General features: G+C 72.8%; 46 protein-coding genes (1 of these 46 running past the window's edge). 11 read left to right on the forward strand and 35 right to left on the reverse strand.

Annotation, left to right across the window (positions count from 1 at the left end):
* Positions 1-547 precede the first annotated feature (547 nt).
* From AMK16_RS07465 to thyX, 3 genes are all read right to left on the reverse strand, one after another.
* Complete coding sequence (locus AMK16_RS07465; protein WP_073910765.1) at positions 548-2233, reverse strand: ribonuclease J; 1686 nt, start codon at positions 2231-2233, stop codon at positions 548-550.
* Positions 2234-2347: 114 nt separating this feature from the next.
* Positions 2348-3247: a 4-hydroxy-tetrahydrodipicolinate synthase gene (gene dapA / locus AMK16_RS07470; protein ID WP_073910768.1), complete on the reverse strand. Its 900-nt coding sequence runs from the start codon at positions 3245-3247 to the stop codon at positions 2348-2350.
* A gap of 201 nt (positions 3248-3448) precedes the next feature.
* On the reverse strand, positions 3449-4189 hold the full coding sequence (gene thyX, locus AMK16_RS07475; protein ID WP_073910771.1) for an FAD-dependent thymidylate synthase: 741 nt from the start codon (positions 4187-4189) through the stop codon (positions 3449-3451).
* A 235-nt stretch (positions 4190-4424) separates the two neighbouring features.
* On the opposite strand from thyX, the gene AMK16_RS07480 reads away from it, so the two are divergent.
* Together AMK16_RS07480 and AMK16_RS07485 are read left to right on the forward strand one after the other, a co-directional pair.
* On the forward strand, positions 4425-4664 hold the full coding sequence (locus AMK16_RS07480) for a hypothetical protein (protein WP_073910775.1): 240 nt from the start codon (positions 4425-4427) through the stop codon (positions 4662-4664).
* Positions 4665-4712: 48 nt separating this feature from the next.
* Positions 4713-5273 carry a PH domain-containing protein gene (locus tag AMK16_RS07485; protein WP_073910778.1) on the forward strand — a complete coding sequence of 187 codons (561 nt, stop codon included), beginning with the start codon at positions 4713-4715 and terminating at the stop codon, positions 5271-5273.
* A gap of 36 nt (positions 5274-5309) precedes the next feature.
* Here the strand turns inward: AMK16_RS07485 and AMK16_RS07490 are convergent, their stop codons facing one another.
* From AMK16_RS07490 to eccD, 6 genes are all read right to left on the reverse strand, one after another.
* Positions 5310-5762 (reverse strand): hypothetical protein, encoded by a 453-nt coding sequence (locus tag AMK16_RS07490; protein ID WP_073910782.1) that lies wholly within the window; start codon positions 5760-5762, stop codon positions 5310-5312.
* 15 nt (positions 5763-5777) lie between these two features.
* A complete protein-coding gene (gene dapB / locus AMK16_RS07495) occupies positions 5778-6530 on the reverse strand; it encodes a 4-hydroxy-tetrahydrodipicolinate reductase (protein WP_073910786.1) in 753 nt (250 codons plus the stop codon).
* 55 nt (positions 6531-6585) lie between these two features.
* A complete protein-coding gene (locus tag AMK16_RS07500) occupies positions 6586-7965 on the reverse strand; it encodes a M16 family metallopeptidase (protein WP_073910790.1) in 1380 nt (459 codons plus the stop codon).
* The gene (locus tag AMK16_RS07505; RefSeq protein WP_073910794.1) at positions 7962-10184 is read right to left on the reverse strand and encodes a polyribonucleotide nucleotidyltransferase; all 2223 of its coding nucleotides are present in this window, start codon (positions 10182-10184) and stop codon (positions 7962-7964) included. The genes AMK16_RS07500 and AMK16_RS07505 overlap by 4 nt, the downstream gene beginning before the upstream one ends.
* Positions 10185-10514: 330 nt before the next feature.
* Positions 10515-10802, reverse strand: a complete 288-nt coding sequence (gene rpsO / locus AMK16_RS07510) for a 30S ribosomal protein S15 (RefSeq protein WP_031143997.1) — start codon at positions 10800-10802, stop codon at positions 10515-10517.
* 182 nt (positions 10803-10984) lie between these two features.
* Positions 10985-12499 (reverse strand): type VII secretion integral membrane protein EccD, encoded by a 1515-nt coding sequence (gene eccD, locus AMK16_RS07515; protein WP_073910797.1) that lies wholly within the window; start codon positions 12497-12499, stop codon positions 10985-10987.
* A gap of 220 nt (positions 12500-12719) precedes the next feature.
* Here eccD and eccCa point away from each other — a divergent pair, with 220 nt between their 5' ends.
* Positions 12720-16688 (forward strand): type VII secretion protein EccCa, encoded by a 3969-nt coding sequence (gene eccCa, locus AMK16_RS07520; protein WP_073910801.1) that lies wholly within the window; start codon positions 12720-12722, stop codon positions 16686-16688.
* Between the two features lie 120 nt (positions 16689-16808).
* Positions 16809-17054, forward strand: coding sequence for a DUF397 domain-containing protein (locus AMK16_RS07525; RefSeq protein ID WP_030708695.1), 246 nt, complete (start codon positions 16809-16811; stop codon positions 17052-17054).
* A gap of 93 nt (positions 17055-17147) precedes the next feature.
* Here the strand turns inward: AMK16_RS07525 and AMK16_RS07530 are convergent, their stop codons facing one another.
* The 4 genes from AMK16_RS07530 to eccB form a co-directional block, all read right to left on the reverse strand.
* The gene (locus tag AMK16_RS07530) at positions 17148-17456 is read right to left on the reverse strand and encodes a WXG100 family type VII secretion target (RefSeq protein WP_073910805.1); all 309 of its coding nucleotides are present in this window, start codon (positions 17454-17456) and stop codon (positions 17148-17150) included.
* A gap of 50 nt (positions 17457-17506) precedes the next feature.
* A complete protein-coding gene (locus AMK16_RS07535; RefSeq protein ID WP_073910809.1) occupies positions 17507-17845 on the reverse strand; it encodes a WXG100 family type VII secretion target in 339 nt (112 codons plus the stop codon).
* A gap of 213 nt (positions 17846-18058) precedes the next feature.
* Positions 18059-19348 (reverse strand): type VII secretion-associated serine protease mycosin, encoded by a 1290-nt coding sequence (gene mycP / locus AMK16_RS07540; RefSeq protein WP_073910812.1) that lies wholly within the window; start codon positions 19346-19348, stop codon positions 18059-18061.
* A gap of 11 nt (positions 19349-19359) precedes the next feature.
* Positions 19360-20940: a type VII secretion protein EccB gene (gene eccB, locus AMK16_RS07545; RefSeq protein ID WP_073910816.1), complete on the reverse strand. Its 1581-nt coding sequence runs from the start codon at positions 20938-20940 to the stop codon at positions 19360-19362.
* A 258-nt stretch (positions 20941-21198) separates the two neighbouring features.
* On the opposite strand from eccB, the gene eccE reads away from it, so the two are divergent.
* From eccE to AMK16_RS07560, 3 genes are all read left to right on the forward strand, one after another.
* Positions 21199-22473, forward strand: coding sequence for a type VII secretion protein EccE (eccE, locus tag AMK16_RS07550; RefSeq protein ID WP_073910820.1), 1275 nt, complete (start codon positions 21199-21201; stop codon positions 22471-22473).
* A complete protein-coding gene (locus AMK16_RS07555) occupies positions 22473-23171 on the forward strand; it encodes a hypothetical protein (RefSeq protein ID WP_073910823.1) in 699 nt (232 codons plus the stop codon). Before eccE ends, AMK16_RS07555 begins: the two co-directional genes overlap by 1 nt.
* 129 nt (positions 23172-23300) lie before the next feature.
* Positions 23301-26042, forward strand: coding sequence for an SCO5717 family growth-regulating ATPase (locus tag AMK16_RS07560; RefSeq protein WP_073910826.1), 2742 nt, complete (start codon positions 23301-23303; stop codon positions 26040-26042).
* An 84-nt stretch (positions 26043-26126) separates the two neighbouring features.
* Here the strand turns inward: AMK16_RS07560 and AMK16_RS07565 are convergent, their stop codons facing one another.
* The 9 genes from AMK16_RS07565 to rimP form a co-directional block, all read right to left on the reverse strand.
* Positions 26127-27080 (reverse strand): bifunctional riboflavin kinase/FAD synthetase, encoded by a 954-nt coding sequence (locus tag AMK16_RS07565; RefSeq protein ID WP_073910829.1) that lies wholly within the window; start codon positions 27078-27080, stop codon positions 26127-26129.
* Positions 27081-27207: 127 nt separating this feature from the next.
* Complete coding sequence (locus tag AMK16_RS07570; RefSeq protein ID WP_073910833.1) at positions 27208-30663, reverse strand: S1 family peptidase; 3456 nt, start codon at positions 30661-30663, stop codon at positions 27208-27210.
* A gap of 256 nt (positions 30664-30919) precedes the next feature.
* On the reverse strand, positions 30920-31855 hold the full coding sequence (gene truB, locus AMK16_RS07575; RefSeq protein WP_073910837.1) for a tRNA pseudouridine(55) synthase TruB: 936 nt from the start codon (positions 31853-31855) through the stop codon (positions 30920-30922).
* Positions 31852-32304: a 30S ribosome-binding factor RbfA gene (gene rbfA / locus AMK16_RS07580; RefSeq protein WP_073910841.1), complete on the reverse strand. Its 453-nt coding sequence runs from the start codon at positions 32302-32304 to the stop codon at positions 31852-31854. The genes truB and rbfA overlap by 4 nt, the downstream gene beginning before the upstream one ends.
* Positions 32305-32337: 33 nt before the next feature.
* Positions 32338-32631: a DUF503 domain-containing protein gene (locus AMK16_RS07585; RefSeq protein ID WP_073910844.1), complete on the reverse strand. Its 294-nt coding sequence runs from the start codon at positions 32629-32631 to the stop codon at positions 32338-32340.
* 161 nt (positions 32632-32792) lie between these two features.
* Positions 32793-35921: a translation initiation factor IF-2 gene (infB, locus tag AMK16_RS07590; protein ID WP_073910848.1), complete on the reverse strand. Its 3129-nt coding sequence runs from the start codon at positions 35919-35921 to the stop codon at positions 32793-32795.
* A 148-nt stretch (positions 35922-36069) separates the two neighbouring features.
* Positions 36070-36357 (reverse strand): YlxR family protein, encoded by a 288-nt coding sequence (locus AMK16_RS07595; protein WP_073910852.1) that lies wholly within the window; start codon positions 36355-36357, stop codon positions 36070-36072.
* A gap of 154 nt (positions 36358-36511) precedes the next feature.
* Complete coding sequence (gene nusA, locus AMK16_RS07600; protein WP_073910856.1) at positions 36512-37522, reverse strand: transcription termination factor NusA; 1011 nt, start codon at positions 37520-37522, stop codon at positions 36512-36514.
* Positions 37523-37524: 2 nt separating this feature from the next.
* Complete coding sequence (rimP, locus tag AMK16_RS07605) at positions 37525-38022, reverse strand: ribosome maturation factor RimP (protein WP_073910860.1); 498 nt, start codon at positions 38020-38022, stop codon at positions 37525-37527.
* 330 nt (positions 38023-38352) lie between these two features.
* Between rimP and AMK16_RS36180 the strand changes: the two genes are divergently transcribed.
* The 4 genes from AMK16_RS36180 to AMK16_RS07625 all read left to right on the forward strand — a co-directional run bounded on the left by AMK16_RS36180 (position 38353) and on the right by AMK16_RS07625 (position 41121).
* Positions 38353-38745, forward strand: coding sequence for a hypothetical protein (locus AMK16_RS36180; protein ID WP_158071213.1), 393 nt, complete (start codon positions 38353-38355; stop codon positions 38743-38745).
* Positions 38742-39182: a ferritin-like domain-containing protein gene (locus tag AMK16_RS07615; protein WP_073910866.1), complete on the forward strand. Its 441-nt coding sequence runs from the start codon at positions 38742-38744 to the stop codon at positions 39180-39182. Before AMK16_RS36180 ends, AMK16_RS07615 begins: the two co-directional genes overlap by 4 nt.
* 44 nt (positions 39183-39226) lie before the next feature.
* Positions 39227-40129, forward strand: a complete 903-nt coding sequence (locus AMK16_RS07620) for an aminoglycoside phosphotransferase family protein (RefSeq protein ID WP_073910869.1) — start codon at positions 39227-39229, stop codon at positions 40127-40129.
* Between the two features lie 62 nt (positions 40130-40191).
* Positions 40192-41121 (forward strand): slipin family protein, encoded by a 930-nt coding sequence (locus AMK16_RS07625; protein ID WP_073910873.1) that lies wholly within the window; start codon positions 40192-40194, stop codon positions 41119-41121.
* A 44-nt stretch (positions 41122-41165) separates the two neighbouring features.
* On the opposite strand, the gene AMK16_RS07630 is transcribed toward AMK16_RS07625, so the two are convergent.
* The 13 genes from AMK16_RS07630 to AMK16_RS07690 form a co-directional block, all read right to left on the reverse strand.
* A complete protein-coding gene (locus tag AMK16_RS07630; RefSeq protein WP_073910876.1) occupies positions 41166-42869 on the reverse strand; it encodes a proline--tRNA ligase in 1704 nt (567 codons plus the stop codon).
* A gap of 42 nt (positions 42870-42911) precedes the next feature.
* Positions 42912-43454 carry a GNAT family N-acetyltransferase gene (locus AMK16_RS07635; protein WP_073910879.1) on the reverse strand — a complete coding sequence of 181 codons (543 nt, stop codon included), beginning with the start codon at positions 43452-43454 and terminating at the stop codon, positions 42912-42914.
* A 184-nt stretch (positions 43455-43638) separates the two neighbouring features.
* Positions 43639-44484, reverse strand: a complete 846-nt coding sequence (locus AMK16_RS07640; RefSeq protein WP_199885383.1) for a GNAT family N-acetyltransferase — start codon at positions 44482-44484, stop codon at positions 43639-43641.
* Between the two features lie 137 nt (positions 44485-44621).
* On the reverse strand, positions 44622-45779 hold the full coding sequence (gene ispG / locus AMK16_RS07645) for a flavodoxin-dependent (E)-4-hydroxy-3-methylbut-2-enyl-diphosphate synthase (RefSeq protein ID WP_073910886.1): 1158 nt from the start codon (positions 45777-45779) through the stop codon (positions 44622-44624).
* A gap of 175 nt (positions 45780-45954) precedes the next feature.
* Entirely contained in the window at positions 45955-47256 is a 1302-nt protein-coding gene (locus tag AMK16_RS07650) for a M50 family metallopeptidase (RefSeq protein ID WP_073910890.1), read from the reverse strand.
* Complete coding sequence (gene dxr / locus AMK16_RS07655) at positions 47253-48503, reverse strand: 1-deoxy-D-xylulose-5-phosphate reductoisomerase (protein WP_073910893.1); 1251 nt, start codon at positions 48501-48503, stop codon at positions 47253-47255. Before dxr ends, AMK16_RS07650 begins: the two co-directional genes overlap by 4 nt.
* A 20-nt stretch (positions 48504-48523) precedes the next feature.
* Positions 48524-49861 (reverse strand): hypothetical protein, encoded by a 1338-nt coding sequence (locus tag AMK16_RS38050; protein WP_073910897.1) that lies wholly within the window; start codon positions 49859-49861, stop codon positions 48524-48526.
* Between the two features lie 64 nt (positions 49862-49925).
* Complete coding sequence (locus tag AMK16_RS07665; RefSeq protein WP_073910901.1) at positions 49926-51878, reverse strand: acyl-CoA dehydrogenase family protein; 1953 nt, start codon at positions 51876-51878, stop codon at positions 49926-49928.
* Positions 51879-52278: 400 nt separating this feature from the next.
* Positions 52279-52620 (reverse strand): type II toxin-antitoxin system PemK/MazF family toxin, encoded by a 342-nt coding sequence (locus AMK16_RS07670; protein WP_073910905.1) that lies wholly within the window; start codon positions 52618-52620, stop codon positions 52279-52281.
* The gene (locus tag AMK16_RS37080; protein WP_242438661.1) at positions 52614-52958 is read right to left on the reverse strand and encodes a hypothetical protein; all 345 of its coding nucleotides are present in this window, start codon (positions 52956-52958) and stop codon (positions 52614-52616) included. Before AMK16_RS37080 ends, AMK16_RS07670 begins: the two co-directional genes overlap by 7 nt.
* A gap of 237 nt (positions 52959-53195) precedes the next feature.
* Positions 53196-54641, reverse strand: coding sequence for an aldehyde dehydrogenase family protein (locus AMK16_RS07680; protein ID WP_073910909.1), 1446 nt, complete (start codon positions 54639-54641; stop codon positions 53196-53198).
* Between the two features lie 237 nt (positions 54642-54878).
* Positions 54879-56459 carry a PucR family transcriptional regulator gene (locus AMK16_RS07685; RefSeq protein WP_073910913.1) on the reverse strand — a complete coding sequence of 527 codons (1581 nt, stop codon included), beginning with the start codon at positions 56457-56459 and terminating at the stop codon, positions 54879-54881.
* Positions 56460-56659: 200 nt separating this feature from the next.
* Positions 56660-57671, reverse strand: partial view of an ATP/GTP-binding protein gene (locus AMK16_RS07690; protein WP_073913353.1) — the final stretch only. The gene runs 1361 nt beyond the window's last position; only the last 1012 of its 2373 coding nucleotides appear in the window; the start codon falls outside the window, past its right edge; it ends in the stop codon at positions 56660-56662.

Genomic DNA, 57671 nt, shown 5'->3' on the forward strand with positions numbered 1-57671 from the left:
AGCACCCCGAAACCGGAGCCCTACAGGTCTTTTTCAAAGGAACCTCATCCACCGAAATGGACGGGGTATCAACTTTTGGCGTTGATTTTTGGCACGCTGTTGAGTTCTCAAGGAACGGACGCTTCCTTTGTACTCACCGCAGTATCACTACTGAGGCTTTCCTCCGGGCTTCGTTCTGTTCTGCTGTCTTGCGTTTCCGACTCTATCAGACTCTTTCGTGTCCGATTCCCGGTCGAAGCGGGTTTCGCTTTCCAGTTCTTCGCTTTCGCGCTTTCCCTTTCCGGCGAGTCCGACTCTATCAGAATCTCTTCCCTTGTCGTTTCCGACCGGATTCGAATTCCGATGGCCTTCGGGGGGCCTTTCCCTTTCGGGTGGACCAGACTTTATCAGGCTTCCCTGAGTGCTGATTCCCACCCGCCCGCATGACAGGCCCGGCGCACACGTGTGTGCCGGGGTGCCGTGCGGGGTGGAGACGTAAACGTACTGGAGCGGGGCCCCCGGATGCAAATCCGGTTGCCCCGCTCCGGTGTGGTCGCTACGGCGGGGATCAGACCTCGACGACGACCGGGAGGATCATCGGGCGGCGGCGGTAGCTGTCCGACACCCACTTGCCCATCGTGCGGCGGATGAGCTGCTGGATCTGGTGCGGCTCGGCCACGCCGTCGGAGGCGGCGCGGGCGATGGCTTCCTCGATCTTCGCGATGACCGGGCCGAAGGCTCCGTCCTCGATGCCGGAGCCGCGGGCCTGGATGTTCGGGCCGCTGACCACCTTGCCCGTGGTGCTGTCCACCACGACGTAGACCGAGACGATGCCCTCGTCGCCGAGGATCTTGCGGTCCTTGAGGTGGACTTCCGTCACGTCGCCGACCGAGAGGCCGTCCACGTACACGTAGCCGGCCTGCACCTTGCCGGAGATGCGGGCCTTGCCGTCGATCAGGTCGACGACCACGCCGTCCTCGGCGATGACGATCCGGTCCTTCGGGACGCCCGTCAGGGCCCCGAGCTCGGCGTTGGCGCGCAGGTGGCGCCATTCGCCGTGGACCGGCATCAGGTTCCGCGGCTTGCAGATGTTGTAGAAGTACAACAGCTCGCCCGCGGAGGCGTGCCCGGAGACGTGCACCTTGGCGTTGCCCTTGTGGACGACGTTGGCACCCCAGCGGGTGAGGCCGTTGATCACGCGGTAGACCGCGTTCTCGTTGCCGGGGATCAGCGACGACGCGAGGATCACGGTGTCGCCGGGGACGATCCGGATCTGGTGGTCGCGGTTCGCCATGCGGGACAGGGCCGCCATGGGCTCGCCCTGGGACCCGGTGCAGACGAGGACGACCTCGTGGGCCGGCAGGTCGTCGAGGGTCTTGACGTCCACGACGAGGCCGGCCGGGACCTTGAGGTATCCCAGGTCGCGGGCGATGCCCATGTTGCGGACCATGGAACGGCCGACGAAGGCGACCCGGCGGCCGTACTCGTGGGCGGCGTCCAGGATCTGCTGGATGCGGTGCACGTGGCTGGCGAAGCTGGCCACGATGATCCGGCTGTGGGCGTTCGCGAAGACCGTGCGCAGGACGCCCGAGATCTCGCGCTCGGGCGGGACGAAGCCCGGGACCTCGGCGTTCGTCGAGTCCGAGAGAAGGAGGTCGATGCCCTCTTCGCTCAGCCGGGCGAACGCGTGCAGGTCCGTGAGGCGCTTGTCCAGCGGGAGCTGGTCCATCTTGAAGTCGCCGGTGGCGACGACCAGGCCCGCGGGGGTCCGGATCGCGACGGCCAGGGCGTCGGGGATGGAGTGGTTGACGGCGATGAACTCGCAGTCGAAGGGGCCCAGGTTCTCGCGCTCGCCTTCCTTCACCTCAAGGGTGTAGGGGCGGATGCGGTGCTCCTGGAGCTTCGCCTCGATCAGGGCCAGCGTCAGCTTGGAGCCGATCAGCGGGATGTCCGGCTTCTCCCGCAGGAGGTAGGGGACGGCGCCGATGTGGTCCTCGTGGCCGTGCGTGAGCACGATGCCGTCGATGTCGTCGAGGCGGTCCCTGATGGACGTGAAGTCCGGCAGGATCAGGTCGATGCCCGGCTGCTCCTCCTCCGGGAAGAGGACGCCGCAGTCGACGATCAGCAGGCGGCCGTCGAACTCGAAGACGGTCATGTTGCGCCCGATTTCGCCCAGACCACCCAGGGGGGTGACGCGCAGGCCGCCCTTGGGCAGCTTCGGCGGGGGACCGAGTTCAGGATGCGGATGGCTCAAAAGTCTCTCCTCACCACACACGCCACGTACCTCGGAAGGCACGTGGCGCGCATGACATTCGTGCACTTGCTGTTGTCTGTTTTGGTCGTGCTTGTTCAGTTGTGAAGTCTGTTGTCAGAGCTGTACCCCGCCGGCGGCGAGATCGAGCGTGAGCTGAGCCGTCTCTTCGGCGGTCAGCTCGATCATCGGGAGCCGCAGCGGGCCCGCGGGCAGTCCCTGCAGGTTCAGCGCGGCCTTGCTGGTCATGACGCCCTGCGTGCGGAACATGCCGGTGAAGACCGGGAGCAGCTTCTGGTGGATCTCGGTGGCCTTCTGGGCGTCTCCGCCCAGGTGGGCCTCCAGCATGGCGCGCAGTTCGGGTGTGACCACGTGGCCGACCACGGAGACGAAGCCGACCGCGCCGATCGACAGGAGCGGCAGGTTCAGCATGTCGTCGCCCGAGTACCAGGCCAGACCGCTCTGTGCGATGGCCCAGCTTGCACGGCCTAGGTCGCCCTTGGCGTCCTTGTTGGCAACGATACGGGGGTGCTCGCCCAGTCGTACCAGAGTTTCCGTGTCGATAGGGACACCGCTGCGCCCGGGAATGTCGTAGAGCATGACCGGCAGCCCGGTCGCGTCGGCGACGGCCGTGAAGTGCCGGTAGAGGCCCTCCTGCGGCGGCTTGCTGTAGTACGGGGTCACCGCGAGGAGGCCGTGGGCGCCCGTGCGTTCGGCCTGGCGGGCGAGCTCCAGCGTGTGGCCCGTGTCGTTGGTGCCGATGCCGGCGACCACGTGGGCGCGGTCCCCGACGGCTTCGAGGACGGCTCGTACGAGGTCGTTTTTCTCCGCGTCGGTGGTGGTCGGCGACTCACCGGTGGTGCCGTTGACGATCAGGCCGTCGTTGCCTGCGTCCACCAGGTGGACGGCGAGCTGCTGCGCGCCGTCGAGGTCGAGTGCGCCATCCGCCGTGAACGGCGTGATCATGGCGGTGAGGACCCGCCCGAAGGGGGTCTGCGGAGTCGAGATCGGAGCCATGGGTAACACGCTACTCGCTGCCATGCTCGACGTGTCCCCTCGGGGGACGTCAACCGGGGTGTTGGACGCCGGCACTGCCTGCTCGGGGGTTCAAGCAGTGCCGGGTCCGTTTGATCAGCCTAGATGAACTTTACGAAACGCCGCAATACGGACACTTAGGACTTGACTCCGCACATCTGTACGTCGTACGCGTGCCGGGCCTTACGGGGCAACGCGGCCGTTGCCGTTGAAGGCGGCGTACGTCAGCGGCATGAGCGTCGCCCAGTGCTGCTCCATCTTCTCGCCGACCATCTCGATCTCCCGCTGCGGGAAGGACGGCACGGCCGCGAGCTCGTGCTGCGTGCGCAGGCCAAGGAAGTGCATCAGCGAGCGGGCGTTGCAGGTGGCGTACATCGAGGAGAAAAGACCGACCGGCAGGACCGAACGGGCAACCTCGCGGGCCACGCCCGCGGCGAGCATCTCCTGGTAGGCCTCGTATGCCTGCCGGTAGGAGTCCTCCATGACGCGGCCGGTCAGCTCCTGCTGCGCCTCGGTCCCCTCGACGAAGACGTACTTGCCGGGGCGGCCCTCCTGGACGAGCTTGCGCTCGGCGTCCGGGACGTAGAAGACCGGTTCGAGCTCCCTGTAGCGGCCGGACTCCTCGTTGTAGGACCAGCCGACGCGGTGGCGCATGAACTCGCGGAAGACGAAGATCGGGGCGCTGATGAAGAAAGTCATCGAATTGTGTTCGAAGGGGCTGCCGTGGCGGTCGCGCATCAGGTAGTTGATGAGCCCCTTGGAGCGCTCCGGGTCCTTCTGGAGCTCCTCCAGGGACTGCTCGCCGGCCGTGGAGACCCGGGCGGCCCACAGCACGTCGGAATCGGCGGCGGAGTGCTTCACCAGCTCCACCGTCACGTCACTGCGGAAGCTGGGTTTCAGATCTGAAGCGGCGGTCTCGCTCACCGGGGTCCTTCCAAACGTGCGTCCTGGGGCGCGCCCACTCTACGTCGCCCCCTGCGGGCCTCCGTGCAGGCGGGCCGGGGGGCGGGGCCGGTCCGCGCGGCTGACGCGGCGCCACGCAGTGCGGCCGGTATGCCGATTTCAGGCACCGATCGGGCGGCCCGGACGTCCTACGGGGTAGAAGCCGTGCACAACCGCCGCCCCGTCCCGGGGCCCGATCGCGAGGAGAGCCGCTCCCATGTTCAGCCGGCGCGAACCCGTCCCGTTCGCCTTCGTCGCCGAGGCCGACCGTTTCCGCAGCAACGTCACTCCGCCGCCGCGCGAGAGTATGAGCAGGACCCAGCTCGCCGCCCGTAGTCTGGTCGGCCTGACCGTCGTCGCGGGGCTGGCCGGCTCGCTGCTGTTCGGCATGCCCGCACTGGAGCCGGGCAGGGCGCCGGTGAAGTCGCAGCAGTCGCAGGCCTCCGAGGGGCGGTAGCCTCACGGTCACTGCCCAACCGAACGTGCATGTGAGTGAGGTCCAGTCGTGCCCCTGTCCTTCCTGACGGCCGACGGTGTGTCCAGCGTGGACGACGACCACGACGAGGTGCCGGCCCCTGCCGACCACAACCGCTGGCGGCGGCCCTACCGGCCGGGCCCGTGGCGGGTGGCCATCGCCGCCGTGCTGCTCCTGCTGTCCGCCTTCATGCTGCTGGCCACGATGATCGTCGCCTTCGTGGGCGCCTGGGGCGGGGCCGCGTTCTGCCTCCTCGCCGCGCTCGCGGTCGTCGGCTCGGCGGTGCAGCTGCTGCGGGCCGGCGTCTGGGTGAGCCCCGCGGGCCTGCGCCGGGTGGGGTTCTTCGGGACCCGCTCGATCAAGTGGAGCGAAGTCGGCGAGGTCCGTACGGTCCAGCAGCCGGTGCGCTGGCTCGGCCTGCCCAGGACCGTCCAGGGGCAGGCGCTGACCGTGGCCGGGCGCGACGGCGCTCGGCTCCCGGTGCTGCTGACCGACCACAACGCCGACTTCCTCTCGCGGGCCGAGGCCTTCGACCGGGCCGCCGACGCGGTCGGGGCGTGGGCCGAGGAGTACCGGCCCGTGGCGGTCTGAGCCGCCCCCTGCGCGCACGGGAAGCCCGTACAGGTGTCAGGCCTGTACGGGCTTCCCGTCGTGCAGGGCGATCGCCCGCTGCATGGCCTTGCGCGCCCGCGGGGTGTCCCGGGCGTCGTGGTAGGCGACGGCGAGGCGGAACCAGGTGCGCCAGTCCGTCGGCGCCTCCTCGGTCTCGGCCTTCCGGCGTGCGAAGACCTCGTCGGCGGAGTCCCGCAGGATCCGGCCGTACTGGTCCCGCTCCAGCTCGTCGACGGGCAGGCCGCCCTCGCCCTCCAGCTCGGTGGCGAGCTGGTTGGCCTTGGTGACGAACCGGGTGTTCTTCCAGAGGAACCACACGCCGATGACCGGCAGGACCAGCACGGCCAGCCCGAAGGTGACGGTGAGCCAGGTGCCGTGCCGGATCAGCAGGAGGCCCCGACTGCCGGCCAGGACGAAGTAGACGACCAGGACGGCGGCCGTGAGGAAGTAGGTGATCTTCGCGCGCATCGTGAATCAGCCCAGTCAGCCCAGGTCGAGAAAGTGTTCCAGACCGAAGGTGAGGCCCGGGGTCCGCGGCACGCGGCGCACGCCGAGCAGGATGCCCGGCATGAAGCTGCTGTGGTGCAGGGAGTCGTGACGGATCGTCAGGGTCTCGCCCTCGGCGCCGAGGAGCACCTCTTGGTGGGCCAGCAGGCCGCGCAGGCGGACGGCGTGCACCGGTACGCCGTCGACGTCCGCGCCGCGCGCGCCGTCGAGGGCGGTGGCGGTGGCGTCGGGCTGCGGGGCGAGGCCGGCCTCGGCGCGGGCTGCCGCGATGAGCTGCGCCGTGCGGGTCGCGGTGCCCGAGGGGGCGTCGACCTTGTTGGGGTGGTGCAGCTCGACGACCTCGACCGATTCGAAGTAGCGGGCGGCCTGGGCTGCGAACTTCATCGTCAGGACGGCGCCGATGGAGAAGTTCGGGGCGATGAGCACCCCGGTCTCGGGGGAGGCGGCGAGCCAGGTGTCCAGCCGGGTGAGGCGGTCCTCGGTCCAGCCGGTGGTGCCGACCACCGCGTGGATACCGTGGCGGACGAGGAAGTCCAGGTTCTCCATGACCGAGTCGGGGGTGGTCAGCTCGACCGCGACCTGGGCGCCGGCTTCCGCCAGGGCCTGAAGGTCGTCGCCGCGGCCGAGGGCCGCCACCAGCTCCAGGTCGTCGGCGGCCTCGACGGCCTTGACCGCCTCGGAGCCGATGCGGCCCCGGGCGCCGAGGACCGCCACGCGCAGCTTGCTCATCTTCTCTTCCTTACCTGCGTGCGATGCGTGCGATGCGTGCGTGCGTGGTTCGGGTCTACGCGACGGCCTCGTCGAGGCGGGCGGCCTGCTTCTCCTTCAGCGGGCCGATCACCGCGAGCGAGGGGCGGCGGGCGAGTACGTCCTGCGCGACCGAGCGGACGTCGTCCGGGGTCACGGCGGCGATGCGGGCCAGCATGTCGTCCACGGACATCTGGTCGCCCCAGCACAGCTCGCTCTTGCCGATGCGGTTCATGATCGCGCCGGTGTCCTCCAGGCCGAGGACGGTGGAGCCGGACAACTGGCCGACGGCCCGCTTGATCTCGTCGTCGCTCAGCCCGTCGGCGGCGACCTTGTCGAGCTCGGCACGGCAGATCCGCAGCACGTCGTGGACCTGGCCCGGGCGGCAGCCCGCGTACACGCCGAAGAGGCCGGTGTCGGCGAAGCCGGAGGTGTAGGAGTACACGCTGTAGGCGAGGCCGCGCTTCTCCCGGACCTCCTGGAAGAGGCGGGAGGACATGCCGCCGCCCAGGGCGGTGTTGAGCACGCCCAGGGCCCAGCGGCGCTCGTCGGTGCGGGCGAGGCCGGGCATGCCGAGGACGACGTGGGCCTGTTCGGTCTTGCGGTTCACCAGCTCGACACGGCCGGCGGTGCGCAGGCGCCTGGTGCCGGTGCGCGGGCCGATCGGCTCGGCGTCGGTGCGGGTGAGCGCGCCGGCCTTGTCGAAGGCGGCGCGGACCTGGCGTACGACCTTGTCGTGGTCGACGTTGCCGGCGGCGGCGACGACGAGGTGGGTCGGGTCGTAGTGCTTCTTGTAGAAGCGGCGGATCCGGTCGGCGCCGAGCGCGTTGATGGTGTCGACGGTGCCGAGGACGGGCCGGCCCAGGGGGGAGTCGCCGTACATGGTCTGCGCGAACAGGTCGTGGACCACGTCGCCCGGGTCGTCCTCCGTCATCGCGATCTCTTCGAGGATGACGCCGCGCTCTGCGTCGACGTCCTCTTCGCGGATCAGCGAGCCGGTCAGCATGTCGCAGACCACGTCGATGGCCAGCGGCAGGTCGGTGTCGAGCACGCGCGCGTAGTAGCAGGTGTACTCCTTCGCCGTGAAGGCGTTCATCTCGCCGCCGACCGCGTCGATCGCGGAGGAGATGTCGAGGGCGCTGCGCTTGTGCGTGCCCTTGAAGAGGAGGTGCTCCAGGTAGTGCGTGGCGCCGTTCAGCGTGGGCGTCTCGTCGCGGGAGCCGACGTGCGCCCAGATGCCGAAGGTGGCAGAGCGGACGGAAGGCAGCGTCTCGGTGACGACGCGCAGTCCGCCGGGGAGGACGGTGCGCCGGACGGTGCCGATGCCGTTGCTCCCCTTGAGGAGGGTTTGGGTACGGGCGACGGCCCGCCCCTCCGAAGAGGGGCGGGCCGTCACACGGGAACTACGCGACATCACTTGTCGGAGTCGTCCTTGTCAGCGTCGTCGCCGGCGGCCTCGCCGTCGATCACGGGGATCAGGGAGAGCTTGCCGCGCTGGTCGATCTCGGCGATCTCCACCTGGACCTTGGAGCCGATCGCGAGCACGTCCTCGACGTTCTCCACGCGCTTGCCACCGGCGAGCTTGCGGATCTGCGAGATGTGCAGCAGGCCGTCCTTGCCCGGGAGCAGGGAGACGAAGGCACCGAAGGTGGTGGTCTTGACGACCGTACCCAGGTAGCGCTCGCCGACCTCCGGCATGGTCGGGTTGGCGATGGCGTTGATCGTGGCGCGGGCGGCCTCGGCGGCCGGGCCGTCGGCGGCACCGATGTAGATGGTGCCGTCGTCCTCGATCGTGATCTCGGCGCCGGTGTCCTCCTGGATCTGGTTGATCATCTTGCCCTTGGGGCCGATGACCTCGCCGATCTTGTCCACGGGGATCTTGACGGTGATGATCCGCGGGGCGTTGGGGGACATCTCGTCCGGCGTGTCGATCGCTTCCATCATCACGTCGAGGATGTGGAGGCGGGCGTCGCGGGCCTGCTTGAGGGCCGCGGCCAGGACGGAGGCCGGGATGCCGTCCAGCTTGGTGTCCAGCTGGAGCGCGGTGACGAACTCCTTGGTGCCGGCGACCTTGAAGTCCATGTCGCCGAAGGCGTCCTCCGCACCGAGGATGTCGGTGAGGGCGACGTAGTGGGTCTTGCCGTCGATCTCCTGGGAGATCAGACCCATGGCGATGCCGGCGACGGGGGCCTTGAGGGGCACACCGGCGTTCAGCAGCGACATGGTGGAGGCGCAGACCGAGCCCATGGACGTCGAACCGTTGGAGCCGAGGGCCTCGGACACCTGGCGGATCGCGTAGGGGAACTCCTCGCGCGTCGGCAGGACCGGCACGATGGCGCGCTCGGCGAGCGCGCCGTGGCCGATCTCGCGGCGCTTGGGCGAGCCCACGCGGCCGGTCTCGCCGACGGAGTACGGCGGGAAGTTGTAGTTGTGCATGTAGCGCTTGCGGGTCACCGGGGAGAGGGTGTCCAGCTGCTGCTCCATGCGGAGCATGTTCAGGGTGGTGACGCCCAGGATCTGGGTCTCGCCACGCTCGAACAGCGCCGAGCCGTGCACGCGCGGGATGGCCTCGACCTCGGCGGCGAGGGTACGGATGTCCGTGATCCCGCGGCCGTCGATGCGGACCTTGTCCTTGATGACGCGCTCGCGCACCAGGGCCTTGGTCAGGCTGCGGTAGGCGGCGGAGATCTCCTTCTCGCGGCCTTCGAAGGCCGGCAGGAGCTTCTCGGCGGCCAGCTCCTTGACGCGGTCCAGCTCGGCTTCGCGGTCCTGCTTGCCGGGGATGGTCAGCGCCTGGGAGAGCTCGCCCTTGACGGCGGCCGCGAGGGCCTCGTACACGTCGTCCTGGTAGTCCAGGAAGACCGGGAACTCACCCTCCGGCTTGGCAGCCTTGGCGGCCAGGTCGGCCTGGGCCTTGCAGAGGACCTTGATGAACGGCTTCGCGGCATCGAGGCCCGCGGCGACGATCTCCTCGGTCGGCGCCTCGGCGCCGCCCTTGACGAGGGCGATGGTCTTCTCGGTGGCCTCGGCCTCGACCATCATGATCGCGACGTCGCCGTCCTCCAGGGCGCGGCCCGCGACGACCATGTCGAAGACGGCGTCCTCGAGCTCGGTGTGCGTCGGGAAGGCCACCCACTGGCCGCGGATCAGCGCGACGCGGACGCCGCCGATCGGGCCGGAGAAGGGCAGGCCGGCCAGCTGGGTGGACGCGGACGCGGCGTTGATCGCGACGACGTCGTACAGGTGGTCGGGGTTGAGCGCCATGATCGTGGCGACGACCTGGATCTCGTTGCGCAGGCCCTTCTTGAAGGACGGGCGCAGCGGGCGGTCGATCAGGCGGCAGGTGAGGATCGCGTCCTCGGAGGGCCGGCCTTCGCGGCGGAAGAAGGAGCCGGGGATCTTGCCGGCCGCGTACTGCCGCTCCTCGACGTCCACCGTCAGGGGGAAGAAGTCGAGCTGGTCCTTGGGCTTCTTCGACGCGGTGGTGGCGGACAGCACCATCGTGTCGTCGTCCAGGTAGGCAACGGCGGAGCCGGCGGCCTGGCGGGCCAGACGGCCCGTCTCGAAGCGGATGGTGCGGGTGCCGAAGGAACCGTTGTCAATGACGGCCTCGGCGTAGTGGGTCTCGTTCTCCACTAGTGTCTTCTCCATTTTCGTCGTCTCCGTCCGCCGCCCGTGTGGCGGTGGACGGTGCGGAGAAGCGCTCCTGTCCCGGGCCGGTCTTCGATCGAAGCACCCGGTTCGTCGCCCCTGTGGGCGTTCCGGGTGCCACTACCGAGGACCGGCGGCGTCGGGCGGGCACGCTTCCCCTCTTCAGTTGTGCACGTCCTGGCCGGTCTCTTGCGACCGGCACATCGTGCGGACGTGCCGTTGCGTCCCTACCAGACTACAAAGGGTCCGGTCCGAGGCGCACGTACGGCAAAGGGAGCGGCCCCCTGATGCGGGAACCGCTCCCTCCACGGCGTGTTACTTGGCGCCGGCCGCACCGCGGCGGATGCCGAGGCGCTCGACCAGCGTACGGAAGCGCTGGATGTCCTTCTTGGCCAGGTACTGCAGCAGGCGGCGACGCTGGCCGACCAGGATCAGCAGACCACGACGGGAGTGGTGGTCGTGCTTGTGCGTCTTCAGGTGCTCGGTCAGGTCCGAGATGCGGCGGGAGAGCATCGCGACCTGGACCTCGGGAGAGCCGGTGTCGCCCTCCTTGGCACCGAACTCGCTGATGATCTGCTTCTTCGTAGCGGCGTCGAGCGGCACGCGTACTCCTCGTTTGGGTCTTCGTTGCCACCGAGTGCCCCAGGTCGAATTCTCTGGGGATCTTCCATGACTCGGGAGGCGGGGTCCGCTGAGCGCAGTCCACAGAACCCTTGTCGAGGGATCCGGGGGCGCGTACACAAACGGCCGTCACACAGCGTACCAGGCTGCCGCCGCGTCCCGTCTCAGCTGGTGAGCGCCCGGACCCGGGAGTACACGTCGAGCACGGCGAGGGCCAGGGGCACCAGGCTGAGCAGCACGGCGGCCTCGGTGAGGTCGAGCATGCGTCCCCAGAAGGGTGACAGACCCTTGCGGGGGATGACCAGCGCGATCGCGGTGAGCAGGGCCGCACCGGCCGCGACGGCCGCGGTCAGCCAGATGGTCCGCAGCTCCATGCCGCTGTGGTCCTGCTTGAGGACGAGGGCTTCGAGCAGGGCGGCCGGCGGGTGCAGGGCCAGGCCCAGGATCAGCAGGGCGACGGCGGCCAGACCGGCGGCCAGGGCGCAGACGACCTGGGAGGTGTAGCGGAAGAGGCGGGCGCGCAGCAGCATCGCGAGGCCGGTGGCGAGGGCCAGCAGGCGGCCCCAGGTGTTGTCGGAGAAGCCGAGGACGGCGGCGGAGCCCACGGCGACGGCGGCGCAGCCGGCGACCAGGCCGAGCAGCATCTCGTGGCCGCGGCGGGCCTGGGCGGCGATCTGCTCGGCGTCGAGGGGGGTCGCCTGGTCGATCTGGTCGGAGCCGGAGGGGTCGCCGTACGGCTCCTCGTAGCGGTCGGGGGTCGCCGTGTATTCGACGTACTCGTCCCTGGCGCTCTGCGGGGCGGCGTACCCGATGGGCAGGCGGGCGAAGCGGGCGGAAAGGCCGGGCAGGAAGGCGACGAGGCCGATGGCGACGGGCGCGCAGACGGCGGCGGTGGCGGTCGCGGAGGCTTCGGTGGCGATGGCGGTGAAGGTCGCCAGGGTGCCGGTCGCGGCGACGAAGGTGGCGGCGACGAAGGGGGCGTCACCGCTGGGGGTGAGTGCGACCAGGGCCACGGAGGCGACGAGGACGCAGACGCAGCCGAGCAGGAACTGGAGCCGGCCGGGGCCGTGCCCGGCGGCCGGGGCGATGATCCCGGAGCCGGCGATCAGCAGGTGCGGGAGCGCGCCCAGGCCGAGGGCGACGGCGGAGCCGCGGTCCCGGTAGACCCGGGCGCGCACCCCGGCCACGGCGGTGAGCAGGATGCCGACAGCGCCGGCGATGATCCCGGGCAGGCCGTGCATGTCGTGGCGCAGCGGGTCGGCGTACCAGAGGACGAAGCCGAGCATGACGAGGAGCAGGGCGGCTCCGGCCAGGCCCGCGCCGCGGAGCATGTCGTCGCTCCAGCGGTGGCGGTCGCGCACGACGGCGGAGGCGACGGCGTCGGAGACGTCGTCGAAGACGGCGGGCGGCAGGGACTCGGCGAAGGGGCGCAGGCTGAGCACCTCGCCGTCGAGCACCTGCTGGGCGGCGAGGGTGCGGGCTCCGTCGAGGACGGTGCCGGAGCGGCGTACGAGGTGGAAGCCGGTGGGGGCTCCGACGGGCTGGGTCTGGCCGGTGAGGCGCAGCAGCTCGGGGTAGACGTCGGCGACGGCGATGTCCTCGGGGAGGGCGACGTCGATGCGGCTGTCGGGAGCCACGACGGTGACCCTGCAGAAGCCCGTCGTTGCGGCCGTACTCACCTGTGTGACCCCCCTGGTTGGTGCCCGCACCGGCGGACGGTTCGCGGATGCGCATGCTGCGCGCGCCACCCTACCGGGCCGGTGGCCGACAGTCGGCAAGTAGGATCACCTACCCAGCCATCGCTGGGAGCTACCCCCGGGCGGAGGAGCCCCGTAAACGCCCGGGACTTGGGGGCGCCGGTCGCGACGTCCCGTCCGTATTCGAGGGATTGATGCTCCGGTGAGCCAGATCGTCGTCAAACGCCCGCCGCGGTCCCTGCCGCCCGAAGTGCCTTCGGAGGAGCTGAGGCTGGAGGCGCCGCCGGAGCTTCCGCGGGGGCAGCAGGAGGGCATGCTGATGCAGCTCCTGCCGATGCTCGGCATGGGCTCGTCCGCGGTGTTCTTCTTCATGCCGAACGGTGCGCCCATGATGAAGATCATGGGCGGCCTGATGCTGGCGTCGACGCTGGCGATGGTCGTCGCGCAGTTGATGCGCTTCCGCCGGGGTGCGCAGGGGCAAATGGCCGATGTGCGCCGGGACTACCTCAAATACCTTGCCCAGACGCGTCGTCAGGTGCGCCGGACCGCGCGGGCGCAGCGCGACGCGCAGCTGTACCTGCACCCGGCTCCCGAGCAGTTGTGGTCGGTGGTGGCCGAGGGCTCGCGGCTGTGGGAGCGGCGGGTCGGGGATCCGGACTTCGGGCAGGCGCGGCTGGGCCTGGGCGCGCAGCGGCTGTCGACGGCGCTGGTGGCGCCGGACACGGCGCCGGTGGACGAGCTGGAGCCGCTGACGGCGGGCGCGATGCAGCGCTTCCTCAAGGTGCACTCCTCGCTGGACGGCCTGCCGATGGCGGTCTCGATCCGGGCCTTCTACCACGTGGCGGTCTCGGGTGAGCCGGAGTCGGCGCGCAGTACGGCGCGGGCGCTGGTGGCGCAGCTGGCGACGCTGCACTCCCCCGAGGACCTGACGGTGGCCGTGGTGGCCTCGCGGGGTGCGGTGGAGGCGTGGGACTGGACGAAGTGGCTGCCGCACACGCAGGTGGCGGGCCAGGTGGACGGGGCCGGTACCAAGCGGCTGTTCGGCGACGACCTGGGCGAGCTGGAGGGTCTGCTGGCGCCGCGGCTGGAAGGGCGTCCGCGCTTCAGCCGTGACGTGTCGCCGGTGCTCGACCAGCCGCACCTGGTGCTGGTCCTGGACTGCGACTCCCCCGGCGGCGCGCTGGTTCCGCCGGACTCGGTGTTCGCGGCGGCCGAGGGGCTGCAGGGCGTGACCATCGTCGAGGTGGTGGCGGGCGAGCTGGACGAGCCGCGCGGCGGGCTGTCGGTCGTGGTGCGTCCGGGCCGGCTGCGCCTGGAGTCGGGCGCGGGCGTCGCGTACGAGGGCACGCCGGACACGCTGTCGCTGCCCGCCGCGGAGGCGCTGGCCCGCCAGCTGGCCCCGCTGCGCACGGGCGGCGGGGACGACGACGAGCCGCTGCTGGCCAATCTGGACTTCACGGACCTGCTGAACCTGGGGGACGCGGCCGCGGTGGACGTGTCGCGGACCTGGCGGCCGCGGTCGGCCGGTGAGCGGCTGCGCGTGCCGATCGGGGTCGGCGAGGACGGCGCTCCGGTGATGCTGGACCTGAAGGAGGCGGCGCAGGAGGGCATGGGGCCGCACGGCCTGTGCGTGGGCGCGACCGGTTCCGGCAAGTCGGAGCTGTTGCGCACGCTGGTGCTGGGTCTCGCGGTGACGCACACCTCGGAGACGCTGAACTTCGTGCTGGCCGACTTCAAGGGCGGTGCGACCTTCACCGGCATGGGGCAGATGCCGCACGTGGCGGCGGTCATCACCAACCTGGCGGACGACCTGACGCTCGTGGACCGCATGGGCGACTCGATCCGCGGCGAGCTCCAGCGGCGCCAGGAGCTGCTGCGCTCGGCGGGCAACTACGCGAACATCCACGACTACGAGAAGGCCCGCGCGGCCGGTGCGCCGCTGGAGCCGCTGGCGTCTCTGGTGCTGGTCATCGACGAGTTCTCGGAACTGCTCACGGCCAAGCCCGACTTCATCGACATGTTCATCCAGATCGGCCGCATCGGCCGGTCGCTGGGCGTGCACCTGCTGCTGGCCTCGCAGCGGCTGGAGGAGGGCAAGCTGCGCGGCCTGGACACCTACCTGTCGTACCGGATCGGTCTGCGGACCTTCTCGGCGGCGGAGTCGCGGACCGCGATCGGCGTCCCGGACGCCTACCACCTGCCGTCGGTGCCCGGTTCGGGCTACCTGAAGTTCGGTACGGACGAGATGACCCGCTTCAAGGCGGCGTACGTCTCGGGCACCTACCGCTCGGGCGGCCCTGACCTGTCGGTCGGGCTGTTCCCGGTGGAGCGGCGGCCCGCGCTGTTCACGGCGGCGCCGGTGCCGGTGGTGTACGCGGCGCCGGACCCGGCGTACCTGGCGGCACAGACGGAGCGGACGGACGACGCCCTGTCCGACACGGTGCTGGACGTGATCGTGAGCCGGCTGGAGGGGCAGGGGGTGCCGGCCCACCAGGTGTGGCTGCCGCCGCTGGACCAGGCGCCCCCGCTGGACCAGCTGCTGCCGGCGCTGGCGCCGAGCGCGGAGCGCGGGCTGCACGCCGACGGCTACACGCGGCCCGGCGGGCTCGTCGTGCCGCTGGGACTCATCGACAAGCCCTTCGAGCAGCGGCGCGAGGTGCTGTACCGGGACTTCTCCGGCGCGGCGGGCCACATGATGGTGGTCGGCGGTCCGCAGTCGGGCAAGTCGACGCTGATGCGGACGCTGATCTCCTCGTTCGCGCTCACCCACACGCCGCGCGAGGTGCAGTTCTACGGGCTGGACTTCGGCGGCGGCAGCCTGTCGGCGATCGCCGAGCTGCCGCACGTGGGCGGGATCGCCTCGCGCCTGGACCCGGAGCGGGTGCGGCGTACCGTCGCCGAGGTGGGGGGCATCCTGAACCGGCGCGAGGAGTTCTTCCGGTCGAACAACATCGACTCGATCGGCACCTACCGGCGCCGGCGGGCGGCGGGTGATCTGCCGGGCGAGCCGTGGGGGGACGTGTTCCTGGTCGTCGACGGCTGGGGCGGCTTCCGCGGCGAGTACGAGGGCCTGGAGCAGGTCGTCACGGACATCGCGGCCCGGGGCCTGGGCTACGGCATCCACGTGGTGATCACCGCGGCGCGGTACATGGAGGTGCGGGCGGCGCTCAAGGACCAGATGCTCAGCCGGCTGGAGCTGCGGCTCGGCGACGTCATGGACTCCGAGTTCGACCGCAAGGTCGCGGCGAACGTGCCCCCCGGGATGCCGGGCCGGGGTCAGGTGCCGGAGAAGCTGCACTTCCTCGGCGCGCTGCCGCGGATCGACGGCTCGCACGAGGCGGCGGACCTCTCGGAGGCCACGGCGGCCTTCGTGGACGCGGTCAAGCAGAACTGGCCGGGGCCCGCGGCTCCCGGCGTGCGGCTGCTGCCGCGCCTGCTCCACGCCGACCAGCTGCCCAAGGGCGGGGAGCACCCGCACCGCGGGATCGCGATCGGCATCGACGAGACGGACCTGGAGCCGGTGTTCGTCGACTTCGAGTCCGACCCGTTCCTGCTCGTCTTCGGCGAGAGCGAGTCGGGCAAGACGAACCTGCTGCGGCTGATCGCCCGGCAGATTTCGGAGCGCTACACGCCGGACCAGGCGCGCCTGGTGGTCGGCGACTACCGGCGCAGCCTGCTCGGGGCACTGCCGGAGGAACACCTGCTGGAGTACGCGCCGATGGCGAGCTCCCTGCAGATGCACATGGAAGCGCTGGGCGGGGTGTTCTCGCGCCGGCAGCCGCCGACCGACGTCACGCCGCAGCAGTTGCGCGACCGCAGCTGGTGGACGGGCCCGGACGTGTTCATCGTCATCGACGACTTCGACCTGGTGGCCACGAGCCAGGGCAATCCGCTGGCGCCGCTCGTGGAGTTCCTGCCCTTCGCCCGGGACACCGGCGTGCGCTTCATCATCGCGCGCAACTCGGCGGGTGCCTCCAGGTCGATGTACGAGCCGTTCATGCAGCGGATCAAGGAGCTGGGCGCGCAGGGCGTGGTGCTGTCCGGCGACCCGTCCGAGGGCGATCTCGTCGGCAATGTGCGGCCGCGCCCGATGCCGCCGGGGCGGGCCTACTTCGCCTCGCGCCGCCGGGGCACCTCGCTGGTGCAGCTGGGGCGGATGCCCGGGATGTAGCCGGCCCGGCGGCGGCCGGCCGCTGCTGTCTGCGGCGATCGCGCGGAAAGCTCTTCCCGCGGTCGCCGCAGCCCCGATAATCGGCGGTGAAGACCGCGCCACCGAGGGGAAAGGCCGCCCATGGGCACCCAGCAGGAGAAGGACGAGCTGTACGCGCTCGACATCAGCGGCGTGGAGTGGGAGGGGCCGCCCGGTACCAGCCCGGACGAGGAGCGGGTGGAGATCGCCCGGCTGCCCGAGGGCGCGGTGGCCATGCGGTCCTCGCTGGACCGCGACACCGTGCTGCGGTACACCGCGGCCGAGTGGGAGGCGTTCGTACTCGGCGCCCGGGACGGGGAGTTCGACCTCGACCGCCACCGGCCCTGAGGCCGGGCCCCGGCACGGCACGGCGAACGCCGAAGGGGCGCGCCCGGTGCGGGCGCGCCCCTTCGGCGCGTACTGCCTGTGCGGCTACCGGACTCAGAAGCCCTCGGTGAACAGGCGGGACGCCTTCTGGTCGGTGGAGCGGTAGTCGTCCTTGCCGCGCTCGATCAGCTGCGCGACGTGCTCCAGCTGGGACTTCATGTGCTCGGCCTTGCCCTTGTACTTGGCCTGGAGCTGGATGTACGAGGCGTGCGCCTCGCCGTCCCAGGTGTCCGTGACGACCTTCAGCGCCTGGTCCATGGCGGCCAGGTCGTCGACGATCTTCTTGGAGACCGTGCGGATGCGGTTGGCCATCTGCTGGACGCTCTCGTACTGGACCTTGGTGTGCCCGTCAGTACCAGCCATGTTCTTCTCCTTCGCGCTGAGCGGGGTTGCTGCCGGGAAAACGGCGTGGGTCAGATGGCGTTGAGGCCGGAGCTGTTGCCGCCCGCATTGGCCGCGACCGCCTTGAACGCCGCGCGCACGTCGTCGTCCTGGGCGTTGCTCAGGTTCTTGGTCTGGGCCACCGCGTTGTGCAGGACCCCGAGCAGGCGACGGATCTCGTCGTGGTCCTCGTTGACCACCGTCTGGGCGGAGACGAATCCCGAGGCACCCACACCGGTCCAGCCGGCGCTCACCGTGGCCAGGATGTCGGCCAGCTCGCGGGACTGGGTGGTGACGGCCTCGGCCGTTTCGGAGATCTTGTTCTTGGCCTGGACGATCGGATCGTCTGCAAGTCCGAAATTGTTGCTCATCCGAAGCTCCTCACTTCTCAATTCGCCGGCAAAACCGGCGGATTGCGTGGCGGAGCGGACATGCCCGGCGCGGATATGAGCCACGCGCCCCGGGTATCCCCCTCCGCTTCACGCGATCCCCCGATCACAGTCGTGAAGCCTGCTGTCACTCTAGCCAGTTCATCCGCACGGCCCAACACCGGTGGTCCGCTTCCGTCGATGAACGGTGACCGTTCACTGCAAACGGCGCCTGCGGCGGTGGGCATCGCGGACGACGGTCGCGGTCCCCGCGATCACGGCGATGAGGACGGCGCACATGCCCAGAGCGTACGTGCCGACGCGCTCCTCGCGCTGCTGGGCCGTCTCGCCCAGCGGCAGCGCCGCGGCCTCCGGGGCGGCCGCGGGGGGCGGGCCGGGATCCGGTACGGGGGCCCTCGGGGCCTCTCGGTCCTGGCTGAGCGCGCGCACCGGGTCGACGACGCCCCAACCCACGTAGTCGTCACGGCCCTTGACCGAGCGCTCGGCCGTGTTCTGGATCTGCCAGACGATCTGCTGGACGGACCAGTCCCCGTGCTTGGCGCGCAGCAGGGCGGCGACGCCGGCCACGTAGGGGGCGGAGAAACTGGTGCCGTTGTCGATGCACTGGCCGAAGCCGGGGACGGTGGAGACCATGTCGACCCCGGGCGCGGCGACCCCGATGAAGTCGCCGGGCTGGGAGAACGCCGCACGCTCGTTGTTGCGGTCCGAGGACGCCACCGCGAGCACGCCGGGGAAGGCCGCCGGGTAGGTCTTGCGCTTCTCGCCGCTCATGCCGTCGTTGCCCGCCGAGGCGACCACGACGACATTGGCCTCGATGGCCTTCTGGACGGACTTGGCGAGGGCGGAGTCGGAGGACAGCTGGGCGTCCGTGTCCTGTGAGATGTTGATCACCTGGGCACCCTTGGACACCGCGTGGTCGATCGCCAGGCTCAGCGACTGGGCGTCGCCCTTGCCCTGCCCGTCGTTCTGCCGGATGGGGATGATCGTGGCCTCCGGGGCCAGGCCGACGAAGCCGGTGCCCTCCTGGGGGCGCGCCGCGATCAGGCCGGCCACCTTGGTGCCGTGGCCGACGTTGTCCGCCGTGCCGTCGCCGCCCTTGGGGTCCGTGAAGTCCTTGCCGGCGCCGGTGTCGAGGGCGCCGCTGAGCTGCGGGTTGGCGCGGTCGACGCCGGTGTCGATGACCGCGACGCGGACGGCGGCGCCCTTGGCGTCCTTGCCCTTGGTGTGCGCCCACAGCTCGTCGAGCAGGAGCCGCTGGAGGGCCCAGGGGCGGTCCGCTATCTGCTTCTTCATGGGGAAGGTGCACTCGCCGGCGCCGTCGGGTCGCAGGGCGTACGGGCGCTGCGGTGGGGTGGCATGCCCGGACGCGGTCGGTGCGGTGTCCGTGTCCGGTACCGCGGCCGAGGCGGCGGCCGGGGTGGCACAGAGCGCGACGAGGGCGAGGGCGGCGGGCAGCGCGCGGCGCCGCCCCGGGGACTGGGTCATCGGCGGTTTCCTCACGAACCCTGCGGCTGGCGGGCGGAGTTGGTGTCCAGGCGCGGCCCCTTGGAGAGGAACTCCGACCACGCGATGGGCACCATGGCCGGGGTCACGCCCGCGTAGCCGAGCCGGATCTGTGCCTGGCTGGCTTCGGGGGCGCCGCCCGTGGCGCCCTTGGCCTGCTGGTCGGAGGCCCCGATCTTCGACTGCTCGCTGTCGCTGTCGCCGTTGGCCTGGACGGCGTACCGCAGACCGGTGTCGGTGACCAGGAAGAGGGACCCGCCGGCCGTGGTCTGCTTGCCCTGGACCTGGGTGTAGAGCAGGCCCGAGCCGGGGGTGACGTAGGCGCTGGTGCCGCTGGCGGTGATGTCGACGGGGAAGCCGGTGCCGGCCCAGGTGCTCAGGGTCTGGTTGCCCTGGCCGTCGACCGCGCGCAGGACGTTGCAGACGGTGTCGCGGGCGCCGGCGCCACCCGCCGCGGCCGCGCCCGCCGGTGCGCTCTGGTTGACCCGTTCGGTCTTCTTCTGCGGCCACTTGACGTCCCCGGCGAAGGGGACGGCGTCGGGGCTGAGGGACTGCAGGTCGACCTCGCGGGGCTTGCCGTGCATGTTGAGGCCGTCGGTGGCCGGGGCCGAGATCAGCAGCCAGGCCACGAAGTCGGAGACCGGCGCGACCTTCCCCGGCAGGACGACGTAGTGCTGGGTGCCGGAGCCGGTCTGGGCCATGAGCACCATGCCGACCTTGTTGTCGGCGGTGCCCAGGCCCTTCACGCCGGCGTCCGCGCCCGCCTTGCCGGGCAGCGGCGGGAAGGCCAGGTCCTCACCGGAGTTGAGGGTCGCCAGCCACGCGTCGCCGACCTGCTGGGGGGTCGCGCTGCTGCCGACCAGGGCGTTGGTCATCGTGCCGGCGGCCGGGGTGCCCTCCGGGAACTTGTACTTCGTGCCCGTCGCGTCGACCAGGTAGCGCTGCTTGCCCGGTCCGGTGCTCTGCACGTACAGCGACTGGCCGTCGGTGAGCCGGCGCGCGTCGTCCGTCAGGTGGGTCTCGCGGTCCGCGAGGACGAAGGTGGCGGTCTGCACCCCACGGCCGTTGCCGCCCGGCTGCTGGCAGACGGCCCAGCGCTTGGCCTTGGCCGCGTCCTCCTTGGCGGGGAGCCGGTCGGGCGCGTACGGGATGCCGATGATGGGGCCGCGCGGCGGCTTGCCCGCGTCCAGGACCTTGTCCTCGACCTGGACGACCTTGAACTTCTGCGGATCCAGCAGCAGTCGGGCCGAGGCCAGGTTCAACACCGGGTGGAGCCGGGTCTGGTCCTTGCCGTTCACCTTGGTCGTCAGCACCACGTACCGGGTCGTCGACTGCTTGCCCACCAGGACCTGGGTCCCCGGGTCCGCCCAGCCCTTGGGAGCCGTCGGCTTGAACATGCCCCAGGCGCCGAAGGCGGCGAGCACGACCGCCGCGACGATCACGCCCGGGACGACCGCGTGCAGCGGGCGCGGCGCACCCTCCTCGGTCCCCGTGGCGGTGGGCTGGAGGAACGCGGCCACCGTGCGCCGCTTCGCAAAGGTGTACGCGTTGAGCTCATCACGTCGTGATGCCATGACCGCCTGCTTCTCCCCGCACGGCCCGGTCGGTGAGTACGGTCCCCGGGCCTCGATTGTCGGACCGGGCACCTACTATGCCTCTTGACCGACGGCACGCACGGGCCGGGTAGGGTGAGGCTGCCGCTCAGCGCCTTCCGGACCGGGTCAATCAGGGCTTGTTGGGGTGGATTGGGGAGATTCCGGGGCCATGCGGCAGCTGTCGCGCAGCGCCGGGACTCATGGGGTCTCGCCCCGGAAAGGGGAGGTGCGCGAGTGATGGCCACCGCGACGCAGCCGCAGACTGGCGCGGACGCACCCGCACGCGGCGGGGTGACGCCGCATCCGAAGTCGAGCCCCGGCCGCTTCGGTCCGTTCCGATTGCAACAGCTCGTGCTGCTCGAAGTGGCCGCGGCCGCCCTGCTGGTGGCCTGGGTGGTCGAGCCGCTGCTGCTGGTTCCCGCCGGTGTGCTGGCCCTGCTCCTGGTGGTCCTCGCGGTCGTACGCAGGCACCAGCGCTCCCTGCCCGAGTGGATCGCCGGCGCCGTCGCCCTGCGCGCGCGCCGGCGCCGGTCCGCCTCCCTGGCCGTGCCGGCGGGCACGGAGCCGGGGCTGGCCCCGCTCGTCGAGGCCGATCCGGCTCTGCGCACCCTCACCTTCAGCGACCGCGACCGCAGGCCGGTCGGGATGATCGGCGACGGGACCTTCCTGACCGCGGTCGTGCAGGTCGACACCGACGCCACCGCGCTGCGGCCCGAGCGGGGGGCGCGGCCGCTGCCGCTGGCCGCCGTCCGGGACATCCTCGAAGTCGACGGCATCCGGCTGGAGTCCGCGCAGCTGGTGCAGCACACCCAGCCGGCGCCGGCCCCGCACCTGCCCGCCCAGTCGATGGCCACGCGCAACTACGCGCCGCTGCAAGCCCGGACGGGCACCCCGGCGGTGCGGCTCACCTGGATCGCGCTGAAACTCGATCCGGAGCTGTGCCCCGAGGCGGTGACCGCGCGCGGCGGCGGTCTGGCGGGGGCGCAGCGGTGCGTGGTGCGGGCGGCGGACCAGTTGGCGAGCCGGCTGACCGGGGCCGGGTTCAAGGCCACCGTGCTGACCGAGCAGGAACTCACGGCCGCCCTTGCGACCTCCTCGTGCGCGAACCCGATGGCGATCACCCAGGCGGGGCGCTCGGCGAGCACGGGGCGGCGTACGGAGGAGACCCCGCGGATCTGGCGCTGCGACGACCGGCGGCACACCACCTACTGGATAGCGCGCTGGCCGCAGCTCGGCGGTACGGGTGCGGCGGGGCTGCCGCAGTTCGTGGCGCTGCTGACCTCGCTGCCCGCGCTGGCGACGAACTTCAGCCTGACGATGGCCCCGGCGGAGCGCCAGGGCGTGACGCTGACCGGGCACGTACGGGTGACCGGGCGCAGTGACGAGGAACTGGTCGCCGCCCGCAGGGAATTGGAGCGGACGGCGCGGGGCGTGAAGGCCGGCCTGGTCCGCCTGGACCGGGAGCAGGTACCGGGGCTGCTGGCCTCGCTGCCGCTGGGAGGGGCGCGATGATGAGGGGCGGTTTCGGGCTGGTCGGCCCGCGGCGGGAGCGGCACGTGGTGGCGGCCGCGGACCTGGACGTCCTCGCGCTGCCCGTCGGGGACGACGGGGTGGTCATCGGGGTGGACGCGGAGGGGCGCCCTGCGGTGCTCGGCGTCAACCGGCCGACGCCCTACGAGGTCACGCTGATCGGCGGCCTGTGGACGGCGCAGGTGCTGGCGCTGCGCGCGGCGGCCACGGGGGCCCGGGTGGCGGTGGAGACCGGGCGCGGGCACGCGTGGTCCGGGCTGGCCCAGGCGGCGGGCGGCGGGCAGCAGTGCGTGACCCTGCACGAGGTGGGCCGGGTGCCCCCGCAGGGCGCGTCGGCGGGCAGCCCGGTCCTGGTGATCCGGGACTGCGGGATGCGTCCGCCGCGCGGGCGCGTGGTGGCCGGGCCCTGGCAGTCGGTGCTGACCCTGCTGCCGTACCTGAGCCCGACGGCGCCGCGGCTGCTGCGGCAGTCGTCGCTGGTGGGTGTGCAGCGGGTCTCCCCGGACGAAGCGGAACAGATCGGGCAGCTGATGGGCTTGCCGCGGCCTGCGGTGGACTCACTGCCGACGCTGGGCGACGGCGTGACACTGTGGTGCACGCCGCGGGACCGGCAGTTCGTGATGACGCAGGGGACGGAAGCGGAGACGGGCCTGCTGGGCGCGGCACGGCGGATCGACTGACCGCCGGGGCGGGGCCGGGGTCGCTGGACCCGGCGCGGGCGGACACCGGCGGCGGGGCGCGATTAGGCTGGGCGCGGGCGCGGCGTCGAGGTGGACGCCGGACCGGCGTTCGACAGACCAGGAGGACCAGTGAGCGGCGATCGGAACGAGAGGCGCGGCGGGACGTGGGACGTCCCGACGGACGATCAGTCCGACGCGGAGTCCGAACTGACGGGCGAGTTCACCATCGACTACACCCCGCCGGCCTGGTACACGCAGGGTGCGGCTCCGGCCGCGCAGGTGCCGGGGCTGCCTGAGGGCAGCGGTTTCGAACCCCACCGCCCGTCGGACGCGGACTCGCCCTCGACGATGCGGATCGCGCCGCCGGCGCCGCGGACGGCCTCGGACGGCGCGGGTCTGCCCGCTCCCCTGCCGGCGCCGGGCCCGGCCGCCCCGGTCCCGTCGCACGGGTCCCCGGCCCCGGACGGAGCGGCTTCGCCTCCCCGGAAGCCGGTTGCGGCCGATGCCGCCCCGGCGTCGGCTGCCACCCCGGAGCCCGCACCGTTCGGCACCCCGGCCCCGGCCCCGGCCTGGCAGGTCCCGGCCCCGGCGCCGGACGGGACCCCGGAGCCCGCGCCGTTCGGCACCGCCGCACCGGGCTACCCGCCCTCGACGCCGGGCGAGACTCCCGCGCCCGCGCCGTTCGCCGCCACCGCACCGGCTGACGCGCCGGCCTACCCGGCTGCGAGGCCGGGCGAGACCCACGCGCCCAAGCCGTTCGACGCCCCGGCACCCGCCGACGCCGCCCCGGCGGCCCGGCCCGGCCCGACGACGGACGGGACCACGGAGCCCGCAGCGTTCGACGCCGCCGCACCGGGCTACCCGCCCTCGACGCCGGGTGAGACCCCCGCGCCCGCGCCGTACGACACCCCGGCGGCCCGGCTCGCAGCGACGCCGGACGGGACCCCCGCGCCCGCGCCGTTCGGCGCCACCGCGCCGGCTGACGCGCCGGCTGACGCGCCGGCCCCGGCGGCCGGAGGGGCCCGGTCGCCCGAGCCCTTCGGCACGCCGCGCCCGGCGGAAGCCCCCGCCGCGGCCGCATCGGCCGCATCGGCCCCGTGGGCGGACGAGGCTTCCGCGTCCGAGCAGTTCGGCGCCCCGGCGCCGGCCGACGCGGCCCCGCCGTACACGCCCCCGGCCCCCTCCGAGGGGTCTCCGGCGCCGCACGAAGCGCCGTCGCAGGGCGAGGTCCCGGCGTCCGCGCCGGCCGACGCGGCCGTCTTCGGGGATCCGGCCCCCGTGGCCGACTCGGGTCGGCCCACCCCGGCGGCGCCGTCCTTCCCCGCCCCCGACCGGGGCGGCCCGCACGATACCCCCGCCGAGGGCACGCCCCTGCCGGCGCCCACCGGACACCCGGTAGCGCCGCCGGTCATCCCTGCGGAGGTACCGCCCGCCGCCGCGGAGGCACCGTTCGGGGGGCCTGGTGGGGAACTGCCGCCGCTGCCGCCCGCGTTCGCGCCCCAGGACCCCTACTCCTTCCCGGCGCCGGCTCCGGCCCCGCCCCAGCCGCCGCACCAGGCCCACCCCCAGCCCCACACTCCCCCGTACGACCCCCGTTCCGCGGCCCAGTGGCCCGCCGGCCCGCACCAGCAGCCGCCGCAGCCGCACGACCCCCGCTACGCGGCGGCCGGCCAGGGCTCCGGCGGGGCCCCGCTCGGTTACACCGCCGCCGTGGAGCTCTCCTCCGACCGCCTCCTGCGCAACAAGCAGAAGCCCAAGAACAACAACGGTGGCGGCGGCCTCTTCCGCTTCGGCGGCAAGGCGGCCGAAGCCGAGCGCCAGCGCAAGCTCGAGCTGATCCGCACCCCGGTCATGTCCTGCTACCGCATCGCCGTCATCAGCCTCAAGGGCGGCGTCGGCAAGACCACGACCACCACCGCGCTCGGCGCCACCCTCGCCACCGAGCGCCAGGACAAGATCCTGGCCATCGACGCGAACCCGGACGCCGGCACCCTCGGCCGCCGCGTCCGCCGTGAGACCGGCGCGACCATCCGGGACCTGGTCCAGGCCATCCCGTACCTGCACTCCTACATGGACATCCGCCGGTTCACCTCCCAGGCCCCCTCCGGCCTGGAGATCATCGCCAACGACGTGGACCCGGCCGTCTCCACGACCTTCAACGACGAGGACTACCGCCGCGTCATAGAGACGCTGGGCCGCCAGTACCCGATCATCCTCACCGACTCGGGCACCGGCCTCCTCTACTCCGCGATGCGCGGCGTCCTGGACCTGGCCGACCAGCTGATCATCATCTCGACCCCGTCCGTGGACGGCGCCAGCAGCGCCAGCACCACCCTGGACTGGCTCTCCGCCCACGGCTACGCCGATCTCGTCTCCCGCTCGCTCACCGTCATCTCGGGGGTCCGCGAGACCAGCAAGATGATCAAGATCGAGGACATCGTGCAGCACTTCGAGACCCGCTGCCGCGGTGTCGTCGTGGTGCCCTTCGACGAGCACCTCGCGGCCGGCGCCGAGGTCGACCTCGACATGATGCGGCCCAAGACCCGCGAGGCGTACTTCAACCTCTCCGCCCTGGTGGCCGAGGACTTCGTCCGGGCGCAGCAGCAGGCCCCGCAGGGCCACTGGGGAGCCCCTCAGCAGCCCCACCACCCGCAGCAACCCCCGCCCCCGCAGCAGCCGTACGGCCAGCCGCAGGGTCCGTCCCCCTACCAGCAGCCGCAGCCGCCCTACGGCCAGCCCTACCCGCAGCCCGGCCAGCCGTGGCAGCAGCCCCCGGCCCCGCAGCCGCCCGCCCCACAACAGCCGCAGCAGCCACAGCAGCCGCATCCCCAGCAGCCCCAACAGCCCCCGCGCGACCCCCGGCTCGGCTGACCGCCCAGGCCCAGCAGAAAGGGCCCGTTCCGCCCCGGACCGCGTTCGCGGTCCGGGGCGGAACGGGCCCTCGCCCGTCCGGCGTCAGCGCATGTCGTAGGCGTCCGTCAGCACCCGCGCCCGCTTCACGTCGTCCGCGATCGCCTCCAGCAGCCCGTCCAGCGACTCGAACTTGGCCATCCCCCGCACGTACGCGAGGAAGTCGACGGCCACGTGCTTCCCGTACAGGTCCAGCCCGATCCGGTCGATCGCGTACGCCTCCACGGTCCGCTCGGTGGCGTCGAACTGCACGTTCGTCCCGACCGAGATCGCCGCCGGCATCCGCTCGCCGTCAGCCGTCAGCCAGCCCGCGTACACCCCGTCCGCCGGGATCGCGGTGTGCGGCTGCGTCTCGACGTTCGCCGTCGGGTAGCCGAGCTCGCGCCCGCGCTGCGCACCGCGCACCACGACGCCCTCGACCCGGTGCGGGCGGCCGAGGATCTCGGCGGCGCCCTCCATGTCGCCCTCGGCGACCAGCTTGCGGGCGAGCGTCGAGGAGAACGGCACACCGCCGCCCGCCTCGCCGCGCTCCACCAGGTCCACGACCTCGACCTCGTAGTCGTAGGTGGCGCCCAGCTCGGTCAGGAAGGCGACATTGCCGGCGGCCCGGTGGCCGAAGCGGAAGTTCGGGCCTTCGATGACGGCCCGCGCGTGCAGCTTGTCGACCAGCACCTTGACGATGAAGTCCGCCGGGGACAGCTGCGAGAACTCCGCCGTGAAGGGCAGGATCAGCAGGGCGTCGACACCCAGACCGGCCATCAGCTCGGCGCGCCGGTCGTAGCGGGCCAGGATCGGCGGGTGGCTGCCGGGGCGCACGACCTCGCTGGGGTGCGGGTCGAAGGTGACGACGACGGACGGGACGCCGAGCGCGCGCGCCGTGGCCACCGCCCGTCCGATGATCAGCTGATGACCGCGGTGCACGCCGTCGTAGGAGCCGATGGTGACGACGCTGCGTCCCCAGTCCTGGGGGATGTCCTCCAAGCCACGCCAGCGCTGCACTGTGACCGCTCCTCGCCCGAACCCGTGTAGGCCTTGTACTGATTGCCGATTACAGGTCTAAGACTGCCATGCCGGTGCCCGCGGGCCCGCATCGGCGTCCGCGCGGGACGACCGCAGCGCCGTATCGTCACATCACCTCCGGGCCGGCCCCGCCGACGCTCTCCGCCGTCCGCCACGCGCCCGGGCCCGGCAGGGGCGCCTCTCCGGCGCCCGCCCGCGCGGGCGGGCGCGCCACGAGCGCACCGAAGGCCGGCTCGCAGCCGGCCGGCTCCACCGTCCGCCGTCCGAAGGCCGCCGGTCCGCCCGGGACCCCGCGCACCTGGCGCCCGGTGCGCCGCAGCAGCTCCCGCGTCGTGCCTTCCGGCCGCGCGGCGGCCCCGGCCCCGGCGGCCCCGAGGAAGGCGTCGAGCACCCGCGGATCGGTCTCCTCGCGCAGCAGTACCTCGGCCAGCTCGGTCCGCAGCGGGTACGAGGGCGGCCCGCCCGGCGCGGCCAGTACGGCGGCCAGCTCGGCCCGCACGCCCGCCGGAGCGGACCGCATCAGGCCGAGGACCAGCGGGCGCAGCACGGGCTCGGCGGCGGGGCCCTGCTCCAGGCGCAGGGCCACGAAGGCGGCGGCGTGCGGTGCGTCCTCGGGGTGGCGGGTGAGGTGCTCGCGCACGAGGTCGGCCGCGCACCGGTCCGGCCCGGGGGTGGTCAGCGCGGCCAGGGCGCGCAGCACCTCCGCGTCGGCCCGGGCCCGCAGGGCGGCGAAGACCGGGTTGGGATCGGGCAGTACGGGCAGCGCCGCGACCAGCGCCGAGGCGGGGAGCCGGGAGCCGCACGCCGGGTCGAGGAAGCAGGCGAGGGCGTCGGGCAGGTAGCGGCCCCGCGTCATGGGGTCGCGGAGCAGTACGGCCAGGGCGCTGCCGTGCACGCCGGGGTCGGCGGGGCGGGCGAGCAGCGCCCGGGCGGCGTGGCGCAGCAGCTCGCGGTCGGCGGGGGTGCGCACGTGCGGGGCGGTGGCGAGCGCGTGGGCGGCGGCCGCGAGGTGGCGTGCGGGCCGTTCGTCGTGGGCCCAGCGGTGCACGGCCCGGCACAGGGCGGTGGGCTCCTCCTCGGCGAGCGCGGCGAGCAGCTCGCCGGCGCGGGGGTGGGCGGTGGTGACGAGCGCCTCGGTGAGGTCGTCCGGGGCGAGCCGGCGGTGGGTGTGGAGCAGGGCCTGGGCGGCGGTGGCGACGGTGGCTCCGGGCCGGCCGCGCAGCCGCCGCCCGTCGGTGAACCAGGCGCACAGCAGGGGCTGTACGAGCCGGGGGTCGCGGGTGAGGCGGCGGGCGGCGGCGTCGAGGTAGCGCTCGCCCGGGACCGCTTCGGCGGGGTCGGCGGGCAGCAGCCGGCGCAGCAGGTCGAGGCGGTCGGATTCGGGCAGCTTGAGCCGGTTCCAGAACCAGCCGCCGAACTCGCCCGGGCCGCAGCGGGCCACGTGCTCGGCGAGGGCGTGCAGTACCGGCAGGTGGGTCCGGGCGTCGGGGGACCGGAGCAGGGTCTCGCGCAGCAGGCGGGTGGCCCACCAGGCCGGGTCGGCGGATCCGTACGGGCCGGGGGCCGCGGTCCCGCCGTCCTCGAAGAGGCGGTTGAGGCGGTGGAGGAGGTGCATGAGCTCTTTGCGCAGCCTGTCGGGGGGCAGGGCGCTCAGGGCTTCCAGAAGGGGGCCGGTCCGGGGCCGGGGTGCGGGGAGCTGTGCCGCGGCGGGGCGGTGGACGAGGGCGGCGAGGGCGGTCGGGACGTCCAGGTGCCCGGCCTGGATCCAGTCGGACAGCTCCTCGTGGGCGAAGCGGTAGCCGGGTCCGGCGGGCACCAGCAGCCCCTCGGTGAGCACCGCGGCGGCCCAGCCGGTGCGCCGCGGGAACAGCGTCTCGAAGGAGGTCCGGTCGAGCGCGCCCTGTCCGGGGCCCAGGCAGTGCCGGGCGGCCTCGTGGACCCGCCCGGCCACCCGCGCGGCCAGGCGCCGGACCCCGGGCCCGTGCACCTGGCCGGGTCCGGCGTGTGAGGCGGCGATGCGGACCGCGGTGCGCAGGCACAGCAGGTCCAGGTGGGCGGCGAAGACCTCGTCGCGGCCGGGCCGGCCGGCCGTGACCCCGGCGGCGCGGATCCCGGCGAGCAGGTGCAGGGTGAGCGGGTGGCGGGCGTCGGGCTCCCGGAGCGCGTCGGCCGGGATGCCGAGCCGGGCCCGGGCGGTCTCGGCCCCGGCCGGGGTGAAGTCGCCGAGCGGGAGGGCGGGCGGCATCCGGCGGTCCGGGCGGGCGGGGGTGTGCAGGACCTCGGGCGGGCACAGGGCGCCGGCCCGCTCCCAGTGCTCGGGCCGGGCGGCGACGGCCAGCCGGGCTCCGCTCGCGCGCAGCCGGCGCACGGTGGCCGCGGCCCAGGGTCCCAGCCGGTGCGCGAGCTCCGGCGGCATCTCCTGCGGGGCGTCGAGCACGACGAGCAAGCCGCTCCCGACGGCGGCCGCCACAGCCGCAACCGCATCCGCGCCTGTTCCGGGACGGGGAGCGGCACCGGGGCCGGAACCGTGGCCGGCGGGCCGGGCGGGGCCCGTCACGATCCGGGCCGCCGACGTCAGCGCACGCGTCACCGCGTCGAACAGGGAGGCGTCGCCCGCCCGCAGGTCGGCCCCGCGCAGCCACAGCGTCGGCGCGGGACGGGCTCCCCGTGCCCGGCGTCCGGCCAGGGCCGCGAGAGCCGTGGTGCGGCCCGTACCCGGGGCCCCCACCAGGCCGAGGACCAGTCGGTCCCCCGTCGTGAAGGCGTCCAGCTCGGCCGCGACAACCGGTCGCTCCACGGGTTCGGACGGCGGCTGCCAACCGGTCGTTGCGAAGGCCGCGCCCATGGTCGCGCCGGTCAGTTCCATGACCCCGGCGAGATTCAGATCGCCCCCGTACGCCGGCACCGTCACGGCGTTGCGTTCCAGCAGCGCGGCCAGCGGACCGGCCGGGTCGGCCCCCGCCGCCGCCCGCAGGGCCACCGCGAGGCCGCCGGAGCGGTGTTCCGCCCGCAGAGCGGTGCCCAGCACCGCGAGCACCGCTCCGGTGCGGGCGTCGAGGACGGGGCCGCCGCAGGTCTCCCCACCCAGCAGCAGCGCGTCCCGCCCGTCCGTCCCGATCGCCAGCTCCACCACCGCGCTCGCGGGCACGGCGTGCAGCCGGCCGGTGTGCGGGCGGGTGACCTCCGTGCCCCTCAGCACCCGCGCCTGCCGCCACCCCCGCGCGGGCAGCGTCACGTACGTCCCCGGTGCGATCGCGCCGCGCACCGACACCGGCAGCGGCCGCACCCCGAGCCCGTCGGAGCGCACGAGCGCCAGCGCGAGCCCGGGCAGCGCCGTCACGTCCCCCGCCCCGGCCCGCCAGGTCCGCCCGGCCGGGCCCGGCGCGCACAGCAGCAGCCGGTCCTGTCCCGCCACGACGTCGTGCGAGGTCACCACCGTCCCGCGGTCGTCGGCGACGAAGCCGCTGCCGCGCGGCCGTCCTTCGGGATCGCGGATCGTGACGAGCTGCGCCCCGCTCCCCGCCGTACCCTCCGCGCCACCTCCGGTGATCCCGTCCGCCATGGCCGCACCACTCCCCGTACCGCTCCCCCGCGACGCCCCCTCGGCACGACGGTAGGCAGGCGAAGATAAGCACGAAAGCACGCGGGACGAACGCGCCCCCCTACGCTCCCTCGATTCACTCCGAGCGCCTGCTCGGACGGGTGAATAACGGGGCCGGGGTGGATAGAGACCTACCCGAGGGGGGTCGTGGAGCGGTGAGCAGCAGACGGTGTGCGCTCACCGCTCCACGTCAAGGGACGACGAGGGGCGCCGGGGGTCAGACGAAGACGGCGAGAGACTTGGCCTTGCCGCCCTTGTTCTCCACGAGCCCGAGCAGATCGCCCTGCGGCCCGTAGACCGCCACGGTCCGGCCTGCCTCGTACTCCTGCGGCATGTCGATCCGCACGCCGTTGGCGAGCAGCGAGGCCCGCCGGGCGTCCAGGTCCCAGCGGGGGAAGGCGGCGGACGCGGCCTCGCCGATCGGCATGACGGTCAGCTCCTCCTGGAGCTGGTCCAGCGTGCGCGCCCGGTCGATCTTGTACGGGCCGACCCGCGTGCGCCGCAGCGCGGTCAGGTGCCCGCCGACGCCGAGGCCGGCGCCCAGGTCACGGGCGAGCGCGCGGATGTACGTACCGCTGGAGCAGACGACGGAGACGACGAGGTCGACGACCTTGGTGCCGTCCTCGGCCTCCGCCTCCCGCATGTCGTACACCTGGAAGGAGGAGACGGTCACCGGCCGGGCCGGGATCTCGAAGTCCTCGCCGTCCCGCGCGCGCTTGTAGGAGCGCACGCCCTTGATCTTGATCGCACTGACCTTGGACGGGACCTGCATGATCTCGCCCGTCAGCGCGGCGATCCCCGCGTCCACGGCCTCGCGGGTGACCCCGCCGGCGTCCGTGGACGAGGTGATCTCGCCCTCGGCGTCGTCCGTCAGGGTGTCCTGGCCCAGGCGGATCGTGCCGAGGTACTCCTTCTCCGTGAGCGCGAGGTGGCCGAGGAGCTTGGTGGCCTTCTCGACGCCCAGGACCAGCACGCCCGTCGCCATCGGGTCGAGGGTGCCGGCGTGGCCCACGCGGCGGGTCTTCGCGATCCCGCGCATCTTCGCGACCACGTCGTGCGACGTGAAACCGGACGGCTTGTCGACGATGACAAGGCCTCCCCCGGCCTCCGGCCGGGAGGGGCCCCCGGGAGTCTTCCCTGCGTCGTTGCTCATTCCGCGGCTGCGTCCTCGTCGTCGTCCTCGTCCGGCTTCTTGTACGGGTCGGCCTCGCCGGCGTACTTGGCGCCGGAGGAGACCTCGCGCACCTGGGCGTCGGAGGTCCGCGCCTTCTCGAGGAGGTCCTCGATGGTCTTGGCGTTCTCCGGGAGGGCGTCCGCGACGAAGGTCAGGGTGGGCGTGAACTTGGTGCCCGCCGCCCGGCCGACCGCGGAGCGCAGGACGCCCTTGGCGCTCTCCAGGCCCGCTGCCGCGCTGGCCCGGTCCTCGTCGTCCCCGTACACCGTGTAGAAGACCGTGGCCTCCCGCAGGTCGCCGGTGACCCGGGTGTCCGTGATGGTCACGTGCGTCCCGAGGCGGGGGTCCTTGACGCCGCGCTGCAGCTTCTCGGCCACCACCTCCCGGATGAGGTCCGCCAGCTTCTTCGCCCGCGCATTGTCGGCCACTGGTCCGTCTCCTTCTTTCTTGCAGACAAGCAATCAGTCTTCATCACCGTGGAGGCGCCGCCGTACGGACAGCAGCTCCACTTCCGGACGCGCCGCGACCAGCCGCTCGCAGCGGTCCAGTACGTCCGAGAGGAACCCCGCGTCCCCGCTCACCAGGGCGACCCCCAAGCGGGCCCTGCGGTGCAGGTCCTGGTCGCCCACTTCAGCCGCGCTCACGGCGAACTTGCGTTGGAGCTCGGCCACGATGGGCCGGACGACGGAGCGTTTCTCCTTCAGCGAGTGGACGTCGCCGAGGAGCAGATCGAAGGACAGAGTCCCCACGTACATGCAATTGCCGGATATCCCGCCGGTGCGGGTTCGGTGGCCTGCCGGCCTTCGCTCGGCAGGGTCACCAGAACCGTACACGCAACGGCCGGGGCCGATCGACGGATATTCCGCCGACCGGCCCCGGTGTTACGAGTTACGACACGGTGCGAACCGCCTCGCGCTTACGCGCGGGGCTTCTCGCGCATCTCGTACGTCGCGATGACGTCGTCGATCTTGATGTCGTTGTAGCTGCCGAGGTTGATACCGCCCTCGAAGCCTTCGCGAATCTCGGTGACGTCGTCCTTGAAGCGGCGCAGACCGGAGATGTTGAGGTTCTCCGCGATGACCTTGCCATCGCGGATGAGCCGCGCCTTGGTGTTGCGCTTGACCTCGCCCGACCGGATGAGGACACCGGCGATGTTGCCCAGCTTGGACGAGCGGAAGATCTCGCGGACCTCCGCCGTACCGAGCTCGACCTCTTCGTACTCCGGCTTGAGGAGGCCCTTCAGAGCCGCCTCGATCTCCTCGATGGCCTGGTAGATCACCGAGTAGTAGCGCACGTCGACGCCCTCGCGGTCCGCCATCTGCGCGGCACGGCCGGCCGCACGGACGTTGTAACCGATGACGATGGCGTCGGAGCCCATCGCCAGCGAGATGTCGGACTCGGTGACCGCACCCACACCGCGGTGCAGGACCCGGATGTCGACCTCTTCACCGACGTCGAGCTGGAGCAGCGAGGACTCGAGAGCCTCGACCGCACCGGACGCGTCGCCCTTGATGATGAGGTTGAGTTCCTGGACCAGACCGGCCTTGAGCACGGAGTCGAGGTCCTCGAGGGACACGCGACGGACGCGCTTGGCGAAGTTGGCGTTGCGCTCACGCGCAGCACGCTTCTCGGCGATCTGACGGGCCGTGCGGTCCTCGTCGACGACGAGGAAGTTGTCGCCGGCGCCGGGGACGTTGGTGAGACCCAGGACCAGGACGGGGGTCGACGGACCCGCTTCCTCGACGTTGTTGCCCTTGTCGTCGAGCATGGCGCGCACTCGGCCGTAGGCGTCGCCCACGACCATCGTGTCGCCGACGCGGAGGGTACCGCGCTGGACGAGGACGGTGGCGACGGCACCGCGGCCGCGGTCGAGGTGGGACTCGATCGCAATACCCTGAGCGTCCTGCTCCGGGTTGGCACGCAGGTCGAGCGAGGCGTCGGCGGTGAGGACGACGGCCTCCAGCAGGGAGTCGATGTGCAGACCCTGCTTGGCGGAGATGTCGACGAACATCGTGTCGCCGCCGTACTCCTCGGCGACCAGACCGAACTCGGTGAGCTGACCGCGCACCTTGACCGGGTCGGCACCCTCGACGTCGATCTTGTTGACCGCGACGACGATCGGGACGCCGGCGGCCTTGGCGTGGTTGAGCGCCTCGATCGTCTGCGGCATGACGCCGTCGTTGGCCGCGACCACGAGGATCGCGATGTCGGTCGACTTGGCACCACGGGCACGCATGGCGGTGAACGCCTCGTGACCCGGGGTGTCGATGAAGGTGATCTTGCGCTCTTCACCGTTGACCTCGGTACCGACCTGGTAGGCACCGATGTGCTGGGTGATGCCGCCGGCCTCGCCCGCAACGACGTTCGTCTTGCGGATGGCGTCGAGCAGTCGGGTCTTACCGTGGTCGACGTGACCCATGACGGTCACGACCGGCGGACGCGGCATGAGGTATTCCTCGCCGCCCTCGTCCTCGCCGAACTCGATGTCGAAGCCCTCGAGGAGCTCGCGGTCCTCTTCCTCCGGGCTGACGATCTGGACGACGTAGTTCATCTCGCCGGCCAGCATTTCGAGCGTCTCGTCGGAGACGGACTGCGTGGCAGTGACCATCTCGCCGAGGTTCATCATCACGGCGACGAGCGACGCCGGGTTGGCGTTGATCTTCTCCGCGAAGTCGGTGAGGGAGGCACCGCGCGACAGGCGAACGGTCTCGCCCTGGCCGCGCGGCAGCATCACGCCGCCGACCGACGGGGCCTGCATGGCCTCGTACTCCTGGCGCCTCTGACGCTTGGACTTGCGACCACGACGGGCCGGACCGCCGGGACGGCCGAAGGCACCCTGCGTGCCACCACGGGCACCGGGACCGCCGGGACGCCCGCCGAAGCCGGGACGACCGCCGCCACCGGCACCGGCCGGACCGCCGCCGAAGCCGCCGCCACCGGGACGCGGGCCGCCGAAGCCGCCACCGCCGCCGGGACGCGAGCCCGGACCAGCCGGACGGCCGGCGAAGCCGCCGCCACCGGGACGAGCAGCGCCGCCACCGGGACGACCTGCGCCGCCCGTACCGGGACCACGGCCACCGGGGCCGCCACCGGGACGGGGACCGGGACCACCGGCAGCGGGACGCTGCGGCATCATGCCCGGGTTCGGACGGTTGCCACCGGGAGCACCACCCGGACGCGGGGCGCCGCCCTGCGGGCGCGGCATGCCGCCCGGGGTCGGACGGCCTGCGCCGGCGCCCTGCGGACGCGGGGCGCCGCCGGGGCCGCCCTGCGGGCGGGGAGCACCCTGGCCGCCGCCGGCGCCGGGGGCGCCGGGACGGGGAGCGCCGGCCGGACGGGGCGCCTGCGGGCGCGCCATGCCGGTGGAGCCACCAGAGGTGAAGGGGTTGTTGCCCGGACGGGGACCGGCCGGACGGGCGCCCTGCGGACGCGGGGCCTGAGCGCCACCGGGGCGCGCGGCCTGGCCGCCGGGGGCGGAGCCGGCCGGACGCGGGGCGCCGGGACGGGCACCGCTCTGGCCGCCCTGGGCCGCCGGACGCTGCTGCGCCGGGCGGGGGCCGGGGGCGGCCGCGGCGGGACGCTCGGTGCGCGCCGGGGCGGCCGGGGCCGCCGGAGGCGCGGTGAACTCGGTCGCCACGGGCGCCGCCGGAGCGGGCTTGGGGGCGGCCGGAGCCTTCGGGCCGGGACGCGGGCCGGAGGCGGCCGGAGTCACCGGGGTGCCGGCGGACGGAGCCTCGGCGGCGGCCGGCTTGGGGGCCGGAGCCGGTGCACCGGGCTTCGGGGCAGCGGGACGTGCAGCCGCACCCGGGGTCGGTGCCCCGGGCTTGGCGGGGGCGGCCTTGCGGGGCGCACCCGGCTTCGCAGCGGACTTGCCGGCGTTGCCGCCGGGCCCCTGCAGTGCGTCGGTCAACTTGCGTACTACCGGCGCCTCGATCGTCGAGGACGCCGAACGGACGAACTCACCGAGTTCCTGGAGCTTGGCCATGACGACCTTGCTCTCAACTCCGAACTCCTTGGCGAGTTCGTATACCCGGACCTTAGCCACTTCGCTCCTTTTAGGTCCGGGTTACGCCGGACCGTTGCTACTTCATGGGCGTACTCATCGCGTACTCATCGAGTGCTCATCGCAATCTCGACCTACTTCCAACTCGCGAGGTACCTGACCGCACGGGGTATCCGTGCCGTTCTACGTCTTACGGTGTCGCCTCGGCCTCAACGGCCACGGCTCGGCGCACTTCCGCCGTGTCGAGCGCTCCGGCGGACCTGAGGGCCCGGGGGAACGCCCGGCGGCGGACCGCCTGGTCGAGGCAGACCACGGCGGGGTGCACGTAGGCACCCCGGCCGGGCAGCGTACCGCGTGGATCGGGGACGCATGCGTCCCCTACCGCCACGATGCGCAGCAGATCGTTCTTGGCCGCTCGCTCCCGACACCCCACACAGGTGCGTTCGGGGCATGCGCGGGCTTGCGTCCGGCCAGACACGCCTAAGTCTACCTCCCCGTACCGACCTCACCCCTACGAGTGATGAATCGAACGGCGTTGTTGTGTCCATTGCCTCGCGATCCGCCGCCCAAACATCGGCGTCGGACGCGCGAGATCCTGTCTACCGTCCGGTAAGCCCCGGGCGGTAGCGGATTTATTCCCCGTCCCGGTCCGAGCCGGCGTCCGGGGACGTCTCGGTGTCGGGGCGGATGTCGATGCGCCAGCCGGTGAGCCGCGCGGCGAGGCGGGCGTTCTGGCCCTCCTTGCCGATGGCCAGCGACAGCTGGTAGTCGGGCACGGTCACCCGCGCGGAGCGGGAGTCCCAGTCCACGACCTCGACGCGGCTCACCCGGGCGGGTGACAGCGCGTTCGCGACCATTTCCGCCGGGTCGTCCGACCAGTCGACGATGTCGATCTTCTCGCCGTGCAGTTCGGCCATGACGTTGCGCACACGGCTGCCCATCGGGCCGATGCAGGCGCCCTTCGGGTTCAGGCCCGAGCGGGTGGACCGGACGGCGATCTTCGTGCGGTGACCGGCCTCACGGGCGATCGCCGAGATCTCGACGCTGCCGTCCGCGATCTCCGGGACCTCCAGCGAGAAGAGCTTCTTCACCAGGTTGGGGTGCGTGCGCGACAGGGTCACGGACGGGCCGCGGACACCCTTCGCCACGCGCACGACGTACGCCTTCAGGCGCAGCCCGTGCGTGTACTCCTCGCCGGGAACCTGCTCCTGCACGGGCAGGATGGCCTCCAGCTTGCCGATGTCGACGAGGACGTTCTTGGGGTCCTTGCCCTGCTGGACGACGCCGGTGATGACATCGCCCTCGCGGCCGGCGAACTCGCCGAAGGTCAGGTCGTCCTCGGCGTCGCGCAGACGCTGGAGGATCACCTGCTTGGCGGTCGTCGCGGCGATCCGGCCGAAGTCCGACGGGGTGTCGTCGAACTCCTTCGGCTCCTGGCCCTCTTCGAGGTCCCTCGGGTCCTCGGTCGCCCACACGATCACGTGGCCGTTGGTGCGGTCCAGCACGACGCGTGCGCGGCGGAAGCTCCCCTCGGTCCGGTGGTACGCGATGAGGAGGGCCGACTCGATCGCCTCGACGAGCAGGTCGAAGGAGATCTCCTTCTCCCGGACCAGACCCCGCAGGGCACTCATGTCGATGTCCACGACTACGCCTCCTCTTCCTTCTTGTCCTTGCGGCTGAACTCGATCTCGACACGCGCCTTGGCGATGTCGGTGAAAGCAATGTGGCGGACGGTCGCCTTGCGGCCCTTCACGCCCGGGATCTCGAGGTCCATCCCCTCGTCGCCGACGCCGAGGATGCGGGCGATCAGTTCCCCGCCCTCGGCCAGCTGGAACTTCACGAGGCGGCCGGTCGCCCGTACGTAGTGGCGGTGCTCGGTCAGCGGGCGGTCCGCGCCCGGCGAGCTCACTTCGAGGACGTACTCGTCCTCACCCATCACGTCGCTCGCGTCGAGCAGGTCGGAGACCTCACGACTCAGCTCGGCGCACGCGTCCAGCTCCACGCCCTCGTCGGAATCCACGATGATGCGCAGCATCCGGCGCTTGCCCGCCCGGGACGTCTCGATCTCCTCGAGGTCCAGGCCCCTGGCGGCGGCGAGCGGCTCCAGCAATACGCGCAGCCTGTCGCTCTGGGTGGTGCTCATCCGGGTGACTCCTCGGCCGCGTGTGCTGTTGTGGTTCCGTCGTGCGTCAGGTCAAAGGGTATCCGGTCGCGGAGGGTGTTGCCGTCCGCCCTGTGGACAGGGCCCCGGGTACCGTGATCACAGCCTGCTCCGCCCTTCAGCCCCGAGGACGTCACCGTGCCCTGGACTCCGCCCTTGAGCCCCTCGCGCAGGAGCCTGTTCTGCGGCGCCGCCGGTGTGGCCGGCGCCGCGCTCCTCACCGGGTGCTCCGACGGGAGCGCGCCCGGCAGGCATGCCGGGATTCCACTCGAACGGCGGCTGCGGGAGGCGGCCGTTCGTGACAGTACGCGCTTGCTGGAACGTTACGACACCACCGCCGCCGCCCATCCGGCTCTGGCGGAGCGGCTCGCTCCGCTGCGGGCAGCCGTCGCCGCCCATGCGGCGGCCCTGTCGCCCACCCCGCCCGGTACGCCCACGCCCGCTCCTCCCGGCTCCGCGGCCCCGTCCGCCTCGGCCTCACCGTCCGGCGGCACCGGGGCGGCCGCGCCGGCCGGGGGGCCGGTGCCCGCGGTACCCGCCGAGGCGCTGACCGCGCTCGCGGACGCCGAGCGGAGCCTGTCGCAGGCCCGCACCATCGACCTGGCCGGGGCGCCGGGGGAGCTGGCCCGGCTGCTGGCCTCGGTGGCCGCCTGCGGCGCCGTGCACGCCTTCCTGCTGACCTCGACCCCCGGAGCCGCGTCGTGAACCCCGAGCCCACCTCCGCCGGCCGGGCCCTGGAGGCGGCGCAGGCCGCCCTGGCGGCCGAGCACGCGGCCGCCTACGGCTACGGGGTGATCGGCGCCCGCGTCGCGGGCCCCCGTGCGGCGGAGGCCCGCGAGGCGTACGGCGTCCACCTCGCACGGCGCGACTCCCTCACCCGGACCGTGCGGGAGCTGGGCGGTGCGCCCCGCCCCTCGGAGGCGGCGTACGCCCTGCCGTTCCAGGTGCGCACGCCCGGCGACGCGGAACGGCTGGCCGCCGGGATCGAGGACCGGGTGGCGGGCGCCTACTCCGATCTGGTGCGGGCCGCGGAGGGTCCGCTGCGCCGCGAGGCGGCCGACGCGCTGAGCGCCGCGGCCGTGCGCGCGGCACGCTGGCGCGGTGTCGGCGTAGCCTTCCCTGGGCTCACCGAAAAGCGCTGAAGTGGCGAAAGGGGCCCCGCACAGCTGAAAGGGACCACGCACGCATGGCTTTCGAACCGCCGCAGCGGCTCGTACGGGCGCTCGGCGAGATGCCGCAACCGGCGCAGGACGCGGCCTGGCTGGGGCAGTTGCCCCGTCTGGCCGAGGCCGCGCTGGCGCGGCGCGAGGTGCAGGCCCAGCGGGTGCAGGCTCCGGGCGGGCGCAGCAGCCTGGTCGTCCTCGTCCGGTACGCCGACGGGACCCCGGCCGCGCTGAAGCTGGCGCCGCCGCACGCCCGGCCCGACCGGGAGCTGGCGGCGCTGGCGCACTGGGGCGGTTTCGGGGCGGTACGGGTCCTCGATTCGCGGTACCACGAGGACGACGGGGCGCTGCTGCTGGAGCGGCTGCACCCGGAGGTGTCCCTGCGCTCCCTGCCCGAGACGAAGTCGCTGCTGGAGGCCAGCGGCACGCTGCGCAGGCTGTGGGTGGCGCCGCCGGCCGGGCACGTCTGGGAGACGGTCGCGGAGCGGACGCTGCGGCAGTCGGCGGTGATCGCGGCGGCTCCTGCGGAGGTCCGTCCGCTGGCCGGCACGGCGCTGGCGATGCGCGACGAGCTGGTCGCGGCGCCGCCGGAGGAGCTCCTGCTGCACGGGGCCTTCCGGCAGGGCAAGGTGCTGGCGGGCGAGCGGGCGCCGTGGCTGACGGTGGGTCCGGACCCGCTGGTCGGCGAGCGGGCGTACGACCTGGCGCGGCTGGTCCGGGACCGGCTGGAGGACCAGATGGCGACCTCGGCGGGGGCGGCCGGTGCCCGGCGCCGGGTGAACAGGCTGGCCGACGCCCTGGAGGTGGACCGGGACCGGCTGCGGGGCTGGACGGTGTTCCGGGCGGTGGAGTCGGGGTGCAGGGCCCTGGCCGCCGGGCGGCGCCGGGACGCGGAGCTGCTGCTGGAGTTCGCGGCCTGGCTGTAGGGCATGGCGTGTGCCGCGGGCATACCGTTTAGGGAGGAAGGTACGTCCGGCAGGGGGCCGTCATGGTCGAAGAACTGCTGACAGCGGGTATCGCCGCGGCCGTGGGAATCGCCGCCTACGCGGGCGCCGCGGCGCGGGTCGTGAAGCAGTACGAGCGGGGCGTGGTGTTCCGCTTCGGCCGGCTGCGGGAGGGCGTCCGCGGGCCCGGCTTCACGATGGTCGTGCCGTTCGTGGACCGGCTGCGCAAGGTGAACATGCAGATCGTGACGATGCCGGTGCCGGCCCAGGAGGGCATCACCCGCGACAACGTCACGGTGCGGGTGGACGCGGTCGTGTACTTCAAGGTGGTGGATGCCGCGAGCGCCGTCATCGAGGTGGAGGACTACCGCTTCGCGGTCTCGCAGATGGCCCAGACCTCGCTGCGCTCGATCATCGGCAAATCGGACCTGGACGACCTGCTGTCCAACCGGGAGCAGCTCAACCAGGGGCTGGAGCTGATGATCGACAGCCCGGCGGTGGGGTGGGGCGTGCAGATCGACCGGGTCGAGATCAAGGACGTGTCGCTGCCGGAGACGATGAAGCGGTCGATGGCACGGCAGGCGGAGGCGGACCGGGAGCGGCGGGCGCGGGTGATCAACGCGGACGCGGAGCTCCAGGCGTCGAAGAAGCTGGCGCAGGCGGCGGAGGTCATGTCGGAGCAGCCGGCGGCGCTGCAGCTGCGTCTGCTGCAGACGGTGGTGGCGGTGGCGGCGGAGAAGAACTCGACGCTGGTCCTGCCGTTTCCGGTGGAACTGCTGCGCTTCCTGGAACGCGCGGCCCCGCCCCCGGCCCCGCCCCCGGAGCCGCCCCCCGCCACCCCGGCAGCCCCGCCCGCGACGCCGGACCCGGACCCTGCGCCCCCGTCCCTCACCGGCCCGAAGGCCCCGCAACTCCCGGCGGCCGACCTGCCGGGTGCAGAGCCCGGGGGAGATCTGCCGCGCGAGGAAGACTAGGGGTGGGCTCCTGGCCGGCGCAGGGGTGCTCTGGCCGGCGGGGGCTACGCGTCGGCGGTGAGGCGGCTCAGGGCTTCGGTGAGGGGGAGTTCCTCGCGGGTGCCCGTGGCGCGGTGCTGGAGCTCGACCACCTCGTCGGCGGACCGCCGCCCGGCCACCAGGATCCACGGGACCCCGATGAGCTCAGCGTCGGTGAGCTTCACGCCCGGCGACAGGCCCGCCCGGTCGTCGAGCAGAACGCGCAGCCCCGCGCAGGCCAGCGCGTCCGCCGCCCGCTCGGCCAGAGCCAGCGGCACGGCCTTGCCCGCCGCCACCACGTGGACGTCGGCCGGGGCCACCGCGGCCGGCCAGCTCAGCCCGCGCTCGTCGGCCGTCTGCTCGGCCAGCGCGGCCACCGCGCGGGAGACGCCGATGCCGTACGAGCCCATCGTCACCCGGACCGGCTTGCCTTCGCGGCCGAGCACGTCCAGCCCGAAGGCGTCCGCGTACTTGCGGCCCAGCTGGAAGATGTGCCCGATCTCGATGGCCCGGTCCAGCCGCAGTCCCGCGCCGCAGGACGGGCAGGGGTCGCCCGGCTGCACGACCACCACGTCCAGGTAGCGGTCCACTTCGAAGTCCCGCCCGCACACCACGTGGCGCGCATGCGTGTCGGGCTTGTTGGCGCCCGTCACCCATGACGTGCCGGGCGCCACCCGCGGGTCGGCGAGGTAGCGGACCTTCTCCAGGCCCTGCGGGCCCACGTAGCCGCGGACGAGGTCGGGGCGGCCCTCGAAGTCCTCGGCGCCCACCAGTTCCACCACCGCCGGCGCCAGGTGCTCCCCCAGCTTGCCGAGGTCCACCTCGCGGTCGCCCGGCACGCCCACCGCCACGATCTCGCCGTCCACCTTGACCAGCAGGTTCTTCAGGGTCGCCGAGGCCGGGACCCCCAGGTGCGCGGCCAGGGTCTCGATGGTCGGGGTGTCCGGGGTGTCCACCTCCTCCAGTGCCGGGTGCTCGGCGGACACCGGCGCGAGCGCGAAGGTCACGGCTTCGGTGTTGGCCGCGTAGGAGCAGGAGGGGCAGTCCACGAAGGTGTCCTCGCCCGCCTCGGCGGGGGCGAGGAACTCCTCGGACGCCGAGCCGCCCATCGCGCCCGACACGGCGGAGACGATCCGGTGGTCCAGCCCGAGCCGCTCGAAGATGCGGACGTACGCCTCGCGGTGCAGGCGGTAGGACTCCTCCAGCCCCTCGTCGGACACGTCGAAGGAGTACGAGTCCTTCATCTGGAACTCGCGGCCGCGCAGCACCCCGGACCGGGGCCGTGCCTCGTCGCGGTACTTGGTCTGGATCTGGTACAGCATGACCGGCAGGTCCTTGTACGAGGTGCACTGGTCCTTCACCACCAGGGTGAAGATCTCCTCGTGGGTGGGTCCGAGGAGGTAGTCGGCGCCCTTGCGGTCCTTGAGCCGGAAGAGCAGGTCCCCGTACTGCGACCAGCGCCCGCTGACCTCGTACGGCTCCTTGGGCAGCAGCGCCGGGAGCAGCACCTCCTGGGCGCCGATCGCGTCCATCTCCTCGCGGACGATGCGCGAGACGTTGTCCAGGACCCGCTTGCCGAGGGGCAGCCACGTCCACACGCCGGCGGAGCTGCGCCGGACGTAGCCGGCGCGGACCAGGAGCCGGTGGCTGAGGGTTTCGGCGTCCGCCGGGTCCTCGCGGAGGGTCTTGGCCATGAGGCGGGACATGCGCTGCACGTATTGCGTAGACATGCCGGGAGGTTACCGGGGCGTGCGGCCGGCGCGGAAACGGTTTCAGGGCCGCAGCAGGGGCAGCGGGGCGCCCATGACGGCGTACGGCAGGCTCGCGCTCGGGAAGTGGACCTGGCGGGCGAGGTCGGTGTAGCCGAGGGACCGGTAGAGGCCGCGGGCGGGGCTGTCGGTGTCGATGGCCGAGAGGATCGAGCGGGGTTCGGCGGCCTGGTCGGTGATGCGGGTGATCAGGGCGCGGCCGACGCCGTGGCCCTGGAATCCGGGGTGGACGTGCAGCTCGGTGATGACGAAGGAGCCGTCGAGCCATCCGTCGTGGCCGCCGGCCCGCAGGTAGGGCTCGACGACGGCGGACCACCAGTACGTGCGGTCGTTCGGCAGGCCGTAGACGAAGCCGGTGAGGGCGCCGTCCTCGGTGAAGGCCCCGAGGGCGCGGGCTCCGCGGCAGGCCATGTGGCGCTGGACGATGTGGCGCCGGATGCCGACCTCTTCCTCGCTGAGGCCGAAGGCGACGGCCTGTACGCGCAGGGCCTCGTCCACGCGCGCGGCGAGGTCGAGGGGGCCGATGCGGAGTCCGGTAGGCAGCATGCGGCGACCTTACTTCGCGGCAGGGGCGGGCCGGTACGGTGCCGGGGCGCCTACCGGGTCGGGCCCGGCGGGTGCGCGGGCCGCGAAGCGTCCCCGGGCCCGCGATGCGCGGGGCGCCGCCCGTCCAGGGGCCTGCGGTACGCGGGGCGCCGGTCCAGGGGACGGCCGTCCTGGTGCGGCCGGTTCAGAACAGCACGCTCATGAAGGCGCCGACCTCGCGGAAACCCACCCGCCGGTACGCGGCCCGGGCGGCGGTGTTGAAATCGTTCACGTAGAGGCTGACCACGGGAGCCACGTCCCGCAGCGCGTGGGCGACGACGGCGGCCATGCCGGTCTCCGAGTGCCCGCGCCCGCGGAACTCGGGATCGACCCAGACGCCCTGGATCTGGCAGGCGCGGGCGGTGGCGGCGCCGATCTCCGCCTTGAAGACGATCCGGCCGTCCTCGACGCGGGCGAAGGAACGGCCGCTGCCGACGAGTTCGGCGACCCTGGCCTGGTAGAGCAGCCCGCCGTCGCCGGCCATCGGCGAGATGCCGACCTCCTCGGTGAACATGGCCACGCAGGCGGGCATGATCAGGTCCATCTCGTCCTTGCGGATCCGGCGGACCAGGGGGTCGGCCCGGACCGTGGTGGAGGGGCTCTCCATCACCATGAGCGGCTGGCGGGAGCGGACGTCACGGGCCGGTCCCCAGCTCGGTTCGAGGAGCTGCCACAGCAGCCGCGTGGCCTCGGCGGGGCCGACGATCGAGGAGCAGCGGCGGCCCGTGCGGCGGGCCCGGTCGGCGAAGGCGCGTACGGCATCGGGCCCGGCGCAGACGGGGACCAGGTTGGCGCCGGCGTAGCACAGCGCGCGCAGCTCGCCGTCCGCGTACCAGCCCCACATCTCGCCGCCCAGGCGCCAGGGGTCGAGTCCGGCGACCTGGACCCGCGAGGTGACGAAGGCGTTCGCCACCGGCTCGCGTCCGAGGATGGCGAGCGCGGCGTCGAGATCACTGGGGTCAAGGACCCGGGTGGTGGTCTGCGTCAACACTGGGGGCCTCACCGTGCAAGTCTGCTGATCTCCGCACTGTACCCGGCGTCGCTGGGGGATGCCGCGTCCCCGAGGTCGCCGTGAAGGCCCGGCCCCGCCCCCGAGCTGCGGGAACGGGGCCGGTGCGGAGCGTTCGTTCAGACGCCGATGGCCACGGTGGGCTCGCCGGACACGACGCCGTCCTTCTCCATCTGCGCGGCGATCTTCAGCGCCTCTTCGATGAGGGTCTCCACGATCTTCGACTCGGGGACGGTCTTGATGACCTCGCCCTTGACGAAGATCTGGCCCTTGCCGTTGCCGGAGGCCACGCCGAGGTCGGCCTCGCGGGCCTCGCCGGGGCCGTTGACGACGCAGCCCATGACCGCGACGCGCAGCGGGACCTCCATGCCCTCAAGGCCGGCCGTGACCTCTTCGGCGAGCTTGTAGACGTCCACCTGGGCCCGGCCGCAGGACGGGCAGGAGACGATCTCCAGGCGGCGCGGCTTGAGGTTCAGCGACTCCAGGATCTGGTTGCCGACCTTGACCTCCTCGACGGGCGGGGCCGAGAGGGAGACGCGGATGGTGTCGCCGATGCCCTCGGAGAGGAGCGCGCCGAAGGCGACGGCGGACTTGATGGTGCCCTGGAAGGCGGGGCCGGCCTCGGTGACGCCCAGGTGCAGCGGGTAGTCGCAGGCTTCGGCCAGCTGGCGGTAGGCGTTGACCATGACGACCGGGTCGTTGTGCTTGACCGAGATCTTGATGTCGCCGAAGCCGTGCTCCTCGAAGAGGGAGGCTTCCCACAGCGCGGACTCCACCAGCGCCTCGGGGGTGGCCTTGCCGTACTTCTTCAGCAGGCGGGCATCGAGCGAGCCGGCGTTGACGCCGATGCGGATCGGGGTGCCGGCGTCCTTGGCGGCGCGCGCGATCTCCTTGACCTTGTCGTCGAACTGCTTGATGTTGCCCGGGTTGACGCGGACGGCGGCGCAGCCGGCGTCGATCGCGGCGAAGACGTACTTGGGCTGGAAGTGGATGTCGGCGATGACCGGGATCTGCGACTTCTTCGCGATGACGGCGAGCGCGTCGGCGTCGTCCTGGGTGGGGCAGGCCACGCGGACGATGTTGCAGCCGGAGGCGGTCAGCTCGGCGATCTGCTGGAGCGTGGCGCCGACGTCGGAGGTGCGGGTCGTGGTCATGGACTGCACCGAGATGGGCGCGTCACCGCCGACGGCCACGGAACCGACCTGGATCTTGCGGCTGACCCGGCGGTCGGCAAGCTTCGTCGGCACGGACGGCATTCCGAGAGAGATGGCAGTCATCTGCTGTGCAACCCCAAGGTGTGGATCAAGGTCCCGAGATCGGCGGGCTCCAGCCTTCGAGATTACGCCAATCGGCGAGCGCCGCGCGCATCCCGGGGTGCGCGCCACCCGAACGCGGGAGGGCCGGGCACGATGCGTGCCCGGCCCCGGGTCCGTGGTGCGGACGCCCGCAGCGTCAGGTGATCTTGATGGGGTTCACCACGTCGGCCACCATCACCAGCAGGGTGAAGCAGATGAACAGTCCGGCCACCACGTAGGCGACGGGCATCAGCTTCGCCACGTCGAAGGGGCCGGGGTCGGGGCGGCGGAAGACCCGGGCGAGGTTGCGCCGCACCGACTCCCACAGGGCTCCGGCGATGTGCCCGCCGTCGAGCGGGAGCAGCGGCAGCATGTTGAACAGGAACAGCGAGAGGTTGAAGCCGGCCAGCAGGTTGAGGAAGAACACCAGCTGGTGCTGGGCGGGGATGTCGAGGGTGAAGATCTCACCGCTGACGCGCGCGGCGCCGACGACGCCCATCGGGCTGTCCTGCTTGCGCTCGGCGCCGTTGAAGGCCGCGTTCCACAGGTCGGGGACCTTCGTGGGCAGGTCGACCAGCGACTGCACGCCGGCCTTCATCATCTCGCCCATGCGGTCCACGGACTGGCCGAAGGACTGCGGGACGTAGCCGGAGGCGGGGGCGAAGCCGAGGAAGCCCGCGGTGACGTACTCGTCCTTGACGTACCGGCCGCTGCCGTCCGTCTTGGCGACCTTGTTCTCGATCAGGTTCGCGTGCAGGTCGACCCGGTGGCCGGCCCGCTGGACGGTGAGGGTGGCGGGGCCGACGGTGGCGCGGATGTCCTTCTGCAGGGCGGACCAGTCGGCGACCGGGCGGCCGTTGAAGGCGACGATCTTGTCGCCCTGGGCGAGGCCCGCCGCCTTGGCGGGGGCCGCCGGGTCGCCCGCGGCGCACTTGTCGCGCTTCTCGCTCTGCTGGATGACGCAGTCGGACACCGAGCCGACCACGGTCGTCTGGGTGTTCAGTCCGAAGGCCATCAGGGTGGTGAGGAAGATCGCGACGGCCAGGACCAGGTTCATGAAGGGGCCGGCGAACATCACGATCACGCGCTTCCACGGCTTGCGCGTGTAGAAGAGCCGGTCCTCGTCGCCGGGCTGGAGCTCCTCGTACGCCGCCGAGCGCGCGTCCTCGATCATCGACCGGAAGGGCGAGGTGGAGCGGGCGGTGACCTTGCCGTCCTCGCCGGGCGGGAACATCCCGATCATGCGGATGTAGCCGCCCATCGGGATCGCCTTGATCCCGTACTCGGTGTCGCCCTTCCTCCGCGACCAGATGGTCGGGCCGAAGCCGACCATGTACTGCGGCACCCGGATGCCGAAGACCTTGGCGGTGGAGAGGTGTCCCAGCTCGTGCCACGCGATGGAGACCAGCAGGCCCACCGCGAAGATCACGACTCCGAGCACCGTCATCAGAAGTGTCATGCGCGCGCCTCCACGGCGGCCCGCGCCGCCATCTCCCGCGCCCGGGCCCTGGCCCAGGCTTCCGCTTCGAGGACGTCCTGGACCGTCAGGGAAGTTCCCGGCTCCGGCGTCCCGTGCTCGTCGACCACGGCAGAGACGGTATCCATGATTGCCGTGAACGGCAGCCGACCTGCCAGGAACGCCTCGACGCACTCCTCGTTGGCCGCGTTGAAGACGGCCGGGGCGGTGCCGCCGAGGGTGCCCACGTGCCGGGCCAGGCCGACCGCCGGGAAAGCCTCGGTGTCCAGCGGGAAGAACTCCCAGGTGGAAGCCTTGGTCCAGTCGAAGGCGGGGGCGGCGTCCGGGATCCGCTGGGGCCAGCCGAGACCGATCGCGATGGGGCCGCGCATGTCCGGCGGGGTGGCCTGGGCGAGGGTGGAGCCGTCGGTGAACTCGACCATCGAGTGGACGTAGGACTGCGGGTGGACCACGACCTCGATGCGGTCGAAGGGGATGTCGTAGAGCAGGTGCGCCTCGATGACCTCCAGCCCCTTGTTGACCAGGGTCGCGGAGTTCACGGTGATCACCGGGCCCATGGCCCAGGTGGGGTGCGCCAGGGCGTCCTTGACGGTGACGCCGGCGAGCTCGGCGCGGGTGCGGCCGCGGAAGGGGCCGCCGGAGGCGGTCACCACGAGCTTGCGCACGTCCGCGCGGGTGCCGGCGGCGAGCGCCTGGAAGAGCGCGGCGTGCTCGGAGTCCACGGGGATGATCTGTCCGGGCCGCGCGAGGGCCTTCACCAGCGGGCCGCCGACGATCAGCGACTCCTTGTTGGCGAGGGCCAGGGTGCGGCCCGCCCGCAGCGCGGCGAGGGTGGGCGCGAGGCCGATGGACCCGGTGATGCCGTTGAGGACGGTGTGGCAGGCGGAGGCGGCGAGCTCGGACGCGGCGTCCGGCCCGGCCAGCACCTCGGGCGCCGGCTCCGTGCCGTACTGGGCGCTCAGCGCCTCTTTCAGGGCCGGGGCGGCGTCCTCGCGGGCGATGGCCACCTTCTCCACGCGCAGCAGCCGGGCCTGCTCGGCCAGCAGCCCGACCCGCCCGCCGGCGGCGGACAGCGCGGTCACCCGGAACCGGTCGGGGTTGCGCAGGGCGAGGTCGATGGCCTGGGTCCCGATGGAGCCGGTGGAACCGAGGATGACGATGTCCCGGGGGCCGGCCGCAGGATCGAAGACGACGTGCGGGTCGGCGAGGGGGGCTGGGCGGTCGCTCATGCCCCCATTGTTGCCGCAAGTCAGGCGCGCTCCGACACGGAGCCCCCGTCGGTGACCCGCAGGAGCAGGTGGGGAAGGGTTCCGGCGAAGTCGGGGAGCGTACGGGCCACACGCCACCATGCCTCGGGGTCCTCCTTGACGGCCACGGCGAACAGCCGGTCGGCCTCCGCCCGCGCGTCGAGGACGGCCCGGGGCCGGTCGTGCCGGTCGGGGTGGTCGATGTCGCCGAGCCAGTGGTCCTCGTCCAGGGCCCAGCAGGCGGGCAGCTTGTGCCGGACCACGTCGGCGCCGGTCAGCAGGGACCGGTCCAGGCAGTCGCGCACCCAGCGGACGTCCTCCTCGACGGTGTCCATGGGGACGGCCAGGCTCGCCAGGGCGAGTTCGCGCTCCACTCCCCCGGACGGATCGACGGACGCCGGGGCCAGCCGGGCCACGGCCCGGGCCAGGGCGCCGCCCGGCGACGCCTCCCGGGGGGAGCCCCCGGGCTCCGGCGGGCTCCCCCCGGCCACGGCGGCGACCAGCTCCGGCAGCGGGCCGGGGAAGCCGGGGGCGTGGCGCAGCAGTTCGGACCAGAGCCGGGGGTCGTCCCCGAGGGGACGCAGGGCCCGGTCCACGGCCGTCTGCATCCCGGCCTGTTCGGGCAGGGTCCAGCGCAGCGACCGGTGCTCGGGGAGGTGGCCCAGCAGCAGCGTGCGGCGGGCGGGGGCGACGCAGTCGACGAGTTCCTCGTGGGTGAGCAGTCCCATGCGGACGGCGCGGACGGCGGGGCGGTGCCAGGAGGGGCCGTCGGTGCGGTGGGCGGGCTCGGCGAGCAGGGCGCGGACCGTTTCGTCCGGGAGGTCCGCGACGAGCAGCAGGGCCTCGGCTGATCCGGGCGGCAGCGGTTGCCGGGCGTGCTCGGAGTGCAGCAGGCCGGGGTCCAGGTCGTAGGGGAGCCGCAGGATGTGGAGGGGGACCCGCGGGCGGTGCCTGCCGTGCCGGCGCAGCAGGGCGGTGAGTTCCGCGGTGGTCAGGGCCCCGTCGGCAGGGTCGCGGCCCAGTTCGGCGCGCAGCACCGGGAGGAGTCCGGGCGGCGGGCGGCGGCGGGCGTACCGGGCGGGCCCGGGCAGGCCCGGCAGCGGCCGTCCGACGACGCGGGGGTTGCGGGCGATGTAGCGCCGGTCCTCCTCGCTGCCGTGGCGCAGCAGGAGCGTCACGGCCGAGGCGGGCAGCCACTCGTCGCGGCAGAGGTACTTGCGGGTGGGCCCGTCGAGCCGGCCGAGGAGGTCGCGGGCGATGTGGTCCGGTGCGTGGCGCAGGACGTGCGCCACGCACCAGGCCAGGCGCCGGCTGTTGCGGTCTTCCACGGCCGTCGACATCGCTGCCCGCCTCGCGCTCGTGCTCGTGCTCGTACGTCCGTCCTACTGCTTCGATGATCGCAGGTCAGCGGATGGGACGGTGCACGTTTTCCCGGGCTGCGGGGCCGGGGGTGGCGTCCGCGATCCAGGGGCCGTCGCCGGAGGCGTCGAGGACGCCCTCCTCCAGCCAGGCGTAGGTACCGCCCAGGACGCCCTCGACGACCTTGCGGTCGAGCTCGTCGGTGTTGTTCCAGAGCCGGCCGAAGAGCTCCTCGACGCGGATCCGGGACTGCCGGCAGAAGGCGTCGGCCAGCTGGTACGCCTCGCGCCCGTGCTCGCCGGTGGCGCGCAGGTGCTCGGCGCGCACGCAGGCCGCGCTCATGGCGAACAGCGCGGCCCCGATGTCGACGATCCGGCCGAGGAAGCCCTGCTTGGTCTCCATGCGGCCCTGCCAGCGGGACATGGCGTAGAACGTGGACCGGGCCAGTTTGCGGGCACTGCGCTCGACATGGCGCAGGTGGGTGGAGAGGTCGGGGTGGCCGTCGGGGTGGAAGGCCCGGAAGGTGCCCGGGAGCTGTCCGGCGCCGGTGGCGAGCTGGGGCAGCCAGCGGGCGTAGAAGGCGGCGGCGCGGGCGCCCGCCTTCGCCTTGTCCCCGAGGGCCTTCTGCGGGTCGATGAGGTCGCCCGCGACCGACAGGTGGGCGTCGACGGCCTCGCGGGCGATCAGCAGGTGCATGATCTCGGTCGAGCCCTCGAAGATCCGGTTGATGCGCAGGTCCCGCAGCATCTGCTCGGCGGGTACGGCGCGCTCGCCGCGCGCCGCGAGGGACTCGGCGGTCTCGAAGCCGCGGCCGCCGCGGATCTGGACCAGCTCGTCGGCCATCAGCCAGGCCATCTCCGAGCCGTAGAGCTTGGCGAGGGCGGCCTCGATGCGGATGTCGTTGCGGTCCTCGTCGGCCATCTGGGAGGCGAGGTCGACCACGGCTTCGAGGGCGAAGGTGGTGGCCGCGATGAAGGAGATCTTCGCGCCCACGGCCTCGTGCCGGGCGACCGGCCGGCCCCACTGCTCGCGGACGCCGGACCACTCGCGGGCGATCTTCAGGCACCACTTCCCGGCGCCGACGCACATGGCGGGCAGGGAGAGCCGGCCGGTGTTCAGCGTGGTCAGGGCGATCTTGAGGCCGGAGCCCTCGGCGCCGATGCGCTGGGCCGCGGGGACCCGGACCTGGTGGAAGCGGGTGACGCCGTTCTCCAGGCCGCGCAGGCCCATGAAGGCGTTGCGGTGCTCGACGGTGATCCCCGGCGAGTCGGCTTCCACGACGAAGGCGGTGATCCCTCCGCGGTGGTTCTCGCTCTTGGGGACGCGGGCCATGACGACGAGGAGGTCGGCCACGACCCCGTTGGTGGTCCACAGCTTGACGCCGTCCAGCAGGTAGGCGTCCTCGCCGTCGGGGACCGCGGTGGTGGCCAGGCGCGCCGGATCGGAGCCCACGTCGGGCTCGGTCAGCAGGAAGGCGCTGATGGCGGTGGTGGCGCAGCGCGGGAGGTAGGTGTCCTTCTGCTCCTGCGTCCCGAAGATCTTCAGCGGCTGGGGCACTCCGATGGACTGGTGCGCGGAGAGCAGGGCGCCGATGGCCGGGCTGACGGAGCCGACGAGGGCGAGCGCCTTGTTGTAGTAGACCTGGGTGAGGCCGAGGCCGCCGTACTTGGGGTCGATCTTCATCCCGAGGGCGCCGAGGTCCTTCAGCGCGCGCACGGTCTCGTCGGGGATCTTCGCCTCGCGTTCGATGCGGCCGGGGAGGCCGTCGGCGAGCGCGCTGTCGCAGAAGGCCCGCAGCCGCGCCAGGAAGGCCTCGCCGCGCCGGACGTCCTCGTCGGCGGGGAGCGGGTGGGGATGGATCAGGTCGAGGCGCAGCCGGCCGAGGAAGAGCTCCTTGGCGAAGCTGGGTTTGCGCCAGTCGTGTTCCCGGGCCGCCTCCGCGACCTGCCGCGCCTCGCGCTCGGTCACCTTGGGCTGTACGGGTTGTGTTGCGGACATGCGGGGACTCACCTCGCCGCCGGAGTGGGTTGGGGCACCGGATTTCCGGTCGCTGCTACCCGTGAGTCGTACCCAATGTGGGCGGGATGGAAAAGGGGGACGGCCAAAGCCCCCGCACAGCGCGTTCCTCGGACCGCCTCTGACCTGCGACGTTGGTCTGACGTGCGCGAATGGTCGGCGCATCCGGCCCAATCCTCCCTCACCCGTCCGCATCCTCCCGCCCGCTCGGCCACCGGTGTTCCCGTGGGAACAGGGCCGGGAACACGGCCTGGAACAGGCTCTGCGGCGTGACACAGTGGTAGGCCCGGCGTGAACCTCCGGGCCTGGCTTGCCTCCTCAGCGTGATGCCGACGCAGCCCGCCCATGCGGAGCACGACGCCCGGGCTTGCGCCCTGCGACGTCAGTGCCGTAGACCGAGGATCAAGCGGACGGAATCTTCCACGCGGCGCAGCTCACCGGGTGCCAGCAGCCCGAGTTTCCTCCGCAGGCGTGATATCGCCACGGTGTGAAGGTCCGCGCAGTTCACGTACGACTCGTCGTACTTCGTCAGGCCCGCGTCAGGCCCGATGGGGGTATGGGTGACCTCCGGACCGGAAGCGCCGGTGATCAGCGCGACCGTGACGGAGGCGAGCGGTTCCGCGATCCGGTTGACCGTGAGGACAACCACGGGATGCGGGCCCACCGGCTGGGGCAATGCGCAGACCCACACTTCGCCGCGCAGAGCCGTACCGGGGCTCACCACTGCATCTCGTCCGCTGCCGCAAGCTCGGCGTCGCTCGGCTCGACCACGCCCTCAGGCAGAGGCGCGGATTGCTCCTGGTAGAAGGCGCGGATGTCCTCGGCCGCCCCCACCTCGGCCGCTTCCCGCGCAAGGAGCCTCAGGCCTTCGCGAAGGGCATCGGAGGTCGAGCCGAGATGCAGCGTCCGCATGACGTCCTGGAGGGCCTGCATCTCGTCGCTGCGGAGCCGGACCTGTGCCAACCTGCTGGGCCCGAGCACGGCCGTGGCCGCGTTCCGCTTCGCTGTCTTCGCGGCGGCCTTCTTGGCCTGCCGCTTTTTGGGATCCGCGGCGGCGTCCACGCCTCCTCCACTCTGTCGTACAAATGTCATACAGCCAGTGTGGGCCCGCTGGTCGACGCCCGTCAAGCAACGCACCCAGCTCGCACCCGCTGCCGTTCGACGACTCGGGCGTGTTCCCATCAGCTCACGAAGAGTCAGTCAGGATTCGACGTTTCTGCAGGTCAGAGGGGTAAAAAGGGGGACGGCCGGAGCCCCCGCACAGTGGGCTCCGGCCGTCGGCTCATTGGCCGTACGAGATCAGATGTCGAGGCCGGTCAGGACCAGGACTCGCTCGTACGTGTAGTCGTCCATCGCGTAGCGGACACCCTCGCGGCCCACACCGGACTGCTTGACGCCGCCGTACGGCATCTGGTCGGCGCGGTAGGACGGCGCGTCGCCGACGATCACGCCGCCGACCTCCAGCTCGCGGTGGGCGCGGAAAGCGGTCTGGATGTCGCGGGTGAAGACGCCGGTCTGCAGGCCGAACTTCGAGTCGTTCACCGCGGCGAAGGCGGCGTCGGTCCCGTCGACCTTGGTCAGCGTCAGCACCGGACCGAAGACCTCCTCGCGGGCGAGGGTGGTGTCGGCGGGCAGGTCCGCGATGACGGTGGGTTCGTAGGAGGCGCCGTCGCGCTTGCCGCCGGTGAGCAGCTCGGCTCCGGCGGACACGGCCTCCTCGACCCAGGACTCGACCCGCTTGGCGGCGTCCTCGGAGACGAGGGGGCCGACGTCGGTGGCCACGTCGCCGGGGTCGCCGGTGACCTGCTCACGGACCTTGGCGACGACCTTCTCGACGAGGCGGTCGTAGACCGACGCGTCGGCGATGACGCGCTGCACCGAGATGCAGGACTGGCCGGCCTGGTAGTTCGAGAAGGTCGCGATACGGGTCGCGGCCCAGTCGAGGTCGGCCTCGGAGGCCCAGTCGGCGAGGACCACGGCCGCGGCGTTGCCGCCGAGCTCCAGGGTGCAGTGCTTGTGGGGCACCGACCGCTGGATGGCGTAGCCGACCTTGTCCGAGCCGGTGAAGGAGATGACGGGGAGGCGCTCGTCCTTGACCAGGGCGGGCATCTTCTCGTTCGCGACCGGCAGCACCGACCAGGAGCCGGCCGGGAGGTCGGTCTCGGCGAGCAGCTCACCCAGGATCAGCGCGGACAGGGGCGTGGCCGGCGCGGGCTTGAGGATGATCGGCGCACCGACCGCGATGGCCGGGGCGACCTTGTGGGCGCACAGGTTCAGCGGGAAGTTGAACGGCGCGATGCCGAGGACCGGGCCCTTGACGAAGCGGCGGGTCAGCGCGAGGCGGCCGACGCCGCCGGCGTCGGTGTCGAGGCGCTGGGCCTCGCCGCCGTTGAAGCGGCGGGCTTCCTCGGCGGCGAAGCGGAACACGGACACCGCACGGCCGACCTCACCGCGGGCCCACTTGATGGGCTTGCCGTTCTCGGCGGAGATCAGCTGGGCGATCTCCTCGGTGCGCTCGGCGAGCCGCTTGGACACGTGGTCCAGGGCGGTGGCACGCACGTGGGCGGGGGTCGCGGAGAATTCCGCCGTCACGGCGTGCGCCGCTGCCACGGCCTCTTCGACCTGGGCGTCGGTGGGCACGCTCACGGTGCCGACCAGGCGTCCGTCCCACGGGGAGTGGACGTCGAAGCTGTCCTCGCCGGTGGCCTGGCGGCCGGCGAGCCAGAACGCGTGGGTGGAAGTCATGCGAATCCCGGCCCTTCGATGTGTGCGGTGGGTCGTTGTCCCCACCACCGTAGGGCTCGGGCGTGGATCCGTTGTTTGTCCGGGGTGTAGTACCTCCGGGCCGGGCCGCGCCGGTTTGTCACTGTCAGGCCGCGCGGCGGTGTGCGCGAGGCGGCCTCCTGCGACCGGCACGCCGCCCCCGGGCCACGCCTGTCTCGCAACACGCCCGACCCTCGCTGCTGTGACGACAGGACCTGGCTAGGAGGCGGCGGAGGAGGCCTTCAGGGCGAGCCACAGCTCCATGCGGACGTCCGGATCGTCCAGGGAGCGGCCGAGGATCTCCTCGACCCGCTTCATCCGGTAGCGCAGGGTGTGGCGGTGCACGCCGAGGTCGGCAGCGGCCGCGTCCCACTGGCCGTGGCGCGAGAGCCAGGCGTGCAGCGAGTCGACGAGGTCGCCGCGCCCGGTCGCGTCGTGCTCCCGCAGCGCGCGCAGGGTGCCCTCCGCGAAGGCCCGTACGGCGTCGTCGGCCAGCAGCGGCAGGACCGATCCGGCCGCCATGTCCTCGTGCTCCACCATCGCCCGTCCCCGGCGGCGGGCCACGGCCAGGGCCTGGTCGGCCTGTTTGAGGGCCGCCGCCACGCCGGCCGGACCGGCGGGTGCGGACAGGCCGACCACCAGTTCGTCCGGCCCGGCACCGGTGGCGTCCCGGGCGCGCCGCGCCTCCAGGGCCTCCGCGTGGTCGGCGCAGGCCCGTACGGCCGCGCCGCCGTCGGCCACCAGGACGACCAGGCGGCCGGGCTCCGGGACCACCAGCAGCGTCTCGCCGGTGCGGGCCGCCGCCGATTCCACGGCGTCGGCCAGCCGCGCCAGTGCCTCCGGCCGGGCCGTGCCGGCGAGCGCCGGCTCGGCGGTGATCAGTCGGAACGGCGTCTCCAGCAGGGCTCCGTAGAGGTCGCCGGCCACGGCCCGCGCGTGGTCCGCCTCGCCCGCCAGCAGCATCCGCAGCACTGCCGCGCCCAGGCGCGACTCGGCGTCGTGCAGCGAGCGCGAGCGCTCGGTGGTGAGGGTGAGCAGCGCGACCGCGGAGTGGACGGCGTACCGCTCGGCCGTGCCCAGCGGGGCCGCGGTGCCGACGGCGAGCGCGCCGCGCGCCCGCCGCCCCGTGCCCAGGGACTGCAGCTCGACCCGGTCCTCGGAGCCGCCGACCACGGCGCTCGCGGGCGCGGGCCGCTCCCGCAGCCGCCCTACGTCGGGGGTGAGGCGGGCGGCGCGCCGGGCGGCCCAGTCGGGGGCGGCGGCGACGACCGCGCCGGAGGTGTCGTACAGCGCGGCCCAGCCGTGCACGTGCGCGGCGAGCTTCGCCAGCAGCTCGGCGGGTCCGTCGGCCGACAGGGCCGCCCGCGTCAGCTCCCGCTGCGCCTCGAAGCCGGCGGTCACGGCGCGGTACTGGTCGGCGGCCAGGGCGGCGGAGACGGCCTTGCTGATCGCCAGGAAGGGGGTCCGCCGGGGGACCTCCAGCAGCGGCATGTCCTCGGTCCGGGCGGCCTCCACCAGGGCTTCGGGAACCTCCTCGTAGTTCACGCCGACCGCGAACCCGATGCCGACGACCCCGGCCGCGGCGAGGCGCCGTACGTAGCGGCCCATCTCCTGGGGGTCCTCCGCGTCCAGCTTCATCGCGGTGACCAGGAGCAGCTCCCCGCCCTCCATGTAGGGGACGGGGTCGGCGAGCTCACTGACGTGGGCCCAGCGCACGGGGGTGTCGAGGCGGCTCTCCCCCGCCCGGACGCTGAGCTTGAGCGCCGAGTGCTGGACGAGCGAGGCGAGGGTGAGCGGCATCGGTTACCAGGGGCCTTCGCGGGAGGGGGCGGCGGGAGGAGCGGCGGTCTCGGCGGGGGCGCGACCGGCAGGGGCGCGATCGGTAGGGGCCGGCCGGCGGGCAGCAGCAGACCGGCAGGGAGCAGCAGACCGGCCGCCCGCGCTTTTCGCCGTGTCGTACGAACGGCTCCCCTCGATTCTGCCACCCCGTACGGGTCCGCTCAGCCCGGTGCGGCCGTGCCGTCCAGGCGGACCAGCAGGGGCGCCGCGCGTTCCCCCCGCACCGAGGTCAGCGAGAGGACCGCGTGGCCGGGGGGTACGGCGTGCGCCAGGTCCGAGGCGGACCAGCGCTCGCGCTCCACCTGCCGCACGGTGACCGCGTCGGTGGTGACGGCCTTGCCGGTGACCAGCTTGCGGAAGGCGTGGATCGCGCGGGTCAGCGGCTGGTCGGCGAAGACGGTCCGGTGGGTGACGTCGCGGGCCTCCACCCACTCGGTGCCCCAGGTCTCGGCGAAGCGCTTGCCGTCCCAGGTGGTGACTCCCGAGAAGGCCATGCGGCAGCCGACCGCGCCGAGCAGCGGGGTCCGCAGCTCTTGCGGTACGTCGTCCAGCGAGCGCAGCGTGAGCAGGACTCCGGCGTTCGCCGAGCGCAGCCGCTGCACGCCCCGCACGGTCTGCGGTGTCAGGGTGTGCGAGGCGTCGTCGAAGGCGAGGAAGGCGAACAGGGAGCGGTCGGTGCGGGCGGCGGCGGCCGCGGTGAACTGGGCGAGCAGCAGCCGGGCCAGCATCCGGGAGGCGTCGGCGTGGCCGCGCTCGGGCAGGTCGACGCGGACGCGGACCGGGTGTTCCAGGGCGCGCAGCGAGAACGGCCGGCCCTGCCCGGTGGTGTCGAAGAACCCGGCGAAGGCGGGCCGGTCGAGCAGGGCGACCCGGTCGGCGAGGACGGGCCCGGGATCGGCGGGCGCCCCCTGCTGGCGCCGGCGGGCGTCGAGTTCGCGCAGCATCGCGTGCAGGCCGGCGGCGGTGAGCTCCCGGCGCAGCGTGTCGAGGGCGTCGGGCACCCCGTCGAGCAGCTCGCGCAGCTCGGGCACGGCGGGGAAGCGGCCGTGGGCGGCCCGGAACGGACCGAGGAGCTGGGCGAGGGCGGTGGCGGCCCGGCGCACCTCGATCCCGGGTACGTCCCCGACGAAGGCCTCGGCGAGGAGGCCGGCCGCTTCGTCGGGGTCGGTGGTG

Origin of the sequence: Streptomyces sp. CB00455, from assembly GCF_001905445.1 — a bacterium.
Classification (GTDB): domain Bacteria; phylum Actinomycetota; class Actinomycetes; order Streptomycetales; family Streptomycetaceae; genus Streptomyces.

Bases quoted from the DNA above. Each gene is read 5' to 3' on its own strand.
- AMK16_RS07530 (WP_073910805.1), bottom strand. From the start codon at position 17,456: ATGGCTGGTACTGACGGGCACACCAAGGTCCAGTACGAGAGCGTCCAG.
- AMK16_RS07555 (WP_073910823.1), top strand. From the start codon at position 22,473: ATGAGGGGCGGTTTCGGGCTGGTCGGCCCGCGGCGGGAGCGGCACGTG.
- AMK16_RS38050 (WP_073910897.1), bottom strand. From the start codon at position 49,861: ATGTCGACGGCCGTGGAAGACCGCAACAGCCGGCGCCTGGCCTGGTGC.
- ispG (WP_073910886.1), bottom strand. From the start codon at position 45,779: ATGACTGCCATCTCTCTCGGAATGCCGTCCGTGCCGACGAAGCTTGCC.
- AMK16_RS07680 (WP_073910909.1), bottom strand. From the start codon at position 54,641: ATGACTTCCACCCACGCGTTCTGGCTCGCCGGCCGCCAGGCCACCGGC.
- AMK16_RS07635 (WP_073910879.1), bottom strand. From the start codon at position 43,454: ATGCTGCCTACCGGACTCCGCATCGGCCCCCTCGACCTCGCCGCGCGC.
- AMK16_RS07585 (WP_073910844.1), bottom strand. From the start codon at position 32,631: ATGTACGTGGGGACTCTGTCCTTCGATCTGCTCCTCGGCGACGTCCAC.
- eccB (WP_073910816.1), bottom strand. From the start codon at position 20,940: ATGGCATCACGACGTGATGAGCTCAACGCGTACACCTTTGCGAAGCGG.
- eccE (WP_073910820.1), top strand. From the start codon at position 21,199: ATGGCCACCGCGACGCAGCCGCAGACTGGCGCGGACGCACCCGCACGC.
- mycP (WP_073910812.1), bottom strand. From the start codon at position 19,348: ATGACCCAGTCCCCGGGGCGGCGCCGCGCGCTGCCCGCCGCCCTCGCC.
- dapB (WP_073910786.1), bottom strand. From the start codon at position 6,530: ATGAGCAAGCTGCGCGTGGCGGTCCTCGGCGCCCGGGGCCGCATCGGC.
- AMK16_RS07490 (WP_073910782.1), bottom strand. From the start codon at position 5,762: ATGCGCGCGAAGATCACCTACTTCCTCACGGCCGCCGTCCTGGTCGTC.
- AMK16_RS07630 (WP_073910876.1), bottom strand. From the start codon at position 42,869: ATGTCTACGCAATACGTGCAGCGCATGTCCCGCCTCATGGCCAAGACC.
- AMK16_RS07480 (WP_073910775.1), top strand. From the start codon at position 4,425: ATGTTCAGCCGGCGCGAACCCGTCCCGTTCGCCTTCGTCGCCGAGGCC.
- dxr (WP_073910893.1), bottom strand. From the start codon at position 48,503: ATGAGCGACCGCCCAGCCCCCCTCGCCGACCCGCACGTCGTCTTCGAT.
- dapA (WP_073910768.1), bottom strand. From the start codon at position 3,247: ATGGCTCCGATCTCGACTCCGCAGACCCCCTTCGGGCGGGTCCTCACC.
- AMK16_RS07650 (WP_073910890.1), bottom strand. From the start codon at position 47,256: ATGACACTTCTGATGACGGTGCTCGGAGTCGTGATCTTCGCGGTGGGC.
- truB (WP_073910837.1), bottom strand. From the start codon at position 31,855: ATGAGCAACGACGCAGGGAAGACTCCCGGGGGCCCCTCCCGGCCGGAG.
- AMK16_RS07685 (WP_073910913.1), bottom strand. From the start codon at position 56,459: ATGCCGCTCACCCTCGCCTCGCTCGTCCAGCACTCGGCGCTCAAGCTC.
- AMK16_RS07625 (WP_073910873.1), top strand. From the start codon at position 40,192: ATGGTCGAAGAACTGCTGACAGCGGGTATCGCCGCGGCCGTGGGAATC.
- rimP (WP_073910860.1), bottom strand. From the start codon at position 38,022: ATGAGCACCACCCAGAGCGACAGGCTGCGCGTATTGCTGGAGCCGCTC.
- AMK16_RS07525 (WP_030708695.1), top strand. From the start codon at position 16,809: ATGGGCACCCAGCAGGAGAAGGACGAGCTGTACGCGCTCGACATCAGC.
- AMK16_RS07535 (WP_073910809.1), bottom strand. From the start codon at position 17,845: ATGAGCAACAATTTCGGACTTGCAGACGATCCGATCGTCCAGGCCAAG.
- AMK16_RS07665 (WP_073910901.1), bottom strand. From the start codon at position 51,878: ATGTCCGCAACACAACCCGTACAGCCCAAGGTGACCGAGCGCGAGGCG.
- AMK16_RS07620 (WP_073910869.1), top strand. From the start codon at position 39,227: ATGGCTTTCGAACCGCCGCAGCGGCTCGTACGGGCGCTCGGCGAGATG.
- AMK16_RS07570 (WP_073910833.1), bottom strand. From the start codon at position 30,663: ATGGCGGACGGGATCACCGGAGGTGGCGCGGAGGGTACGGCGGGGAGC.